Raw genomic sequence first — 56,646 nt, forward strand, 5'->3', positions numbered from 1 at the left:
TCGGTTTGGCTGGGCAGCCACAGGCAGAGGCGGGCGGGTGTTTCGATACTGCCCCAGGGAGCGACCAGTCGCCCGCTCCTCAGGTCGTCTTCTACCAATAGCGTGGGGGCAATCGCCACGCCCAACCCCGCCACGGCCGCTTCCATCAGGTAGTAAAGGTGCTCAAACCCCTGGCCTTTACTTAGTGCTCCTTCAAGTTGTGCCTGTTCAAGCCCTTGGGCGTTGGCCCAATGCGGCCATGCCTGAGGGCGCGAGGCGGTGTATAGCAGCGTGTTATCGAATAGCGTTGCCGGGTTGGCGGGGTCGCACTGCGCGGCCAGTTGTGGGCTCGCCACCGCGCATATCTGCTCCGGGATAAGCTCGACGACCTCCACCTCTGCGGGCCAGGGCGGCTCGGAAAACACCAGGGTCGCGCTGGCGTCCGTCTGTTGGCCGGGCTGCTCGGTGTCACTCACCACCACTTTCAGCTTGAGGTCAGGCAGATCACGGTGAAGGCGGTCCAGCCTGGGAATCAACCAGCGGGCCAGCAGGCTGCCGGGGCAGGCGAGGGTGAAGGGCGCTTCCTCCACATCACGTTTGAGCGCGGCGCAACTATTGCGCAGCTGGGCAAAGGCGTCACTCAGGCCGCTTTGCAGCTTCTCGCCGTGGGGCGTCAGCACAATGCCGCGGCCCGCTTTGGTAAACAGTGCCACGCCAAAATGGTCATCCAGGCTTCTTAATTGGCGGCTGACAGCGCCATGGGTAACGCTTAGCTCTTCGGCAGCGGCGGTCACGCTGCCCAGCCGGGCAGTGGCTTCAAAAGCGCGCAAGGCGCTAAGCGGTGGCAGGCTATTGTGCATTTATGTGTGACTCCAGCTCACATGTTGATGACATCTTATCGATTTTTATCTTCACGCGCTTGCCTTAACGTCATCACATACTCAACACGCATTCAGAGGTCGTGATGAATCAACCTGTAGACGTATCCCCGAGCCTGCCCGATGCCAACGGCCTGTTTGGCAACTTCGGCGGCCGCTTTGTCGCTGAAACGCTGATGCCGCTGATTCTGGAGCTGCAAGACGAATACACCACCGCCAAAAACGACCCCGAGTTTCAGCGTAATTTGGCTTACTTTCAGGGTGACTACGTGGGGCGGCCCAGCCCGCTTTACTTTGCCGAACGGCTGACCGAGCACTTTGGCGGAGCGAGCATTTATCTCAAGCGCGAAGAGCTCAACCACACCGGCGCGCACAAGATCAACAACTGCATCGGCCAGGTGCTGCTGGCCAAGCAGATGGGCAAGAAGCGCATCATCGCCGAAACCGGCGCGGGGATGCACGGCGTCGCCACCGCCACGGTCGCGGCGCGGTTCGGGCTGCCCTGTGTTATCTACATGGGCACGACGGATATCGAACGCCAGCAGACCAACGTGTTCCGCATGAAACTGCTGGGTGCGGAGATCGTCCCCGTCACCTCCGGGACCGGCACGCTAAAGGACGCCATGAACGAAGCCCTGCGCGACTGGGTCACCAACGTCGACGACACCTTCTACATCATTGGCACCGTGGCCGGGCCGCACCCGTACCCCGCCATGGTGCGCGACTTCCAGGCGGTGATTGGCCATGAAACCCGCGCCCAGATGCTGGAAAAGCATGGTCGCCTGCCGGATTCACTGGTGGCCTGCGTGGGTGGCGGCTCCAATGCCATCGGGTTGTTCTACCCGTTCCTGGATGACCCGGACGTTCACATGGTCGGTGTGGAAGCGGGCGGCAAGGGCGTCAAAAGCGGCCTGCACGCCGCCAGCCTGAACGGCGGCACCCCTGGGGTACTGCACGGCAACCGCACCTACCTGCTGCAAGACGAAGACGGCCAGATTACCGATGCCCACTCGATCTCCGCCGGGCTGGATTATCCCGGCATCGGGCCCGAGCACGCCTGGTTGCACGAGCAGAAGCGGGTCGAGTATGTCTCGGCCACCGATGATGAGGCGCTGGAGGCATTCCAGATCTGCTGCCGCAAGGAAGGCATTATTCCCGCCCTGGAAACCGCCCATGCGTTGGCAGAAGTCGCCAAACGCGCGCCCCAGCTTCCCCGCGAACACTTGATGGTGATCAACCTGAGCGGCCGTGGCGACAAGGACATGACCAGCGTTGCCCACCATCTTGGCGATAAATTTGGAGTGAAAAACGTATGAGCGCGATCCAGGACAAAGCGATGAACACTATCGCGAATCAGACCATGCACAACCCCACGCGTCTTGAGCACTGCTTTAGCACACTCAAACAGCAAGACCGCCCGGCGCTGGTCAGCTACCTGACCGCCGGCGACCCGGATGCCGACACCTCACGCCGCTTGCTACACGGGTTGCCAGCGGCTGGGGTGGATATCATCGAGCTGGGCATGCCGTTCAGCGACCCCATGGCCGATGGCCCCGCCATTCAAAAGGCGGCCCAGCGCGCCCTGAACAACGGCCAGACCCAGGCCAAAACGCTGGACATGGTGCGCACCTTCCGCGAACAGGATAGCATCACGCCGATTGTGCTTATGGGTTACTACAATCCCATTTACCGCTACGGCGTTGAGCGCTTCTTGACCGATGCCGCCCATGCCGGAGTCGACGGTCTGATCGTGGTGGATCTACCCCCCGAACACGACGAAGAACTCTGCCAGCCCGCGTTTCGGCACGGCATCGACTTTATCCGCCTCGCCACCCCGACCACCGATGCCAAACGCCTGCCGAGGGTGTTGGCGAACGCCTCCGGGTTTATCTACTACGTCTCCGTGGCGGGCGTGACCGGCGGCAACGCCCCCACGCCGGAACGGCTGGAAGCCTCAGTTTCGCGCCTGCGGAAAGATACCGAGCTGCCCATCGCCGTCGGCTTCGGCATTCGCACCGCCCAGCAGGCGTCGACCATCGGCCGCTATAGCGATGCGGTGGTGGTGGGCTCCGCACTGGTTGATTGCATCGAACACGCCACTACGCCCGACGACGCCGTGGAGCGGGTACACGGATTGGTCAGTGAACTGGCGGAAAGCGTCAGGGCGTGTCGGAGGTAGGGCACTGTCAATAATGGTGACTTTACCTAGCGAATGAATAAAAAAAGAGCTAATATCAACCCTATATTAAGTACTTTTTATAGGGTTTTTAGGAGGCCAGTATGCACCAGGTATTAGCAGATTTTTCTGTAAGTATTTCTGAGTTAAAGAAAAATCCATCTTCGCTGCTTGCCAGGGTTAGCGGCTCACCTATTGCCGTGCTGAACCATAACAAGCCAGCCGCCTATTTAATCCCCGCCGAAACCTATGAAGCCATGATGGAAATGCTGGAAGACTATGAGCTGGCCAAATTGGTGGATGAACGCCGAGCTGATAAAGATAAGGCAGTAACGGTTACGTTAGATGACCTATAAGCTTCGCTTTTTGCCAGCAGCGCTTAAAGAATGGGAAAAGCTCGGCGGGCCAGTCAAAAGCCAGTTTAAAAAGAAGCTCGCGGAAAGGCTGGAATCACCCAAAGTAGCCGCTGATAAATTAAGCGGCTTTGATGCGTGCTACAAAATCAAGCTTCGCAGCGCTGGCTATCGCCTGGTCTATGAAGTCGTTGACGACGAGCTGTTCGTTTATGTCATTGCCGTTGGCAAACGCGATAAAGGCAAGATCTACGCCTCACTTAAACGACGTGTGTAATGTAGACCAAACTCGACCTGGGTGTAAGCGTTAGCCAGCGAGCGGCACCCACACATGCTCAACACCAATCGATATCGCCACGGCGACCAGTAGCCCCGCCATCAGCCAGTTGAAGCCTTTCACGACCCGCGTGCTTTTAATGCGCTCACCCACCAGGCTGCCGATGACCACATAGCTGCCGGGGGCGCCCGCCGCCATGGCGGATAGCCCCAGCGCCCAGACCACCAGGCTGACGCCCTGAATACCCGCCGCCGGAAACTGAAGGGTGGCAATGGGCAGGGTCGCGACGATGGCCTTGGGGTTGAGCAGCTGCATCACCAGCCCATCGCGAAAGTTCAGCAGGCGCGGGGCATGGTCAGGCTCGTCCAAATCCGCGTTGGCGCGAGCAATTTTGACGGCCAGGTACACAATGTAGCTACAGCCCAGCGCACTCACCAGGATCAGGGCGTTACCGCTGATCCAGGCAGCTCCTGCCCAACCCAACACCAGCAGGTAAACAAGCATGGCCATTCCCACGCCCAGGCAAAATCCGGCCGACTGTTTGGCCTGGCCATTGATGCCGACATTCAGGCCGAGCAGATTCACAGGCCCAGGGGTGTACATGACGCCCAGGGCATAGGCGACGATTGCTAACATGGTGGAGCCTCTAAGTTGGGTAGGGCTAACGCGTGATATCGCGCTGATATTGATAGGGTGTCATGCCATAGATGCGTTTGAAGCGGCGATTGAAATGGCTAAGGTCGGCAAACCCAAACCGCAACGCCACCTCATTCAGCGGCGCCCCCTGATCCAGCGCCGCACGGGCCGCATTGATCCGGCAATTAATCACGTACTGGTGGGGCGTCATGCCGTAGTGCTGCCGAAACAGCCGCAAAAAATGGTACTTGGATAAATGCGCGGCCTGGCTGATGTCGTCCAGCGACATATCCGTTTCCAGGTGGGCGTGGATATACGCCTTGGCAAGGTCCAGGAGGGCATCCGGGCGTTGCGTGACGCGGCTGGTTTGAACACGGCCGCCTAGCTGAACGGTTCGCTCAACCACCTGATAAAGCGCATTTTCCTGGTCAATGCAGCTACCGGCGTGGGTACTCACCAAACGCGCCAGTTCCAGAATGGCGTGGCGCAGGGGCGCATCCTGAATCAGCGTTTGATCGGAACGGAAACCGGCGGCGCTTTCGCGACCAAGCACCTCGGCGAACAGCGGCGTCACCTGTTCCGGGTGGGCATACACCATCAGGTAGTCCAGCGCTTGTGCGCCGCCCGAATGCCCGTCGTGGACTTCTTCCGGATTGAACAGAATCACGTTGCCCGGTGGGCTACGGTGATATTGGCCGCCGCTGAAAAAATCCTGACGCCCGGCCAGCGTGACGCCAAAGGCATACTCTTCGTGTGCATGCGGGTCGTAGCTGAAATCCTCAATGGCCGCCTTCAGCGCCGTCAGAGTCGGCACATGATGACTCTTGAAGAACTCAAACCGGCTGGCGCTGCTCATGCCGACCTCCCCTGATGAAACCCAACACCTCGAAACACACCCCTAGCTTATGCCGACAATGTCGCCGATGCTTGTACATAATTGCTCATTGACTGTGCAATGATGGGCTATCGCTAGCGAACACCACCAAGGATTCGGCATGAGAAAACTCTTTTCACTGATGATGGTGCTGTTGTTGACCGGCTGCGCCGCCCTCGAGCCGCAAGCGGAACGTGACGCCCAGCGCCACACCGGCCTGGCCATCCAGGAAGTCTACGATCAGGTGTTGCCGACGTTGTCCGACGACAAGCAGCGCCACTTTGCCCAGCGGCTCTACCGCCTGACGGGCGAGCAGCGCTGGCGGGCCCTCAATCATGCCTACGGCGAGCGTCTACTGGCGCGTCTCGAGGTGGATATCGTCGGCCTGGCAGAGCCGGGGTACGCCGCCGCCCGCAGCCAAGAGATCGTTGCCGACTACTCGCAGCGCACGGCCAAGCAGCGCGCCCGACGCGCCATGCTGGGTGAGTGGGGGGAAATCGCCTTCGCCCGGGCGCTGCTGTTCCGGCTGGTCCAGGCCGAGTACCACGACCTGTTGCCAGCCGTTGAGGACCACCAGCGGGCGCTGGACTACCTCGCCGAGGTCGACTGGGAGCCCTTCCTGACCGACCCCGCGGTAATCGACGTCTATGCCGCTCAGGTGGCCAACTATGCCTACTTCCTGCACCAGCTTGGCGTGATGGACCTGCGCCGAGAGGTGGAGGCAGCCTTCCGGCGCCACTATCCGCCCGAGAGAGTCGCCGAGCTCGACGACGCCGAGTACCGTAACTGGCTCTATGGCCTGACCCACTTCGTCATCGCTGACAGCCGCTACTACCAGCGGAAGGTGGACCCGGCGGTGCACGCCTGGGTGCTGGAAGCGCTGGAGCGGGAGGCGGATAACATCCTGGACCGAGCCACGGCCGACATCCAAGCCGAGGTGGCGTTGGCCTTCCTGCTGACCGGCCGCGAAGACCACCCGCTGGTGGGCCGGGTGCGCGAGGGGCTGATGGCGGCACTAGACCCAGCCAGTGACATCATTCCTTCGCCCTCGGGTCGAGTGAGCCTGGCGGGAGGTGAACATCGCAACGTTCTGGCGATCATGGTGTTACGCTGGCCGGGCCGCCTGCATCCCGGCCCCGACCTCTCGGACGAGATGGGCGGGCGCTGAAAAGCCCTGACGGCCAGCGTGATGCCAACGTCATACTCTTGAGGAATTTACATGGGAAAGCTCTTTTCACTGATTATCGTGCTGGCGCTGGGTTACGCTGGCCTGTATGTCTATTACGGCGTGGCCGTACAACAGGAAGTTGAACAGCAGCTGGAAAATCGTGGGCTGTCGTCCATCAGCGTCGATGACGTGACGTACGGGCTGACGGCGCCGGTCAGCACCTCAGCCAATATCGCCATCACCGTCACCTACCGCGGCGCCCAAGCGACCGTGGATATGGCCGTGCAGGGGCACCCGGTGTTCTCTGACGAGGTCAGCGTCGAATTTGACGGTCTCCAGGCGCTGCGCCTGGGTATCAACTTTGGGCAGTAAAGGAGCCTTCATCATGTTGACCGGCCTGAGCGCATTTCCGCTAACCCCCATGAACGAACAAGGGATCCATGAGCATGAGTTTACTCGCTTGGTGACGCGCCTGGCGGAAGCCGAGGTGGACTCCATCGGCGTGCTGGGCTCGACGGGCAATTACGCCTATTTAAACAGTGACGAACGCGCCCGCGTGGTCAAACTGAGCGTGGAAAGTGCCGCCAAGGTGCCCGTTATCGCCGGTATTGGCGCGCTACGCACCCGCGATGTGCTGATCAACGCCGAACATGCCCAGCAAGCAGGCGCAAGCGGCGTGCTGCTGGCGCCGGTGTCGTATCAAAAACTTACCGATGAGGAAGTGTTCAGCCTGTACGAGACGGTCTGCCGGTCACTGAGCGTGCCGCTCTGCGTGTACGACAACCCCGGCACCACCCACTTCCAGTTCAGCGACGAACTGCATGGGCGCATCGCCCAACTGCCCCAGGTGCGCTCGATCAAGATACCGCCGGTGCAAAACGACCTAACCGCTGCCAAGGCGCGCGTTGCAGGGCTGCGAGCTTTAATCCCTTCTGATGTGACCATCGGCATCAGCGGCGACGCGGCCGCCGCCACCGGGCTGCTCGCCGGGTGCGATGCCTGGTATTCGGTGATCGGCGGGCTCTATCCAGACATCGCGCTGGCACTTACACGCGCCGCCCAAGCAGGCGATACCGAGCAAGCGATGGCCCGCTCCCAAGCGCTCGAGCCGTTATGGGTGCTCTACCGTGACTACGGCGGCAGCCTACGAGTCGCCGCCACCATCGCCGAACTCACCGGGAAGGTCAGCCAACCCTGTTTGCCCCAGCCGCTGAACACGCTGCAAGGCGAGGCCCGTGAAAGAGTTAAAGTTGTTGTTGAAACACTACTTTAACTTGTGGAGCGCCCTGCCTGGTTTGAGAGGCAATTTAACCAAGCTGAGCCTCGATCGCAGTCTTGTCGATCACCGACCAGACCTCACGAATCTTTTGGTCGTGGAAGAGGTAGAACACGTTCTCGCAAAACGTCACGTTTTGCCCATTGATAGGTAAACCCAGGAAGTTGCCTTTAGGCGCGACATCGAATCGCAGCCTGCACGCGATATGCGGCGGATCAGCGATCAACAGCTCAATGTTGAAGTGAAGATCAGGTATCTGCTCGTAGTCGACTTCTAGCATGGCGCGATAGCCGTCAAGCCCGAGAGGCTTGCCGTTGTGATGCACATCTTCATGCACGAACTGGCCAAGGTTCGTCCAGTCCTGTCTATTGAGGCAGGTGATGTAATCACGATAGGTCGCTTCAAGATCAACATTGCTCATCCTTCCTTCTCCTCTCCTAGGTCAGACTGACGGACTTGTTAGAGTATATCTGGCTAGTGCAACGACGTTGTTCATCACGCTGTATCAATAACCAATAGGCTCTCTCTTGCAAACAAGTTTTCCAGTTTACGTGCCATGGTTACCACCTCACCTCAGTGTTATTCAGATGAGCCTTACATCCCTATAGGCGACTGGCATCAGCGTAGTATCCAAAACACTATTTCCTATGGATGATTTTTAGCTAAAGTAATAACAATGCTTACCCGCCCATGAACTTGGCTTAGAACGACCTTGATACCCCTTTGCTAATACGAGGTAGTCGGTGTACTGACTCAATGCCCTGATACAACGTACTAAAGGCCTCCACATGGCAACCACACTGCCGATGACGTCTGCTCAAAACTACCGCTGGGTCATTCTGCTGATTGCCACCCTGGCTCAAGCAGCGGCGTGTTTCTTCGTTCAAGGGATCGGGGCCATCAGCGTTTATATACAGGCCGATATGGGGCTCTCTGCATTTCAGATTGGGGCGCTGGTCTCGGCTTCTCAGCTGGTGCCTTTGGTTGGGCTGTTGGTGGCCGGGGAATTGCTGGACAGGTTCAGTGAGCGTTTGGTAGTGGGGGTAGGCACCCTTGTCGTGGGCGTCGCGCTTAGCGCTGCTGTGCTGGCTGAGAGCTACTGGGCCATGCTGCTGTTTTTGGTCATCGTCGGGGCGGGCTACAGTACCGCCCAGCCCGGCGGCAGCAAATCGGTAGCGGCCTGGTTCGATAAATCCCAGCGCGGCTTTGCCATGGGCATTCGTCAGGCAGGCTTGCCGCTGGGCGGGGCGTTGGCGGCGATCCTACTGCCAACCGTCGCTATCAATTGGGGATGGCGCGCCTCTTTTCTGGTGGGCGGGCTGATTGCGATCTTCGGGGCGCTGGTCTTTATGCTCTTTTATCGTGCCCCTGGTGGTGTGGTGCCGGTCGCAAGAGCCTCTGAAGGCGGCGTGACAAAGATTGTCTTGTCGCGACTGGCGATGATTCGTGAACCGGCCATGAAGCAGATTATGGCGTCCGGTATCAGTTTGATCTCGGTTCAATACGGTATTTTGATTTTTACCGTGCTCTATCTGCATAGCCGTTTGCAGATGGACGTGCTGCAGGCCGCGACCTTGCTATTCGTGGCCCAGGGTGCCGGAGTTGCCGGACGTATTTTGCTGGCGGCCTGGAGCGATCGCTGTCGCTCGCGCTATTTCCCGGTCATGGTGTGCATGGTGGCGGTGATCGTCGGGCTGCTGGTATTGGTTTGGCTTCCGCTACACTCAACGTTCATGCTGGGTTGCTTGATGGCCTGGTTGGGCTTTTTTGGTTTCGGCTGGTACGGCCCTTGGGTGGCTTATGTGGCCGAGTCGGCACCTGCCGATAAAACCGGCTTTGTGCTGGGGCTGGCCATGGCGATTAACCAACTGGCGATTGTATCGGTGCCGCCACTCCTGGGGTGGATGCTGGATATAAGTGGCAGTTTTATGCTCGGCTGGGGGTTGCTGATCGCCATGACACTACTGGGGTTGCTAATGACCCTCCAACGGCAAGGAGACGTGAATGAAAGCCATCGTGTTTGACGTATTTGGCACTATCGTAGATTGGCGTTCCAGTTTGATTCACCAGTTCGGCGAGCTAGAGAAAGAGCTGGGGATTGAGCTACCCAGTGAAGCGCTGGCTGATCAATGGCGCCAGCTTTATGCACCTTCAATGGACAGGGTACGTCAAGGCGAAATCCCCTGGACGGTATTAGATGATCTGCATCGGGAAAGCCTGGTCAAACTACTCAATCAACACGGGATTGCGCTAGACGCGGCGACCATTGATCGCGTCACTCACTTTTGGCACAAGTTAGACCCATGGCCGGACGTTCAGCGTGGCCTTCAGCGTTTGAAAGAGCAATACATCATCGCAACGCTAACCAACGGTAATATCTCACTGATGGTGGATGTCGCCCGTTATGCTGAACTGCCTTGGGACATGGTGTTTTCCGCCGAATTATTCCAGCACTACAAGCCTGATCCGGAAGTCTATTTAGGGGCTTGCCAACTGCTGCGCCTCCCGCCTGAAGAGGTGATGCTATGCGCGGCGCATAATTCTGACCTGCGTGCTGCTCGTGCATTGGGGATGAAAACGGCTTTCATACCCCGGCGCACAGAATATGGCCCGCAGCAGAGCAATGATTTAGAAGCAGAGGAAGCATGGGATTTTGTGGCTGAAGATCTCGTCGTGTTGAGTGAGCGGCTAAGAGAACACTAGCCATTTCGTGCGCCCGCAGTGTTCTCAACAACAGATCCCTTCCCCGACGGTGAACCAAAACTTAGCCAACAAGATGGAACAGTCATGCACCTGTTAGCTGCCAAATGGGTAGTGGGACTACTGAGAGATCGACATATCCCGTTTCATCCTAACCGCCAACCAGTGAGACCTCTTTAATGCACTACCGCCCCATGATCATCGACGACTATGACGCCACCATCGCGCTATGGAGCGAAAGCGAGGGCGTGCGGCTGCGCGATGCCGACTCCCGAGAAGGCATCGAAAAGTACCTACGGCGCAACCCCGGCCTGAGCTTTGTGGCGGAAGAAGAAGGGCAACTGGTGGGGACGATCATGGCGGGCCACGACGGCAAGCGTGGCTATGTACAGCACTTATCGGTGGCGGATTTCCACCGCCGCCAAGGCATCGCGACACAGCTGGTCAGCCTTTGCCTGGACGCGCTCAAGCATGAAGGCATTCTGAAATCGCACCTGATGATTCTTCCCGAGAACGAAGCGGCCAAACAATTCTGGGCTAGCCAGGGCTGGATGTGCCGGTCCGATATTCAGCTGTATTCGTTTGTGAATGGAGATAACCCGAACGTTTAGCCGTTATTACATCCGCATGATCCGATCATCCTCGCGCCTAGAGTGTGATGGGACGAGCATGGGATTCAACGAACTTTGCTGCTAGGCTAAATTTACTAGAGATAAAAAGCCGCAGGGAACAACCTAATGCCACAGGCACCACGCATTTCGCTTCACCCCGTTAGCCAACGCGTGCAGGTGCATGTTGATGGCACATTGCTTGCCGACTCGACCAACGCCCTTGAACTACGCGAAACCGGCTACCCGGCACGGCGTTACATACCACGCGAAGACGTGCGGATGGATTTGCTTACCCCCTCAGAAACGACCACCCACTGCCCGTTTAAAGGCGACGCGGTGTATTTTTCGCTGGGCGAAAACCAAGACATTGCCTGGAGCTACGAGCAGCCGATTGAAGGGATGGAGGTGATAGCGGGTAGGGTCTCGCATTTAGTGGGGAAAGTGAATGATGTCTTTCGATGCTGAGTGGATGTGCCGGAAAAGCAGCAGGCGAGAAAATTTTGGCTATGAGACCTAATGGAAATTAATAGTCAAAAGGATCATAGGCTTGGGAGAGTCTGGCAGGCTGCATTTGCCGGAAAAAAAGTGCTAGCACGTTCATTCCATCATAAAACGCGCCGCCTATACGCTGTTATGCAATATTCAAACGGGCAATGGAGTAAGAATGTCGATCTCAACAATTTCAAGTTCTATTACAAGGTTGCAAAAAGAAATATCAGATCTCCATCACAAAATGAGTTTGGAGACAAAAAAGGAGTCTGATTGTGGAAACCGGATTGGGCAAATTGAAAGGAGCATTACCAAAAATACTAGTGTTAGCACTCTAAAAAGCAAAAGCGCTGAAGTTCAAAGAAAGCAGGCTGAGATAGCTAAGATACAAGTAAATAAAGCGGGGCTTTATAAAAAGCTATCCGACAAAGAAGGGGAGTTACTAAAGGCCAGGCAAGATCTTATTAAGGAAGAGGAAAAGGAACGCAAAAAGCAAGCCGTAGCCGACGAGAGAGAAAGAAAAAAATTAGCAGATATAGAAAAGAGGCATCAGAGAGAGCAGCTTGAATACCAGCGCCGTTTGCGAGCAGAGATCAATCAAACTGCGAATATGGCTGCTGCTGTAAAAGAGCTGGCGGTCACTCAGAATATTTCACATGAAAATATCGTGAAATATGACTTATTTATTTCTCATGCTTCAGAAGATAAAGAGGAGTTTGTTCGTCCACTCGCTGAAACGCTAGAAAACATTGGTGTTAAAGTATGGTATGACGAATTCACTTTGAAAGTCGGTGATAGCTTGAGAAAAAGCATCGATCAAGGCTTGGTGAATTCTAGATTTGGAACAGTGATTTTATCGTCTGCTTTTTGTTCGAAGAACTGGACGCAATATGAGCTTGATTCGATGGTTGCGCGAGAGATGAATGGCCATAAAATGATATTGCCGATATGGCACAAGATAACAAAGAGTGAAGTTATTAGGTTTAGTCCAGCACTTGCTGACAAAGTTGCGCTCAACACTTCTTTACAGAGCATTGAAGAAATAGCTGGAGAGCTTGCAGAGGTAATATTGGGCGCAGAGGCATAACAAGGTGCTGCTACGGAAAATTTACTCGCTGGCGCTCATAAATTTCCGCAGAGCACAGCGTTAATATGGTTACGGATCGATGAAAAACGGATTCTTTGAGCTTAGTGGCCCTTTTGACCTGTTTCGGAAATGCCAATCTGATTTTGTCGATTTTGAGAACGAACCCAGCCATTACACTCTGTTCAATTTGGTGACGTCACTGGCGCATCTCCGGGATTGGATTTGGCCATTTGGGCACAAAGGATACACGATGGCATCTGACGCAGAGCATGAGGAAGTGGAGTTGCACCAATTGCTCCACAATGATCCCAATTACAATCTGGTACGTGAGCTCTGTAACTCCGCGAAACACTATCGATCCAATATGGACACGAAGGTAGTTCGAGAGAGTAATGTGGCATTGACGAGGGTTGGTGATTCCCTGAGTCATACCTATTTTGTTGTTGGTGGGCTTGATGTACGCGACTATCTTTATCCGGTCATGCGTCAATACCACCTCTATTTTGAGCGGAAGGGGTACATCTTATAACCATTGGCTTGAAACGACTCTGGCGCAAGTGGCGGCCTGCGATCCATTGTCGGGGCGGCGCGCCTCAGCCAGTCGTTAAAGCGCTATATCAGTGGCTCCTAAAAGGCCGCTTCTGGCCGAAAATCGACACCACCATCAACGATAATTCCAATTTTGGCCGATAGAAGCGATTTAACCGATGCTAAAGTAAGCGCTTCGACAGAATATGACCCTGAGCAGACGTAACAGGAAATGCAGCAGGCGCGAGAATTTTAGCTATACAGTCTAATTAAAATTAATAATACAGGGAGTCATAAGCTAAAGAGAATCTGGCAGGCTGCATTTGCCAGAAAAGTGCCAGCGCGTTCATTCCATCATAGAACGCGTCGTCTAATACTTTGTTATGTCATAAGGAGAGCACCGTGGTTGAAGCGGCACAGCTTTTGACAATCTTTGATCACGTTCTTAGACGGATCGGTATCGCCAAGGAAGACACAAGGAAAGTTGAGGCTGCTTACGAAGAGGCACTCGAAAAGATATTCAAGGTAGTAAATAAAACTCAGGTTTACCTTGCCAATAGAAAAAATCAAGGGAAAAACAGGGAAAAATAAGAAAATGTCTCTTTATTGTGGGCTGAATCTGGGCTAGCCCTACGCAAATTAGATCCCGAATTAGCGGATCGTTGTTTAATAAAATGGCAGTACTGGACGTCACCGGGAAATTGGACGGAAGAGCAGGTCAAAAGCGCAAACATCAAACTTGAAAAATTGTTCACCGAGGCCCGTGCACTTATCTGAATGACATAACCAGGTAGTCAACTGGACGCCAAAATCGAGCTGCTTTTGGTTCCCACCGCTAGCGCTACGACGCCGGTTACCGCAGGCTTTCGGCGGTACGCAGTCACACTAATCTCCGCGCTTTGCAGATTTCTTCGAAATATTTGATTTTTTGGTGTCGGCCGACAAGAATCAGTTAAGAGTAGTTGACCACACTAGGGCACTATGTCGTACAAAGTACAGGAGAGCAATGTTGCCGACTTCTGGTACATATGCTGTACGAATGGTGACTTTCCCGATCTTGCTATTGATAGTCCGGGGATGACTATGTGGTTGGTTCGACTATTAATTTCGATTGACTTTTCTCATAGCTTGCACGATCAGCGGAATATGGCGCTTGTTACTAGCAACTGGAATTCTACGAAATTGAGTCTCTTGAAGGAGAGCCACCATGATAAGAATGATCGCGGCCGTAGTATTGACAATGTGCTCCGCTTCGTCATTTGCGGAAAATGAGTTCGCGCTCGTGGATTCAGTCGGCGTAAATTCGCAGGGTATTATCACTTCATTGAGCATCCAGTCGAGAGAGCTATCTGAAGAGCAAAATCAGTACAAATTCGACGGGACCATTTGGAGCAATGAGTTCGGTGGCCCGCGGCCGGTAGTAATAAGCGTTGATGATGGCTTGGTCCATGAGGTCAAAATAGATACCACTGCTGGTATGGCCGAAATTCCAGCTGCGGATCAGTTATTTAGTTATGGCGAGCACACCTACTCGGTTGGGGAGCAAACATTTGTTCGCAGCCAGTACTATTCTCAAGACTCTAACGCATTCATTTTCGTGAGCGATGACCCTGGGCCCTTCGCAATTGCGGCATTCTTAGCGGGCTCAGTCGTAGCCATTTGTGCCACTGACCGGATCGTAAACTACTTTCAATGCGATGGTAACAGCGGCGGCGAGATTAGTTTGAAAAGCGGATTTACCTGCACAACCGAGTGTAACTGACACTGTTTTGAAGCGCGTTGCTGCTTTAAGTAGGGAAGGCTTCACTTAGTTGTCTTGACCCATCATTTCCCTCACACAGAAGCGCTCGCGCGTGCTTCTAGGTTCCAAGCATCTCGCTCTGCCAAACAAGTGCATCAGCCGTCGCGCTTACGCGCGGCTGATGCATATCTTTAAAGCGCTATATCAATGGCTCCTAAAAGACCGCTCCTGGCAGTAAGAGGGCATGGGAACTAATTTTCGACTACAATTAGTTACATAATGCCGAGGCCGCCGGATGCGCTATGCCCAAGGACACATAGCGCATCCGCTGCCCCTCCGTCAGTGGTAATGAGCACCGTTCAAGAGTGCGCATCATCATGGGGAACACAATGACAAAACAAAAACTGATTCTGCTATTTGATGGGACCTGGAACGACCCTGAAGACCAGACGAATGTTTATCGTATTACGCGGCTTATTCATGATTACGATGGTGGAGTAAGGCAACGGTTCTATTACGACCCCGGTGTGGGTACCTCCAGGTTTCAGCGCATCAGCGGCGGTGCCTTCGGTGTCGGGCTGAGCCAACATTTACTGAAAGGCTATGACTGGCTTTGCAGGCGTTACCAAGAGGACGATGAGATCTGGATATTCGGCTTCAGCCGCGGTGCCTACACGGCCAGAAGCCTGGTGGGGCTCATACGGAAATGCGGGTTAATGCATGTGGTCACGCCAGGGTTGCTCGATAAGGCCGAAAGCATTTATCGGGACAAGACGCTGCACCCAGACGCTGACGTTTGCAAGGAGTTCAAGAAAAGCTTCAGCCGCCAGCCGAGGATTCATTTCATGGGCATCTGGGATACCGTTGGCGCCCTGGGCGTGCCCGGCACCACCCTGTTTAAAAGCAAATACGACTGGCACGATACGGAGCTTTCCAGCATTGTCGATCATGCCTACCAAGCGGTGGCGCTGGACGAGCACAGAGAGACCTATAACGTCTCGCTCTGGACCAGCAAGGATGGCAAGCAAAAAGCCGGTAACCGTGATGTAGAGCAGCGCTGGTTTATTGGCGCCCACGCCAATGTAGGCGGCGGGTACGGCCCTGACGACACACTGGCCGATATTTCGCTGAAGTGGATGCTAGGCAAGGCGGAAAAGGCCGGTCTGAAAGTGGGTCAATACGAGGTGCTTGAGGACGCCTGGAAGACAGCGCCAAGAGATTCTTTCGCCGAGTTTCTGTGGGGGATTTACGCCAAATTCAAACGCATTGGAAAGACGGAAGACGGCCGATTCTACCGACAATATTCAAAAGGCATGCAGGGAAAACCGGCGGTCAATATCTCAATCGATGACAGCGTCTGGAAGCGCTGGGCCGATACAACCTGTGATTACCGGCCACGCACCTTGACCGATGCCCACCTGTCCCCGCCGGAGCAATAGGCAGGGCGGGCAACCTTGATTGGCGTGGCTTCATTCGCCAAGGCCGCCAGGGCGCAGTATAATAGCTCGCTAATCAAACCACAGAAGCCATTACTATGTCGTGCCCGCCTTGCCCCCGTTGTCAGTCTGAATTTGTTTACCAGGACCAAAGCCTGTTCATCTGCCCCGAGTGCGCACATGAATGGAACCCCGCCGAGGCCGCCGCTGAAGATGCGGTCACCGTCAAGGATGCCAACGGCACCCTGCTGGCAGAAGGCGATAAAGTCACGCTAATAAAAGACCTCAAAGTGAAAAGCAGCTCTATTGTGCTCAAGATTGGCACCAAAGGCGTAATCAAACGGCTCAAGGAAGGCAAGGACCACCAGCTGGACTGCAAGGTCGACGGCGCTGGCGACATGATGCTCACCGCCCAGTTCGTGAAGAAGGCCTGATTCCTCCCACCAATCCACCCGCTACCGACTAAAAGCTAATCTGCGGGGGTGTGTTTAACATAAGTTAACTGCTAGGCTAATTTTACTAGAGCGAAAAAACGCCGCAGGGAACAACTTAATGTCACATGCCCCTCGCATCGAGCTCCACCCCGTTAACCAGCGCGTGCAGGTGCATGTGGATGGCACATTGCTTGCCGACTCCACCAACCCCCTCGAACTCCGCGAGCGCGGCTACCCGCCTCGCCATTACCTCCCACGCGACGACGTGCGGATGGATTTGCTGACAATCTCAGAAACGAAGACCTATTGCCCCTTTAAAGGGCATACGGTGTATTTCTCATTGGACGGCAATAAAGATATTGCCTGGAGCTATGAGCAGTCGATTGAAGGGATGGAGGCGATTAAGAATAGGGTAGTATTTAGCGGAAAAGTTGCAGGAGTGCGAGTTTTATTACTAATGTATTTAGTAACAAATTTTTTATTAAAAGAGAAAAATGTGCTTGTACGGGAATGTTGTATGCTTCTGAATGTGAGTTTTTAATAAAATGAAAAGGTAGATACTGTGTCACATCAAGAGCCAAGAGATCGCAAGCTAGTTGAAGGTTTCACCAAGGCCGGAATTATGATTGACTTCGACAACTTAAGTGCTCACTGCGACTTCCTTGTTAGGGGGCTGTTAGGAGAGCGGGAACGGTTCGAGGCATATGTTCGTGATAGGACGGAGGGGCTTAATCAGGATGAGCGGGATATCTTCTTTGACATACATTCGTATGACTATTGGAGGATCAGCGACATATTCCCTGAGCTGCAAGCCGCGTCTGCATTCCTGATGACGTATGCTGTATTCGAGAAGAATCTGAATGACATCTGTTGCTATTCTAACTGCCAAAAAGACTTAGATTTATCGTTAAAAGATTTTCGCGGACAGGGAATCGAGAGGGCAAAGCTTTACTTGTCGAAAGTCTGTGGCTTATCTTCTGTTTTTGAAGGTGTAGAGTGGCAGGAAGTTTTGGAGATTAGTAACCTAAGGAATGCTATTTCTCATGCTTCAGGTGATCTTGAATTGGATAAATCTCAACATAAGAAGGCGTTCAATTACGCAAATAATAATAATAAAATAAAAGTGGTTAGGTGCTCGCACAATGTTGGTACGGCGCACGTGGAACTCACTCTAGATTTTGTAAAAAAACTCTGCCGAAAGTCTCAGAATATTTTTGGTGAAACTATGTTCAGAAACTTGCAAAACTTCACTTAATTAGAGTAAGGTCTTCCGATATTCGATACCATCCAGGGAGAGTTAAAAAGCCACTATAGGTGATGGTTTAAATGTGGTTGAGTATTAGCATTAGACATATTAAGGTGAAAAGTATGAGTATTAGTAGCGATGAAGATAAAATAGTTAATGCAATAGAAATGTCAGATTTCAAATGGCGCACTATCGATGGAATACTGAATGATACTAAAATACCGTTAAATAGATTTCATGAAATATATGAAAAATCTAATAAGATTGTTAGAGCAAGAAATAGAAATGATAAGGGGCAGCCTTTGTATTCAACACGGAAAAAGATAGATAGTGAGTCTAGTATGATTGAAAAATTCGGCGCCAGGATTTTGAATAGAATAAGTATGGAATGATGGATATATATATGCTTTCAGAACCGTATTATAAGTCTATTCTTATTGCTGGGGTTGGAGGTTTTTTTATAAATATAATTAATTTATATCAAGACTCACAAAGGATGCCTAGCGAAAGGACCACTAAGGATTGCCTTTATTGGGTTATGTTTCTGATATGGCCTGTTGTAGGGTCAGTGCTAGGATTTCTCTATGTTGATGGAGGGAATAAAATCAATCCCTTTCTGGCTTTCCATATTGGCATAAGTAGCCCCCTTATTCTCCAAGGGCTGTATGAAAAAGTACCAACACTGAGTCCGAGCCCTACAAATGCAGAATCTAACTAAAAGAACTTTTAATGAGGCTATTTTTACGCGAGGCTAAAACATAGTATTAAATATGCCGATTCTTTTATCAAGCTGCCTCAATGATATCATCTAAAATTAAAGCATGTTACATATAAAAGGAATGATTAAGTGTCAAACCGTTCTGCCCATGCAACTATCAAAGGGTACTTCTACCAATTTGATCATACGATAGTAAGTATTCTCAACGCATCCGCGCCGCAATCAAGAGTGATTGTGGAGGGCATTGAGGATATCGATCTTGATGATGGGGATTACAGCGCGCTAGTCCAGTGTAAATATTATGAGGGCACAACATATAACCATTCTGTAATAAAGGATGCCGTGATTCAGATGTTACGGCACTATTCTACGGCAGGCTGTCCAACGGATCAGAATTTTAGATACAGAGTCTATGGGCATTACAAGGAAGGACAGGGCAAGCTTCCAGCTGATTTTGATTTGGAATTTCTCAAGAAAAATTTTCTTACATATAATCACGAGAGAGTTGTTCATGAAGAGCACACTGAGCTTGGGGTGAATGATACGCAACTAGAAAACTTCCGAAGTCAACTCGATATAGATATTCATGCTCCGTCTTATGATGATCAGCAGAGCAATGTTATTAGACTGCTTGTCTCCCAAATTCCTGGATGTAACGCTGAAGATGCGAAAGTGTTCTACTATCCGAACGCAATCAATGTTATTCAGTCCTTGGCAATCCAGTCTGACATTAATTCGCGAAAAATCACGAAATCTAGATTTGTTAAAGAGGTAAATCGCAAGGAAGTAGTATTCAGTTTGTGGTTGCAAGAGAAGTTTGGCAACGACTACTATGCCAAGCTTATTAAGAAAAAATTTTTTAAGCATACTTCAACTAAAATTCCAAAAGCTTCGAGAATTTTTATTATCGATATAAATGGTGAGTTGAGGATTTCTGATTTTACTACTCTGCTAGTGAAAATCGGAAACACTTTCTCGCATGTCGAGCATACTCGCACGCCGCAAAGTGATAGGTTTTGCCCGTATATATTGATACGCGGAAATTCAGAGGATGACTTGGTCTCGTTAAAGACTAATCTCTTCAGGCAAGGGGTTAATTTTAATGATGGGTATCCGTTCAAGGGAGCTGAGTTTTATCCTGACTACCTTGTTACAGAACCATCGAAAGAAAATAAAATTCGTCTTAAGTTTATACCTGAAGTTGATCAGCTTGCTCCTGTCATCTCAGAAATAAGAGGTTCCGTGATCGAGATTTTTGATTTCTACAAAGATCATCCAGTTGACTTGAAGTACTTGCCAACAGGTGAGTCCTATAACACTATTAAAGTAAATAGTGCATACTTTATTGACGAGGTCTTAAGATCATGACAATCGCTGACGAAATAAAAGCTGAAGTAATTGCCGTATATCCAGATAAAGTGAAAATCTCCGTTGAGGATATTGCGGCATTTTCCGATGGAAAGAGTATAAAGGTCGGATCTTACTTGCGAATAACTGATAGCGACGATTGCGCACTTATTGCAACCATTGAAAACTTCTGTATAGAAGTTACTGAAAAGGCTGAACGTCGGCATATAATTGAGGCTTTACCGCTAGGCATAATTGATGATGGCAAGTTTATCCGTGGAGGGGACACTTTAACTATTCCTCCAACCGGTGTTTCCCCTGCAACTGAAGATGATATTAAGAAAATTTTCGAGGAGTCAGTTGATCCCAAGAAAAAATTTGTCTTCAGCTCGCTGTCCACAAACGACGACGTGAAAGTTCCCGTTGACGGCAACCGGTTTTTTAACAAGCACATTGCCGTGGTTGGCTCTACTGGCGCTGGCAAGTCTCATACAATATCGAAAGTAATCCAGAACGCCGTCGCTGAAAAAAATGGAGAGTATACTCTTAACAATTCTCATATTGTTATTTTTGATATACACTCAGAATATAAAACTGCCTTCCCAGGTGCGAACTTCCTCAATGTAAATAATCTTCACCTTCCGTATTGGCTTCTTAATAGTGAAGAGCTGGAGGAGATTCTTCTAGATACTGGTGAGCGCGACAACTATAATCAGTCTTCAGTATTTCGAAACCTTGTTACAGAAAACAAAAGAAAACACAATCCTGAAAGTGAGTCTATATTTTACGATAGTCCGATAAAGTTTGATATTCATGAAGTTTTGAATGCTATTTACAATATAAAAAATGAAACTGTGAATGCGAAAAATGAATCGCGATACATGGTCGTGGATAGTTCTTATACTCTAAAGGATGGAAAGACTGATGCCACTGATGGCATACAGCTTACTTCGGACGAACGACTAAGTATGTATTTCGAAAATAGACTTGAATTTCATCAAACAAAGCCACAGAGTATATCTAAAGGAGACTATGCGGACGGAAGTTTGAATAAGTTCTTTTCACGCTTTGAATCGAAAGTGGCTCAGGAGAGATTGGGTTTTTTATTTGGAAGTGAAAGTGAAGATGCTACGTTAGAAAGCACGCTAAAAAGCCTTTTGGGTTATTGTGAAGATAGGGCAAATGTTACAGTTATTGACTTGAGTGGTGTCCCTTTTGAGGTTCTAAGCATTACAGTATCACTGATCTCTAGAATTCTCTTTGAACATGGTTACTATTATAAAGTTTTGAGGAGTAACGCAGGCGAGCCAATTAATAGTGATGCACCTATTTTGTTAGCTTACGAGGAAGCTCACAAGTATGTCCCAAATAGTGAATTGGCAAGGTTCAGAGCCTCAAAGCTTTCTATTGAACGCATTGCCAAGGAAGGTCGAAAGTATGGAGTCACGCTTTTACTATCCAGCCAAAGGCCATCCGAAATATCGGAGACAATATTTTCACAGTGCAGTAACTTCATAGCAATGCGACTAACAAACCCGAGTGATCAGAATTATGTCGCTCGTCTTCTTCCAGACACCCTTGGGAATCTGTGCGATAAGTTACCTACGCTCGGCGCAGGGGAGGCGCTTCTCATTGGCGAGGCAGTTGTTATGCCTTCTTTGGTCAAGGTTGATGAGTGTGACCCTGTGCCCTCATCTAACGACATTCCCTACTTTGAACTATGGAAAGAAGAATGGAAAGAGCTTGATTTCAGCGAGATAAAGAAAGCTTGGCTGAAAGGTTAAGGTTTCCACCCAAATAGTCTAACAATCGGCTACATGATGACCTGTATTTCGCTGCTTCGCAGCTCCAAACCGGCTCGTTAGCTGTTCCAAGTCTTTGCAAGGAGTACGTATGCCAATAGATTTATCAGAAACGTTGGTTGTTGGAATATCGGCAACTGCACTTTTTGATCTTTCAGAAGCCGACAAGGTTTTTAGGGAAAAAAAAGCAGAAGATCCCGAAACTGCGATTATAGAGTACCGTGAGTACATGCTTCAGCACGAAAATGAGCCATTAAATGACGGTACTGGTATGCCTTTGGTGAAAGCGTTGCTCGGCTTGAATAAACATCAAGCTGAAGGCGGTAAGAATCCAATCGTTGAGGTCGTCGTAATTTCTAAAAATAGCCCGGAAACTGGTTTTAGGGTTTTAAAGGAGATAAGGCGGCGAGGCCTAGCCATTACGCGATCAGCATTTACCGCTGGAGAGCCAAGCTCTGACTATTTAGAAGCATTTTATGTTGATTTATTTTTGACCACAGATGAAAAAGATGCTCAAAGTGTGGTTGATAGTAAAGTTTGTGCTGGCGCAATTGTTAAAGAGCCGCCGAGGTCCTCCTATGAATTGAGAGATGACCAAGTTAGATTTGCTTTCGATGCAGATGCAGTGCTATTTAGCGAAGATAGTGAGCTCATTAATCAGACTGAAGGCCTCGATAAATTCTGGGAAACTGAAGATTTGCAGAAAGAAGTCCCACTGCAAGAGGGGCCTCACGCTAACCTGCTGAAAAAACTTTCTAAGATCCAAGAGCGTCTACCTGGAAGAATCGAATATTCTCCTGTTCGTCTAGCTATTATGACAGCAAGAAATAGCCCTGCTGAAATGAGGGTGATAAATACTATAAGAGAATGGAACGTATACATTGATCAAGCGTTTTTCCTTGGTGGATTACAAAAGAGTAGATTCCTAAAAGCTTTTAAGCCACATATTTTCTTCGACGATCAAGATTCGCACTTGGATACAGCATCGTTAGATGTACCAAGTGCCAAAGTTTTATATCCTAGTGATTCACCGCTGAAAAAGGTGTTTGAAGAAAAAGAGGCTAACAAATTAATGCAGTCGACTGCTAATGACTCGGCTGATTGAGGCGTTAACCTCCAACACCACTCACCCTCATAACCTCCCGAGCCACAGCCTCATTCAACACCCCTCGCTTGGCTTCCACCACCGTAAGCCATTCGCGGGCGCGGGTGATCCCGGTGTAGACCAGCTCGCGGGTGAGAATGGGGTTGATGGTGGGCGGTAGCAGCAGGGCGGTGTGTTTGAACTCTGAGCCCTGGGATTTGTGTACCGTCATTGCGAACACGGTTTCTACCGCGTGCAGGCGAGAAGGTAGCACCCAGCGGATGGGTTTTTCTGCATCGCTTGTCGGAAAGGCGACTCTAAGTAGCGATTTGCCCGGTGTGCGCGGGTCGGGCACCGCTAGCGTGATGCCTATATCGCCGTTCATCAGTTTTAGGCCGTAGTCGTTTTGGGTGACGAGTACCGGGCGGCCTTCATACCAGCCTTTCTCCAGCGTGAAATCACTCCCGTACAGCAGCTTTTCGCTGCGTAACGTTTTGGCGATGCGTAGGTTCAGGCCTTCTACCCCCCAGGGGCCTTTGCGCAGCGCGCATAGCAGCTGGAAATGGCTGGAGGCGCTGAGTACCGCGCTTGCCCAGTCGTTGTAGGCGTCTGCGCTTTCCTCGAACGATTCCCCACGTGGGCGCTGGGCATTCAGTACGTTCAGGTAGTGGCGGTAGCCGGTGGGCGGGGCGATGGGGGCGCCGTGATGGTCGGTGCGGCCTTCGCCGCCGTTGATAAACTTGTCGGGGCTACCGTGAATGACCAGTTTATCCAGCGCGGCGTCGTCGGTCAGCGTCAGGTGGTGCAGGTCCGGGTAGCCGTGGCGCAGTACCTTGTTTACCGCCTGGTGTTTTTCCTGGTCGCTTTGGGCGTGGCTTGGCTGGTTGATCGCCTGGGCCAGTTGGCCGATGCCGCTGTGCTCGTTAAAGCGGTGGCTGACCCGCAGCATGGTAATGGCCTGGTCGAGGGGCTGGCCCTGGGCGTCGATGTAGTCCGGCGGCAGCGGCTGGCCGGTGGCGTGTTCCAGCCATTGGGCGGTCTCCGGCGTGTAGTGGGCAGCCTCGGCGCGGCGACACAGGTCGCCCAGTACGGCACCGGCTTCCACCGAGGCGAGCTGGTCTTTATCCCCCAGCAACACCAGCTGCGCCTGGGCGGGCAGGGCGCGCAGCACGGCGGTCATCATTTCGATATCTACCATCGAGGCTTCGTCGATCACCAGCACGTCCAACGCCAGCGGGTTGGCGGCGTTGTGGCGGAAGTGGCGGGTGTCCGGCCTGGCGCCAAGTAAGCGGTGAAGCGTGGTCACCTCAGTAGGAATAGACGCCTTTAGCTGATCGGTAACGGCTTCATCGCACAGGTCGGCCAGTGCCTCCGTCGGCAGCAGGCTTACCTGCCCGGCGATGGATTCATTCAGCCGGGCGGCGGCTTTGCCGGTGGGGGCGGCGAGGCGGATGCGTAGCGGTTGGGCATTGGGCTCTGCCAGTTGCAGGGTTTGCAGCAGGGCGAGCAGGCGCACCACGGTGGTGGTTTTGCCGGTGCCGGGGCCGCCGGTAATGATGCCGAAGCGGTTGCGGGCGGCCAGGGCGCAGGCGGTTTTTTGCCAGTCTAGGGTATTAGTGGGTTTGAAGAGGACGTTCAAGGCTTGGGGGAGTATTCCGGGGTGACTATCGTCACCCATCGCCCAATGAATTGGGCTCCTACAGGTGCCCTCTTCGCCGGTGAGGCGGTTGGCGATTTCCTGGTGCAGGGTTTGTTCGTATTGCCAGTAGCGGCGTAGGTAGAGCTTGGTGGTGTTGCCGTTGTGGCTGACGACCAGCGGTGTATTGCCGGGGCCGTTGCTGGCTATCACGGGGTGGTGCAGGGCGGCTTGCCAGTCTTCCAGCGTGAGTGTCGCTAACACATGGCTGGGTAGCGGCGGCGGGTCGGTTAGGTCGTCGCCTTCCGGCGGTAGCGAGAGCGCAAAGTCCGGTGCGTTCAGCGTGGCGTTAAGATCCAGGCACACATGGCCGCGGCCTAGCTGATGGCTGGCAAGTGCGGCGCCGAGTAGCAGTAGCGGCGGGGCGTCCGGCGCTTCCATGGCGAGGAAGCGCACCAGGGCGCGGTCCAGATCCCGCAGCCAGCCGCGGGCCACCCAGCGCTCGCATAGTGCCAGTAGTTCGGTCGTATCGCTGAGTGCAAGGTGAGCGCTTACTTGCGTGGAATCCGCCGTGGGCGTTGGCTCTCTCGTTTCGGCGTTGGTGTCGTCGAACAGGTCAAACGTTTGGGTGTCGCCTGGGTGGCCGTTGGTGCGTTTACTGCTCATAGCGTGGCCTCTTGCGACGTGGTGGAAACCGGCTCACCGGCAAACAGGGCATCCAGGGCTTCGATCAGTTCAACCGGGGCGGGCTCGGCAAAGACGCCGCGCCCCGGGCTGCGGCTGCCGCGCAGAAAGACCGTCATCGAGCCTCCCAGGTGCTGGTGCGGGTCGTAGTCGGGCAGGCGCGCTTTTAAAAGTCGGTGCATGGCCAGCAGGTAAAGCGCGGCCTGCAGATCGTAGCGTTTGGTCAGCAGCGCCTGGCGCAGGGCTTCGGGTTCGTAGGCGCTGTCATCCGGCCCCAGATAGTTGGATTTCCAGTCCAGCACGTAGAAGCGCCCCTGGTGTTCGAAGGCCAGATCAATAAAGCCTTTCAGCATGCCGTTCAGTGTGTCAGCGTCCAGCGCGGGCCGCTCAACCCCAGGAAGTAAGTGCTTGCTAACCAGGGCGTCGATGGCCTGGGTATTGACCTGTTTGGCGGCGAACCAGAACTCCAGTTCCACCTGATAGCTGCCAAGCTCGGTGAGTGGCACGCTGTCGCTGTGGTTCAGCGGCAAGGGCGTGGTCAAAAGCGCCGTGAGCCACCCGGCCAGTGGTTCCTGCCATGCCTGCCAGCCGCGCAGTTGCACCCGCCGCCAGAGCATATCGTCAAGGGCAGCGCTGTCGGTAGTGGCGGTGTCAAAGCCTTCCCTGCCTGCCCATTCCAGCAGCCCGTGCAGGAAGGTGCCGGGGCCGGGGCCACGCGGAAACTTGTGCAGGTGAAACGCGTCCGGCTCGGAGAGATCCTGCGGTTCATCCAGCACTTCGAACGCCGTGGCTTCCTGGGCGGTGGTGGGCTCCAGGGGCGTGGGCACGGGGGCGGTGAGCGTGCCGGAAAGGCGCAGCGCCGAGTAGCTGGCAATCCACCAGTGTTCCTTGGCCGGGCGTTTGGGCGTGCGGGCATGCCCCAGGGGGGTGGTTTGCTGGGGCGGTGCAAGGCGCAGCGCCGTGGGCTCGGGGGGCGCATCAACGCGAATGTCGCTGCCTGCAACCAATTCATCCAGCTTGGTGGTGAGTGCCTCCGGGTCGAGGGTCTTGCCGCCGTTGATCAGGTGGCCGATGGCGCTGTTTTCCAGCCCCTTGAGCGGCGCCAGCCCCAGCCAGGTGGCGTGGCGGGCGCGGGTGAGCGCTACGTAGAGCTTGCGCAGGTCTTCGCCCAGGCGCTCGCGGTCGGCGGTGGCCAGGGTGTCTTCGTCGGCGCTCAGGCTGAGTTGCAGGTTGCCCTGGGCGTCGTGCCAGCGCAGCGGCAGGTCCTTGTCGCTGACCGGGCGATGGTTGGCGATAAACGGCAGAAACACCAGCGGGTACTCGAGCCCCTTGGACTTGTGGATGGTGACCACCTTGACCAGGTCGGCGTCGCTTTCCAGGCGGAGCTTGTGGCTGTCGCCGTGGCTTTCCGGGTCGGCGATGGCGTCGTAAAGAAAGCGAATCAGCGCGTGTTCGCCGTCCAGTTCAGCGCTTGCCTGCTGGAGCAGTTCGCCCAGGTGCAGCAGGTCGGTTAGCAAGCGCTCACCGTCTTCGAACGCCGCCAGCAAGCGGGCGGGAATATCGAAGTCGACCATCATGCGGCGGACCAGCGGCAGCACGCCCTGGCGCTGCCAGAGGCGATGGTAGTGGCTGAACTGCTCGACCCGCGCTTCCCAGGCCAGCTCGCTTTGCTGGAGGTGGTCCAGGTCGGCCAGGGTGAGACCCAGCACTGGCGTGGCCAGGGCGGCGCGCAGGTGGGCTTCGGCCTGGCGGGAGCTTGCCAGCGGCTCGGCGCAGGCGCGCAGCCAACGCTCTACCTGCCCGGCCATGGGCGAGCTGAATACCTTGTCGTGGTCGGAGAGGTAAACGCTTTTGACCCCGCGGCTGGCCAGCGCCAGACGAATGGCGCGGGCTTCCTGCAGGCCGTTGACCAGCACCGCCATGTCGGAAGGCTTGAGCGGCGTCAGTTGGTCGTCTTTCTGGAAGCCACTTTCTGCCTGTTGCCCGGCGCGGAGCAGTTCGGTCATGTGCGAGGCGCAGCGCTCGGCCATTTCGGTCTGGTAGGCGGTTTTGGAAAGCACCTCATCGCTTGGCAGCGCCCAGAGCGTCATGGCGGGCAGCGGTTGGCCCTGGTGCACCAGCTGTTCGTCGCGGCCTTTGGCGGTCACGGGCTGGAAGGGCAGCGGGTTGTCGCCGCCTTCTTCGCGGAACAGGAACGCCCCGGCGGGTTGCCGGTCGGCGTAGGCGAAGCAGTGGTTGACGGCCTCGACCATGGCGCGGCTGGAACGGAAGTTGGTGCCCAGCGTGACGTGGCGGCCGGCGGTGTCCTGGCGGGCCTGCAGGTAGGTGAAGATATCTGCGCCGCGAAAGGCGTAGATGGCCTGCTTGGGGTCGCCGATCAGCAGGATGGCGGCATCGCGGCGGGGCTTGGCGACCTCGAATACCGCGTTGAAGATGCGGTACTGGATGGGGTCGGTGTCCTGGAACTCGTCGATCAGCGCGACGGGGAACTGGCGCAGGATCTGCGCGGCCAACGCTTCACGGTTGGGGCCTTGCAGGGCGCGGTCCAGGTGGCTGAGCAGGTCGTTGGGGCCCATTTCGGCGCGGCGTTCCTGCTCGCGTTCCAGGCGCACCTTGCACCACTGCACGGCGTGAATCAGCAGGTCGTTGCGCGGTTCCGGCAGGGCCTTGAGCGCTTCGGGCAGCTCGGCCAGCGCTTCAAAGGCTGCTGGGCAGGGCGGCGCGCCGTCTTTCCAGATCTCGGCCATGCCCTCCGGGGTGAGGCGATTCCAGGCGGCGGGCGTCAGCGAGGGGCGCTCCAGGTCGCTTTCGCTCCATTCGCGTAGCGCGCCCAGCCAGCTGGCGCGGCTTTTGGCGTTGAAGCTTTGGCCTTTGAAGGCCTTGCGCTTGGCGGCGTCTTCCAGCGCGGGCACCAGTTCGTCCAGCCAGGCGGGCCAGGGGGCTTTCAGGGTGCTGAGCGTTGCCTGGCGTTCGGCCTCGGCGGCGCTCAGGGTCTCCGCCGGGTCGGGGCGCTTGCTGCCGAGGGCCTCGCTTTCGGCGAGCAGCCGGGCGACCTGGGCGTGCAGCTCGTCGGGGGATTTCCAGTAGCGGGTTATATGGCCAAGTGCCTCGGCGTCCAGCGGGTAGTAGAAAGTGCGCCAGTAGTCGCGCACCACTTCCTGTTCCAGTTCGTGCTGGTCGTTTTCCAGGTCGAGGGAGAACAGGCTGCCGCTGTCGAAGGCGTGCTCGCGCAGCATGCGGTAGCACCAGCTGTGGATGGTGGAAACCGCAGCTTCGTCCATCCATTCCGCGGCCAGCTCCAGGCGGCGGGCGCAGGCGGGCCAGGTGGCTTCAGCGTATTGGGCGCGGAGCTGGAGGAGCAGCGAATCAGCTTCCTCGTCGGCGGTGTCAGCCCGAAACACCCCAGCGGCTTCTACCAGCCGGTTGCGGATACGTTCGCGCAGCTCCTGGGTGGCGGCGTTGGTGAAGGTGACGACCAGGATTTCCGGCGGCGTGAGCGGGCGGATAAAAGCGGTGTCGTCTTCGCTGTGCTGGCCGCCCAGCACCAGGCGCACGTATAAAAGCGCGATGGTGAAGGTCTTGCCGGTGCCCGCGCTGGCCTCGATCAGGCGGCTGCCGTGGAGGGGGAGGCTCAATGGATTGAGTGGTGCGGGCTGACTCATAAGAAAATATTGTCAAACTCAGTGGAGAAGTCTTGGCTTGCAGGACGAATCTGGAGTTGGTCAGCGCACCAGGCCACCAGGTTTCGAGACGTATGCAGGAGTATGTCGGAGAGTTCGTTCAACAGATTGAAGTGTTCTGCTATCTGAGCGTAGTGCGTTGAGTAGTCATGGGCGGCGATGTTGCGGATGGCGCGGCAGCGCTGCCAGTCACTCGTCGCATCAATCACGCCTTGTTTTTCAAACAGCGCAAGTACCTTAAGAAAGCTCTCGGTGGACTCTCCCGCAAGCAGGGCACTGTGTCGCATTGCGGATGCTAGGGAATCCTGCAGCTTGGCAAATCGTTCATTGAGTGCGGCAAGTGTTTCAAATAATTCCACATCTTTTTTGTGGTTTGCCAGCCACTCTCCGTCAATTGGCCAATTCACCTTATTGCGAGACTGTTGCAGAAACCAGGCGCAGCGCTGAATCGCTTCCAGTAATTGCGCAAGATAGCGTTGTTGGTCGCTGAGAACGTCCTGGCTCATGCTGCTTCCTCGCTATCAATTGGCGTCGACTGACCCAGGGCTATCGCCTGGAAGGGCGTTGGCTCATCCGTCGATACGTAGGTCACGATATCCACAGGGAGTTGTAGCCGCTCCTCCAGCGCCATTTTGAGCTCGGCTGAGGCAAGCAGAGGAATCGCTGTCTTGGAGATCAGTAGCAGGTCGATATCACCGCCTCGCTTTGTGTCGTCCAGACGCGAACCAAACACTTGGACGTTGACAGAAGGTCCAATGAACTCACGTACACCAGAGACGATAGTGGAGCGCTGTGATTGAGTGAGTCGCATGGAGGCCTCTCCTTTCCTTTGAGCCTGTTGATAAAGTCTAGCACTGTATCGAGTCTAACCCTTTACCGCATAAAACAGCGGGGCGTAGAGCGCCTCGGTCAGCGCGGCGAAGCTGTGCGCCTGTTCGCGGTGGTCATTGAACAGTCGCTCGAAGCGGGGCCACTGGTGGGCCAGGTACGCGCTTTGGGCGACTTCGCCGGTCTGGAAGCGGCCGCCGTCATAGGCACCTTCTGCGGCGGCGTAGGCGTCGCTTTCCCGGCCTTTTTCTTCAGCGATCTCCGGTGTGCCTAGCTTGGTCAGCCAGGCAAAGGCGGCCTGAGGGGCCAGCGGCAGCGGGGCTTCAAGGCCTGCTTGCCAGGCTGTCATCTGGGTGTCCAGGTGGGCGCGGGCGGTGTCGGCGGCGATGGGGTCCAGCGTGATGTTGCCTGCCTTGGAAAGTAGCTGGGTGGTCATCGGGCCGCTGAGGTTGCCTGCCAGGTGCGCGACCCAGGGGCGCAGCAGGTGGGTCCAGCGGTACTGGCCGCGCCCGCTGCCCTGGCTGATCAGGCTGCTGCTGAGCAGTAACAACCGGCAGCGGTCGCCGGCCTCGTTCTGGCGCAGTTCGTTCAGCCAGTCTTCCAGCACGATGCCGTTGCTACCCTCCAGGTGAATGGCTTCCGGGGCGCTTATTGCCACCGGCCACTGGTCCAGTGCTTCCTGGTAGGCACTGAACAGGTCGTCCATGGGCTCGGCCAGCGTTTCGCGCATGCGCTCGCCAAAGGCGCCCATGGCGAGCACGCCCTGGCGCTGGAAGCGTTCCAGCTGCGCGTCGAGGGCTTCCAGGCGCGGCTCGCCGTTGTCCACCGCGTGGCGCTGGGCGGCAATCAGCCGGTCTTGGAGCTGCCAGTTCTGCAGGCCGTCCAGCGCGAAGGGTTCGGCGTCCAGCTCGGCGATGGCTTCCTGCTCGAAGTAGACGCCCAGCCGGGTATTGAAGAAGCTGCGCACCGGCTCGCGGAGAAAGCTGCCCAGCTGGCCGAGGGACAGGCTGGCGGGGGCGTTTTCCGGCGGGGGGAGCTTTTCGGGCTGAGACCGTGGCGCTCTGGAGGCTTGATCGTCGCGCCATTCATGAACCCCACGCCACTCATGAATATAGGTGAATAGCCGCGCTGACTCGGTGCTGTCTTCGAAATAGCGGCGGCTGAACGGCTGCAGCGGGTGCTCGGTGGTCAGGGTGTCGAGCAGCGGGGCGTCGTGTTCAAAGTGCCAACCGGCGGCCAGGTGGTCGCGCAGCTGGCCGACCAGCACCGAGGGCGGAAGCGTCGTGTTGTCGATCTGGCTGCGGCCGACCCAACTGACGTAGAGCTGGTCGCGGGCGGAGAGCAGCGCTTCGAGAAACAGGTAGCGGTCGTCTTCCCGGCGGGAGCGGTCGCCGGGGCGGTAGTCGCTGCCCATCAGGTCGAAGTCCAGCGGCGGCTGGGAGCGGGGGTATTCGCCGTCGTTCATGCCCAGCAGGCACACCCGCTTGAAGGGGATGGCGCGCATGGGCATTAGCGTGGCGAAGTTGACCGCCCCGGCCAGAAAGCGCTGGGAAAGGCTGTGCTCATCGATCTGAGCGAGCCAGTGTTCGCGCACCATGGAAAGCGGCAGCGGGTCTTCCAGCTGGGCTTCGCGGCTGCTTTCGAGGATTTGCTGCAGGCCGTTTTCCAGCTTGGTGAGCATCACGCTTTCCTGGGCGTCGTCGGTCAGGAAGAAGGTTTCCAGCAGGGTGCGCAGTCGCTCGACCCAACTGGCGGCGTCGGTGGGCTGGCGGAAGGTCTCCCAGGTGGCTTCGAGTTTTTCCAGCAGGGTCGCCAGGGGCCCGGCAAGGCCCGCTTCCAGCCCGCCGATATCGTCGAACGGCTCGATGCCCTGCCAGGCGTCGCCGTCGCCCACCGTATAGCCGAGCAGCAGGCGACGCAGGCCAAAGGCCCAGGTGTTCTGGCTGAGCCCGCCGGGCAACTCCAGGGTCTGGCGCTGTTTGGCGTTGAGCCCCCAGCGAATGCCCGCGCCTTCCATCCAACGTTCCAGAACCGGCAGGTCGCGCTCTTCCAGCCCGAAGCGCTGGCGCAGGGCAGGGACGTCGAGTAGGTCCAGCAGGTCGCTGACGGACAGGCGCAGCTCCGGCAGGCGCAGCAGCTTTTCCAGGGCGATCATCATCGGCAGGCGGTGACGGCTGGCCTGGTCGGAAAGCGTGTAGGGAATGAAGCGCGGGTCGTCACTTTGAAGCTGGCCGAATACCGCGTCGATGTGCGGCGCGTAGCGGTCGATATCCGGCACCATGACGATGATGTCCCGCGGGCGCAGCGCGGGGTCGGCACTGAAGGCGGCCAGCAGCTGGTCGTGAAGAATCTCGACTTCCCGCTGAGGGCCGTGGGCGATATGGAACACCAGGGAGTCATCTGCCGGGTCGAGGGCGGGCCAGTGGGTTTGGGTTTCCGCTACCGGGCGCAGCTCGCGGATGTCGTCCTGCAGCTGGCTGAGCAGGCAGCCGCGTTCGCCGGAGAACGGCTCGAACATGTCGATGCGCAGCGCCTGCTGCTCGAACAGGGTCTGGTAGTGCCCCGTGTCGTCGTGCTCATCCAGCAGACGCAGGTAGTCGCGGCCCTGTTTGCCCCAGGCAGCGAGCAGCGGCTGGGCGTGAAGGTGCAGGGCATCGTCAGCGTCGCCGGTGCCCAGCACGTCCAGCGCTTCCGGCATGCCGGTCTTGCGCCGCTGGCGGTAGTGGCTGGCGCGCAGCAGGTCCTTGTGCTCGATGATATCCGCCCAGTAGTACTGGCAGGGGTTGTGCACGCAGAGCACCACCTGGCAGCAGCGTGAGAGCGCTGCCAGGGCTTCCAGCGTCTGCTGGGGCAGCGATGAAATGCCGAAAATGATCAGCCGCCGGGGCAGGCCCGACGGGCAGGTCTGGCCGTCCAATTGCTCGGTGGCCTTCAAAAAGCGCCGATGCACCTGGGCGCGGCTGCTGTCGAGGCCCGCATCGCCCTGGGTAGCGGCCACGTCTTCGCGCAGAATGCGCCACAGCGCGGGCTGCCAGCGCTGGTGGTCTTCCAGCGGGCGGGCCTCGCCGCGGGCGGTGATCAGTACGTCCTCGCCGTTGGCCCAGGCGTCCAGCCAGTCGGCGCGGTAGACCTGATACTGGTCGAACAGGTCCGCCAGCCGTTCGGCCAGCTGGTAGTGCTTGCGCTGGTCGCGGTCGACTTCCAGGAACTGTGCCAGCGGGGCGAAGACCTCCTGCCCGGCAAGGGTCGGCAGCAGGCGTAACAGCCGCCAGACCAGGCGGGATTTGTCGAATGGCGAGGTTTCCGGCACGGCGTCTTCGTTGTTCGATAAGTGAGTCAGCACCGTGCGGTAGGCCTGCCACAGGAACCGCGCGGGCAGCATCACGTCCAGCGCCGCCGCAATCCCCGCGCCGCCGTTGTCCGGGTCTTCCGCCAGCGCCAATTTCAGCCACTGCCCGATGCCGTTGCTCTGCACCAGGATGGTTTCATTCTCCAGCGGCGAGAGCGGGTGCAGGCGCATCCATTCCACCGCCAGCCCGCGCAAATCTTCCAGGCGGTTGCCATGCACCACCATGAACCCTGGCGTTAGCGGTGTTGGCGAAAGCAGCGAATTGGCGGGCATGCGCGAGGTTCCTTCACGGCAGTGGTGGTGGCTAAGGGTATGGTGCCATAAGTAGTTGGCCAACGCTCAGTGCGTTAGCAACTTGGTTTTTAAGTGCTATGATGAATATATGTTGTTTTTTGGCTGCATAAACGCAGCGGGAGGCTTGTCATGGCGACGGCAATAGAAGAATCACATAGCGAACCGATGGGCTATCAAGCGCCAGACTCCTTTGCGCGCTTTCTTGCTGACTTGAAAGGCGTCGCTCGTGAAGAAGGCCAACCGCTCATCAATCCTAAGCTGTTTGCCAGCGCACTGAGCATGGATATTCAAACGTTGGCCAGTCACGCGCACGTGCATCGCACAACCATCTCTAGAGCGCAGGGCGCAGAGAAGCTTCAACGCTTCCTTCGTGATGCACTCAGGGTATTGGGTGCGGCGGCTGATATTAATGGTGATTTCCACGATGCGTTGTTTTGGTTCCGAAATGAGCCTATCGGTGCCTTTGATTATAAAACGCCTGAGCAATTAGTGAGCGAAGGCCGCGCCGATGACCTTCTTCGGTATGTTAAAGCGTTACAAGCTGGCGTGGTGGGATGATTGTACTGCCTGCGATAAAGACTCAGGCCTATCGTGTGCATGTGCCAAAGTGGGCATTTTCGCCCACTAGCGGTGCTGGAGCGAAAGAGCATGGTGGTCGATTAAACCGTCCGGGCGTGGCTGCATTATATTTGTCGCTTGATGATCAAACTGCGCTGGCCGAGTACAAGCAGCTGTCTGCCTTGATGCCGCCAGGCCTAATCGTCAGCTATACAATAAGCGTTACTCAGCTTGTCGATTTTCGTAACGGTTATAGCATGCAATGGGATTCACTCTGGCAGGAACTTTATTGCGACTGGCGCAAGCTTTGGTTCGATGAACGTATTGAGCCACCTTGCTGGCTATTAGGCGATATGGCGTTAGCACAAGGGGCGAAAGGCGTTCTGTTTCCTTCTTTAGCAAACCCGTCAGGTATGAACCTTGTGCTCTATACCGATAATCTGGCAGAAAGTGATGTGTTAGAAGCCTACGATCCGCGCGGTGATCTGCCTCATGATGCTCGTTCCTGGCAATAATGGGCATAGGATAATGAACTTATGTCCTTTTTAGCCTTGCGCGAAAGTGATGGCATCGCCAAGCTATGCCGATACCGTGAACAATGCTGAGAGATATTTCCCCATGACTGAGTCTTCTAACAATTCCCGCCGTCATTCTTCTGCCGTGGTCGATGGTCCAGGCAAAGCCGCCAGCCGCGCCATGCTGCGCGCCGTGGGTTTTAACGACGACGATTTCAAAAAGCCCCAAGTCGGCGTTGCCTCGACCTGGAGCATGGTGACGCCCTGCAACAGCCACATTGGCGAGCTGGCTGAGCATGCCCGCGACGGCGCCGACGCGGCGGGTGGCAAGGGTGTGATCTTTAACACCATCACCATTTCCGATGGCATCGCCAACGGTACCGAGGGCATGAAGTACTCGCTGGTGTCCCGCGAGGTGATCGCCGATTCCATCGAGACCGTGGCGGGCTGCGAAGGCTTTGACGGCCTGGTGGCCATCGGCGGCTGCGACAAGAACATGCCCGGCTGTGTGATGGGCCTGGCGCGGCTCAATCGCCCCAGCGTGTTTGTCTATGGCGGCACCATCATGCCCGGCGAGGGGCATACCGATATCGTGTCGGTCTTCGAGGCCATGGGCGCGCATTCCCGCGGCGATATCGACCTGATCGAGCTTAAGAACATCGAGGAAACGGCGATTCCCGGCCCTGGTTCCTGCGGCGGCATGTACACCGCCAACACCATGGCCTCGGCGATTGAAGCCCTGGGCATGAGCCTGCCAGGCAGCTCGGCCCAGAACGCCATTTCCCGCGACAAGCGCGAGGACTGTGAGGCGGCGGGCGAAGCCGTGCTGGCGCTGCTGGCCAACGATATCAAGCCTTCCGACATCATGACCCGCGAGGCGTTTGAAAACGCCGTGACCGTGGTCATTGCGCTGGGGGGATCGACCAACGCGGTACTGCACTTGATTGCCATGGCCCGCACGATCGGCGTCGAGTTGTCACTCAAGGACTTCACCGAGATCGGCAAGCGCGTGCCGGTCGTCGCCGACCTGCGCCCCAGCGGCCATTACATGATGAGCGAGCTGGTGGCGATTGGCGGTATTCAGCCGCTGATGAAGATCCTGCTCGACGCAGGCCTGCTGCACGGTGACTGTCTGACGGTCACCGGCAAGACGTTGGCGGAAAACCTCGCCGACGTTGAGCCCTACCCGCTGGACCAGAAAATCATCGCGCCGCTGGGTAACCCCATCAAGGCCGAAAGCCATTTGCGTATTCTCCATGGCAACCTGGCGCCGGAAGGTGCGGTGGCCAAGATTACCGGCAAGGAAGGCACGCTGTTCAGCGGTTCGGCACGGGTGTTTGGCTCTGAGGAAGAAGCCCAGGCGCGCATCAATGACGGCACCGTCGTGGCCGGGGACGTGATAGTGATTCGCTACGAAGGCCCCAAGGGCGGCCCCGGCATGCGCGAAATGCTCACGCCTACGTCGGCCATCATGGGCCGTGGGCTGGGCAGCGACGTGGCACTGATTACCGACGGGCGTTTCTCCGGCGGCAGCCACGGCTTCGTCGTGGGCCACGTGTCCCCCGAGGCGTTCGAGGGCGGTCCCCTGGCGCTGGTGGAAGATGGCGACACCATCACCATCGACGCGGTGGCCGATACTATCGAGGTGGCTATCTCCGATGATGAGATGATCCGCCGTCGGGCGGCCTGGCGGCAGCCGGCACCGCGTTACCGCCGGGGCGTGCTGGCCAAGTATGCACGGTTGGTCAGCTCCGCGAGCACCGGGGCGGTCACCGACAACGACGACTAGTACTGTCATGAGCATGTCAAACGCCAGGGTTAACCTGGCGTTTTTATTGGCGTAAAGGAAACCGTTTGATGTCGACGCAACCGAACTCCAAAACGTCGCGGGCAAGCGAGGTCTTCAAGGCATTCTTGTTGCTGGGCCTGACGTCCTTCGGCGGGCCGGTGGCACATCTGGGCTACTTCCGTACCGAATTTGTCGCCCGCCGGAAGTGGCTGACTGAAAGCGCCTACGCCGACCTCGTCGCGCTATGCCAGTTTCTGCCCGGCCCGGCAAGCAGCCAGGTGGGGTTTGCGCTTGGCTTGATGCGCGCCGGACCCTGGGGGGCGGCCATGGCCTGGCTGGCGTTCACCCTGCCGTCGGCCATTGTGCTGGTGCTGTTTGCGTTTGGTGCCGCGGTGCTGGAGGGCCCCATCGCCAGCGGCATCATCCACGGCTTGAAGGTCGTGGCGGTGGCGATTGTCGCCCACGCGGTGTGGGGCATGGCGCGCAATCTCTGCCCGGATCCTACCCGTGCAGGTATTGCGCTGGCCGCCGTCTTTGCCGTTGTGGCCATCAGCGGGCCGCTGGGTCAGGTGGGCGCCATTGTGTTGGGTGGCATCGCCGGGCTGTTGCTGTGCCGCGGTGTGGCCGCGACCGCTGAGAGCGAGCCGCTGCATTTTCCGGTGTCGCGTCAGGTCGGCATCATCGCACTCGTACTGTTTGGCGGGCTGCTGATTCTATTGCCGCTGCTGGCGGGCATGGCGGCCTGGCTGGATATCGCCGATGCCTTTTACCGCTCAGGCGCGCTGGTGTTCGGCGGTGGTCACGTTGTGTTGCCGCTGCTTGAAGCCGAGGTGGTGCAGTCGGGCTGGGTTTCCGCCGACGAATTTTTGACCGGCTACGGGGCGGCTCAGGCGATCCCGGGGCCGCTGTTTACCTTTTCGGCCTATCTGGGCGCACTGATACCGTCAGGCGGTAGCTTGCTGACCGCGACGCTTGCGCTGCTGGCGATTTTTCTACCGGGGTTCTTGCTGTTGGTGGGCGTACTGCCGTTCTGGAACCATTTTCGTCAGTGGCAGTGGGCGCAGGCGCTGATGCGTGGTGCCAATGCGGCCGTGGTCGGGATATTGGGCGCGGCGCTTTACGATCCGGTATGGACGAGTGCGATTGTTGGCGCTCCCGAGTTTGCGCTGGCGCTTACCGGCTTTCTGCTGTTAACCGTCTGGAAGCTTCCTGCCTGGGCGGTGGTGATCGTGGTGGCAATGGGGGGCGTGCTGATTGCGCCCTGATACTGTTGCATGAAGCGGATACAAAAACGGCCGCTGCAAGGGCGGCCGGTGATAGCGATAAAAAATAATCCGATAGGAGAGATAAAGGATCTATTCGCTATGGCACCTCCACTTCCAGGGTGCGACGCAAAACGTGAAGCTCATCCACGTTAAGGTGCTCAAGCTTTCCAGCGAGCAGGTCGCTGACCTTCTGAACGGGTAACCCCGCTCGGCGGGCGATTTCACGGCTTCCCATGTCTGATACCGCAATCAGGCGCGTGATAATACGCATCAAGCGCGTACGTCTTTCGAGTTCCCTGACATCGAGGTCAGGGCTGCTTCGCGGAGGGTCGTGCAAATCCGCGTGGGCAGTTGAGCGTGCCGTACTCATGAGGCTCCATCAGTCTGAAATGACAAAGACACAATGCCGCCAACCGAGGGGCATTTCAATACCTTTTTTGAGGAAAATTTCATGGTACGCAAGGCCCCCCGCAAAGGGCCTGGCTCTGGTAGACTAACCCCTTAATTTTTCGCCTGTCCTCTTGCATGAGGCAGGGTATATTGAGCGTATTGATAAGGCCACGGGCCGGGGAGTGATGGCATGTCATCGAACAGCGCACCCAAAGTGGGTGTGATTATGGGGTCCAAATCGGATTGGCCGGTCATGGAACACGCTGTCTCCATGCTGGAGCGTTTGGGCGTGGCCTATGAAACCCGCGTCGTGTCGGCGCACCGTACACCTGATCTGCTGTTCGACTATGCCAAGGGCGCTGCCGAGCGCGGCCTGCAGGTGATTGTGGCGGGCGCGGGCGGCGCGGCTCACCTGCCGGGCATGGTGGCCTCACAAACGCCGCTGCCGGTGCTGGGTGTGCCGGTGGAATCCAAGTCGCTGAAAGGTCTGGATTCGCTGCTCTCGATTGCGCAGATGCCGGGCGGCATTGCGGTCGGTACCCTGGCGATTGGGAAGGCGGGCGCGACCAATGCAGGGTTGCTCGCGGCACAGATCGTCGGCTTGCAGGACACCGAGGTGCGCAATGCGGTGGAAGCGTTCCGCGCCGAACAGACCCAGAAAGTGCTCGATAACCCGGACCCACGCCCCGACCCGGAAGCCGAATAAGGAAGCCTGTAATGACGTCTACCATTCCAAGTAATATCGGTGTACTGGGCGCAGGCCAACTAGGCCGCATGCTGGCGCTGGCGGGCTACCCGCTGGGCAATCGCTTCACCTTCCTGGATACCACGGGTAACCCCAGCGCGGGTATCGGCGAGGTGATCGTCGACCCTGACAATCAGCACCTGGCGGCATTTCTTGAAAAGGTCGACGTGGTGACCTACGAATTCGAGCACCTGCCGGTTCAACTGGTGCGCGACATTGAACAGCACAAGCCGGTGTACCCCAGCAGCCGCGCCATTGAAGTATGCCAGAACCGGGTGGAAGAGAAGGCCCTGTTTGACCACTTGGGGATTCCCACGCCCGCTTACCGCATCGTCGAGAGTGCCGAGCAGCTCGAAGCCGCCGCCCACGAGCTGGGCTGCCCGGTGGTGGCGAAGTCCGTCACTGAAGGCTACGACGGTAAAGGCCAGGCGGTGCTCAAACAGCCCGAACAGGCAGGTGACGCCTGGCGCGATATCGGCCACCGCCAGCTGATTGTCGAAGCCTTTGTCGACTTCGTCCGTGAAGTGTCGATCATTGCCGTGCGCGGCCGGGATGGCGAGGTGGTGTTCTACCCCATGGCGGAAAACCAGCACGTGGATGGCATCTTGCGCTACTCGGTCGCGCCGCTGCCGGATATCGACGCAAGCGTTCAGCAAACCGCTGACCGCTACATTCGTTCGTTGCTGGATGAGCTGGACTACGTGGGCGTGCTGGCGCTGGAACTCTTCCAGGCTCGCGATGGCAGCCTGCTGGCCAATGAAATGGCGCCACGGGTGCATAACTCGGGCCACTGGACCATGAACGGTGCAGTGACCAGCCAGTTTGAAAACCACCTGCGCGCGGTGCAGGGCCTGCCCTTGGGCAGCCCTGAGGCGATTGCGCCTACCTGCATGATCAACGTCATCGGACAGGAGGGGGATAGCTCGGCTTTGCTGGCGTTGTCTAACACCCACCTGCACCGCTATGACAAGACCGAGCGGGCCGGGCGTAAGCTGGCGCATCTCAATATAGTGGCGGATACCCACGCCGAGCTGCTTGAAAAAGTGCGTGCCTGCCAGGCCTTGTTGCCGGGGGCGCCGCCTGTCTCGTGGAGTTTTGAATCAACTAGCCAGTGAGCGTCTAGACGAGCCCGGCGTCGTTATCGCGGACGAAAGCGGAGTCTGCCTCGCTCATGTAGCGGGTCGTTGACCCGGAGATTGTTGTTCAAAAGGCTGCTTTCATTCTATGAATCTTGGGCTGACAGGCTGAACTTTTCTTCGGTAACGATAGGGCAGACTGGGAAGGTAACCCCATTAACGCGAGTTAGATACAAACTCGCAGTAAAAAACGGGAGCGCTTCCTGAAAGCGCTCCCATTGCAATAAACCAGAGAGTGTTACTTAAAACTCGACGGTCGCCGAAAGCTTGAAGGTGCGCGGTTCGCCTTGAATCAAATAATTCGCAAAGGACGTCGAGGCGCCTGACCAGTAATCTTCGTCGGTCACGTTGTCGATGCCTGCGCGCCAGACCCAATCAGCGCCACCGACCGGTGTGGTGTAGCGCAGGCCAAGATCGAGGCGTGTCCAGGAATCCAGCTTCAAGTCGTTAGCCACATCGGCGTACTGCGAGCCCGTGTGCAGGATGCGCCCAGTGGCAGTGAGGCGCTCCATGAAGGGCGTATCCCATTCGCCACCGAGCACAAAACGATACTCAGGAACGCCCGTGGCGTCATTTCCTTCGTTGCCATCCTGTGTTTTGGTGAGTTCGGCATCTATCCAGGTCGCGCTGCTGAACAGGCGCACTCCTGTCGTCGGCTCACCGTAAAGGCTTAGCTCCAGACCACGATTACGCTGCTCGTTATCCAGGTTGCCGACGCCATCGACGACCGCTGCAGAGGGCAGCTCGATCTGGAACAGGCTAATTCCACCGCCGAGGTTGCCGTAGTCGAACTTGGCACCCACCTCGTGCTGCTCGGCATGGGCAATGCCCAAGTACTGACCATAGTTCAGCGCGTTGTTATCGCTGACCGTGCCGCCATCCTGCAACGCTTCGACGTAGTTGGCGTAAAGCGAGATATTATCCGTGGTCTTGAACACCGCGCCAACGGCGGGGGTTACCCGACGGTCGGCATAGCGATTGCTGCTACCGTTATTAGGACGTTCGTCGATCTCGAATTCCTGATAGCGGGCGCCCAGGGTGAGCAGCAGTCGGTCATCGATGAATCCAAGCGTATCGCTCAGCGTGACCCCTTGGGAGCGTTGGCGCCTCACGTTCCCTCCCACGTCAGGCGTGCCCTCCGGGCGAGATAAATCGACGGGATCGTAGATGTTGGTCGTGCCTGCCGCGAGGAAATTAAAGTCCGTGTCGAACTTGCGATAGGCGCTAGAGTAGCCAACGGTAATGTCATGGCTAACCGGGCCGGTCAGCACGTAGCCCCGAAGCCCCGCCTGGCTTGCGACGTTGTCGATATGGTTGTCGGTCTCGAAGTCGGTGACACTGGCATTACCCGCGTCATCGCTAAGGCGCGGCGTCGCCGACACGATGCCTTCGAGCGTGCGGTTACCCCCCAAGGCCGCGAAAGCGGTCCAGGTGTTGGTGAGGTCATATTCGCCTCTGACCATGCCGAAATTGGTTTCTAGCTCGGTTCCACCGAAAGAGGGGGTGTAGTTCAACGAGGAGTCCGGCGCAGTGGGCACCTGAGTGGCCGCGCCGGTGTTGACGCTTGAACGGCCAGCATCAAGGGTGAGCTTTTGATGACCGATATCGAACAATAACCGGCCTCGATCCCCACGGTAGTCGAGCCCAACGACGACGGAGGTATCGCGCTGGTTTTCGTCATCAATGGCGGTATCACCACGGCCGCGCGTGGCACTTACCCGTGCTCCCCATTGCTTCTGATCACCATAACGCTGGCTGGCATCGACGCCCACTTCGCCGTAGCCATCGGAGCGATAGCCACTGGATAGCTTGAGCATGGGGTCATCCCCCGCACGCTTGGGCTCGATGTTGATGGTGCCACCAATGCCGCCGCTCCCGCCGATGGGAATGCCCGATGTAAAGGCGCTGGCGCCTTTGAAGACTTCGACGCGCTCGGCAAGGTCGCTGTTGATGATCTGGCGTGGCAGTACGCCGTAGAGGCCGCCATAAGCCACGTCGTCACCGGTCAGGTTAAAGCCGCGCACCTTGTACGCTTCGCCATAGATGCCAAAGCCCAGCCCTACCGATACCGAGGCATCGTTCTGCAGGGTATCGCCCAGTGTCTGAGATTGCTGATCCTCCACCAGCTCACTGGTATAACTGACGACGTTGAAAGGCACGTCCATCGCGTCCTTTTCACCGAGCAGGCCCACTCGGCCGCCCGCCGCGATCTGGCCACCGGCGAAGGGCGGAGGTGGCGTATCTCCATAGGTCGGTACGGAACCCGTGACGGTGACGGTATCCAGGGGCTGATTGTCAGCACTCGTCTGCGCCCAGGTGGTCGCGGGTGTGATACCCATCGCGATCAGCGTCAGCGCGCGCAGGAGCCGTGCTTTGCGCGAGGTGTTCCCAAGAGGCATAGTGTCGATCCTATCGTTTTTACAGAAGCCCCCAGCCGCCGTGTTTTATGAATCCGATGTAAGAAAGCGGAGGGCTTGGCGGTCGTTTCATGATCATCTTTCCAGCATGGATACATATGATAAACAAAATGAGATGTATTAACACCTGCGGATAGCATTTTTTCCGTACTGCCTTGCAAAAAATGCGCATTGACGTCTAAATGTGGTCTCTTTTTTCTGATGCTCTTGCTGCTATGTGCCACCTCTCGATGCGCTCTTTTTTGGTCCGCTGCTGTTTAACGGCCGCTTGCTTTCTGCCCTTGCCGAATGCCCATGCGCAGTGGGCCACCATCAACTGGACCATTGCCGAAACGCTACTGGCCATTGACGCGCCCCTGACGGGTAGCGCTCAACAAAAGGGTTACCATGAGTGGGTAAGGGAGCCAAAGATCCCCGACGGTGTTGTAGATATTGGCCTGCGTTCACAGCCCAACCTCGAGCTCATGGCGCAATCGCCACCGACACAAACGTTCATTTCGCCGATGTTCGCCAGTTTGACAGAGCGTCTGGAGAGAATTGCCCCCGTCACGCCGTTCTCCCCCTATTCACCCGGCACCCATACCTGGCAGGAGATACAAACACTCACCCGGCAGCTAGGTGAGTTGACCGGCCACCAACTGCAAGCGGCGCAGCTAATCAACGAAACGCATACGTTGATGGACATGCTTCGCCAACAGCGCTCCGATGTACCGCCGTTACTGATGGTGCAATTCATGGATGCCCGTCATGTGAGGGTTTTTGGCGACAACAGTCTCTATAACGCCGTGCTTGAGCGAATCAATTTGACCAATGCCTGGGATCGGCCCACCAACGCCTGGGGATTTTCACTCACGGGCATCGAAGCGCTCTACGACTATCCTGAGGCCACGCTGGTCGTTGTCGAGCCGTTGCCCGCTGGGGTTGAAGACGCGCTGGCGAAAAGTGGTTTATGGCAACATTTACCCAGCGTTAAAAACGCCACTCTATTGCGTTTACCGCCGGTATGGAGTTTTGGCGCGCTGCCTTCCGCTCAGCGTTTTGCTCGTGAGTTGGTTGCTGCGCTTGCGTCGCGCAACATGTCACTAGCGAGCGATTGAGAGCCTAGCCCCCGCTTTCATTACGGTTTTCAATATTAGGACCATCACCACGCCAGGTTTGGCCGGGGAGCCCGCGCTTGAAGCTACCGCGAATCCCCTCTGTCACTCATTGCTCCTACTCGGAAGGAAAAGGGCTACGGTTATTCTATGAATCCAGGGTGTTAGTTTGAGTCTGCACAAATGAATGCTTCACTGCCCGCTATCTTTCTAGAAACGATGCGGTACCATGCTGCGCCTGGTTCGCTTTCTCTATAGGGCATTATTGGCATGAACACCTCCCCTTTTCAGGCGCTGGCCTGTCCGTTAGACGGTAAGCCACTGACACCGTCAGATAGCGCATGGTGCTGCCCGGCGGGTCATAGCTTCGACATTGCCAAACAAGGCTATGTGAACCTGCTGCTGGTTCAGCAAAAACGCTCCAGCGATCCTGGCGATAGCAAGGCGATGGTGGCCGCGCGGCGTCGGTTTCTGGAGGCGGGGCACTATCAGCCGATTGCCGAGGTGGTGAGCCGGGCGGTGTTTGACCACGCAGAACAAGCATTACCCCGCGATACCTTGTTCAGCTGCCTCGATGCTGGCTGTGGTGATGGCTACTACCTTCGGGAGTTAGCCGACGCGGCGGCGAGCCAGACGTCGCTTGCATTAATGGGGCTGGATATTTCCAAATGGGCCGTGCAGGCGGCGGCCAAGCAGGATAATAAACAGCACCCGCACAGCCGCTGGGTGGTGGGCAGCAATGCCAACCTGCCGGTTCAGAGCGGGGCGCTCGATTGTGTGCTTTGCATGTTTGGTTTTCCGGTCGTTGACGAGTTCGCGCGGGTACTCAAACCAGGCGGCCTGCTGCTACAGCTGGAGGCGGGGTCGGATCACCTGCGTGAATTGCGCGATATTATCTACCCGACGTTAAAACCGGAGCGGGCAAGTGATGTTGAACCGCCAGCGGGGTTCGCATCGCTGGGTTCAGAGGTGCTGCGCTACACGCTTACGCTCAACGATGCAGAGACGATTGCTGATTTGCTGGTGATGACGCCGCATTTTTATCGTGCTACCACTGAAGGCCGCGAGAAGGCCGCTGCACTTGGGGAGATAACCTTGACGGTGGACGTGCGAGTCGTGCGGTGGGAGCGTATTTAAAGGCAGTTTTCATAGATGCCAAACGCAACAAGGCCCGCCTAAGCGGGCCTTGCAGTCCGAACCCCGGAAGGTTCGGGCAAACTGCTAACGGATGTTAGGAAGTTTGCTTGATGTTTGAAGCTTGTAGGCCTTTCTTGCCTTGGGTAACGTCAAAAGAGACGCTAGCGCCTTCTTGGAGAGATTTGAAGCCGTCGGCTTGAATCTCGGAGAAGTGGGCAAAGAGGTCGTCGCCGCCGTCAGAAGGAGCGATGAAACCGAAGCCTTTAGTGTCGTTAAACCATTTAACTGTGCCAGTTGCCATGATGTAGATCCTTTCGCGCAAAAGCGCCTTAATTAAGTTCCTGGTATTACCCAGATTTAAGTAGCGGGTGAAACAAGGAATACAATGTCAGGCTGCCGAAATAGATCGTACACTTCTGAAACCATGCTGCTTGCTAACCACTGACGACACAGTGCCATGGATCGTTTTGGGTGTCAAAACCTTTCAGGTTTTATTTTTCTAAACCTCATGGCACCCATTGGTTATTGCCAGCCCATTTTCCACACGCTGTCATCTTTCAAGTGCTGCCACGGCATGAGCGTTTCCCGGTGGGAATAGATAGCCTCGACGACAACGTCCACCACGTTCTCATCCTCATCCCGGATCAGCTGGGTAACCATGAAGTGCTTTTCTTTGTTGCGCGGGTGAACCGCCGTCCATTTGCTATGGTGCAGCTTGCTCGGATTGATCGTGTTCATTGGTGCTCCTTGTTACCGACGTATTCAGGGCAAATATCACTATGCCACACTGATATAATAATGAGCGTGCTTATAATGTTAACATTGCGAGCATATTCAATCCTGTAAAGGACACCCAATGAAACGCATATGGAAAGCCTATTTTCAGGCGTCGTTGATTTTACGCGTCACCATCGCGCTGGTGCTGGGCGTTGTAGTCGGGCTTGTGGGTGGAGAAACAGTGGCTGCCTGGCTGGCGCCACTGGGCGATCTGCTGCTGCGGCTGCTGACGTTCCTGATTGTGCCCATTGTGCTGTTTACCCTGATGGTGGGCGTGAACCAGTCCCGGGAGGGCAGCGCGGGCCGCATCGGCGGCAAGGTGCTCGGCTATTACCTGGCGTCGTCGGCGCTGGCGATTATGGTGGGGTTAACCGTCGCGACGCTGTTCAGTCCAGGCAGCGGCATGACGCTGGATGAGGATGCCAGCTTCTCGGTGCCGGATAATCCGGGCGTTGTCGACACGCTGCTCAATATCGTGCCGAACAATATTATTGGCGCCTTTTCCGAGCTCAATATGCTGGGGATCATCTTTACGGCGCTGGTATTCGGCATCGCGCTGCTGAAAATGCGCCAGTCAGCGCGCCAGCATGCCATGGGCGAGCGGCTGTATGAGGTGATCGAGTCGCTGAACGAGGTCACCTTGAAAGTCATGTCGGGGGTCTTGCATTACGTCCCCATCGGCGTCTTTGCGATTGTCGCTGAAACGGTGAGCCGCCAGGGCCTGGAAACGCTGCTGTCATTGGGCGATATGGTCGTTGTTCTCTACATTGCGCTGGCGGCGCATCTGTTGATCTACTGCGGCATCATGAGCCTGTTCGGGGTAAAACTGCGCACTTTCTTCCGCGAAGCGCGCACACCGATGCTCACGGCGTTTGCCACCCAGAGTAGTTCCGGCACCTTACCCATTACGGTCAATGCCGCCCGTCGCTTGGGGATTTCCAAAAGTATTTATGGTTTCAGCCTGCCGTTAGGGGCTACCTTGAACATGGATGGCGCGGCGATTCGTATCGCCATCTCGGCGGTCTTTGCCGCCAATGTGATCGGCGCGCCGCTGGACTTTATCAGCATGGTGCAGATTGTGCTGATCGGTACCCTGGTGTCGATCGGCACGGCCGGGGTGCCGGGTGCAGGCATCATCATGATTGCCACCGTATTTGCCCAGGTGGGTCTGCCGATTGAAACCGTTGCGCTTTTGACCGCTATCGATGCCCTGGTCGGCATGGGGTGTACGGCGCTCAACGTCACGGGCGACCTGGTCGGCACCTCCGTTATTGCGCGTAGCGAAGGCGAGTCGTTAAGTGAAGAACCGGCTGACGAAGCGACAGTAGCGGCGGCAAAGGGGTAGCTTGGAAAACCACGCAAGGTGAGGAGAGCCCATGTTGGATGAGCGAGAGCAGCGCTACCTGGCACGCGCCGTGGCGCTTGCCGAAGAAGCCCTGAAGGCTGGCGATGAGCCCTTTGGCAGTGTGCTTGTCAGTGGCGATGGTGAGGTGCTGGCTGAAGATCGCAACCGCATCGCTGGCGGCGACGCTACCCAGCATCCCGAATTCGCCCTGGCACGATGGGCGGCCCAGCATATGACGCCAGAGGCGCGAGCACAGGCCACGGTGTTTACCTCTGGCGAGCATTGCCCGATGTGCGCAGCGGCGCATGGCTGGGTGGGGCTGGGGCGTATCGTCTACGCCAGTTCCTCGGCGCAGTTGGGTACTTGGTTGGCCGAACTGGGCGTGGCACCGCCCCTGGTGGCAACCTTGCCGATTCAGCAAGTGGTGCCGGGCCTCCCGGTAGAAGGGCCGGTTGCTGGCTGGGACGAAAAAGTGCATGCCCTGCATCAGCGACGTCATGAGGCTATTCGCTAGGTATAAGAAATAGTAAGACAGAGCATGTATACACACTCTTTTGATGCCCTGGGAGGGACCCCTGTGAAAAGACTCACCACCACCTCGGTTTGCCTGGCGAGCTGCTTGCTAACCCCTTCAGTCTGGGCACAGCCGAATGACACAGAACTGGCAACCGTTGAGGTCACCGCTCCCCGTTTGGCCCGCGAGCTTTACGCAACCCCTGCGGCCGTTTCAACGCTTGAATCGGATGCCATTGCCCAGGGGCAGCAGCGCGTTCGGCTTGATGAATCGCTGGTGCGGGTGCCCGGCGTGTTCTTGCAAAACCGCGATAATTTCGCCCAGGGCCAGCGCATCTCGATTCGTGGCTTTGGCGCCCGCGCGCCCTTTGGCGTGCGTGGCATCACGGTCATGGTGGATGGTATCCCTTATACCCTGCCGGACGGCCAGGCCCAGCTCGATGCGATTGACCTGGACAGCGCTGAGCGTATCGAAGTGATCCGCGGGCCGTCGTCAGTACTCTACGGCAATGCAGCAGGCGGTGTGATCGATGTGACCACCGCCGATGGCCGCGATAACCCCGGCACGAGCCTGCGCGCCGAGGCAGGCAGCGATGGCTACCGTAAGACATCCCTGCAAACCGGGGGGAGCCAAGGCGACTGGTCGCACCACGTTAGTCTCTCGGCGCTCAATGTCGATGGCTATCGCGAGCAAAGCTCGACGGAAAAGTACCTGTTGAATGCCAAGCTTCGTCGGGAACTGGGCAGCGAGCGGGCGTTGACCGCCATCATCAACCTGTTGGACAACCCGCGCTCGGAGGATCCTGGTGCCTTGAACGCGGATGAAGTCGCAGAAGGCCGTGATCAGGCCGCGCCGAATTCGCTGGCGCTGGATGCAGGACAAAGCGTGGACCAGCAACTGCTGGGGTTACAGTACGAAGACCTGGCCGCCGGCCCCGGTGAGTTATACCTCAAGGGGTTTATCTCCCAGCGGGATTTTGAGCAGCAGTTGCCTTACGTCGGTGACAGCCGCATCGGCTATCAGCGGGATTACCTGGGGGCGAGCGCCGAGTACCACCATGAGGTGACCTTGGGTGATCTGCCGCTGAGCTATATCGCAGGCGTCGAGGTGGCCCGGCAGGATGACGAGCGCTTCCGCAAGGACGTGAACCCCCAGGGCGTCGTCGGTGAGCAGTTGGCTGAAGAAACCCAGACGGCCACCTCGACCGGCGCCTTCGTCCAGGGCGACCTGGCCATGACCGAGAAGTTGACCCTTTCCCTGGGCGCGCGCTTTGATCAGGTGGAATTAGAGGTGGATGACCGTTATCAGGATGACGGCGACCAGAGCGGCGACCGCCGCTTTAATGAGTGGAGCGGCTCGGCGGGGCTGAGTTATCGCTACCGCCCCCAGCATCAGGTCTACGTGAATACCGGCACCGCCTTTGAAACACCGACGTTTTCGGAGTTTGCTAACCCCGAGGGCGGCGGTTTCAATGCGGCGATTGAACCCCAAAAAGCCTGGAACCGTGAAGTGGGGGCGCGAGGCTATCTGGCGCCGCTGGCGTTGGATTACGACCTGACGCTGTTTTCGGTGCGCGTGCGCGATGAGTTGGTGCCGTACGACGAGGGGGATCGCACTTTCTACCAAAACGCCGGTGATACCGACCGCGATGGTATCGAACTGGCGCTGGGCTGGCAGTTTGCCGACCAATGGCGGCTGGATAGCGCCTTGACGCTGGCGCGCTACGAGTTTGATCGCTTCGCTACACCCACAGAGCGCTTTGGGGACAATCGTATCCCCGGTTTGCCGGAGCAGACCTGGGTCAACCAGTTGACCTGGGAAGGAAGCGACGATCGCTTTGCCACGCTGGAAACCCAGTATACAGGCGACATGGTGGCCGATAACGCCAACGAGACAGAGGTTGATGACTACTGGCTGTTGAACCTGCGCGCGGGCAATGGCTGGCGCCTGGGAAAAGATACCCGACTCAACGCCTATGTCGGCGTACGCAACCTGCTTGACGAAGAGCACTACGCCAACGTGCGTTTAAATGCAGGTTTCGGCCGCTATTACGAGCCCGCACCGGGGCGCAGTGTTTATGGTGGGGTAGAAGTCAGCTTTTAAAGCTTTAGCCATTAAGACAAAAAACGGGCGGTCCTCGGTAATCGAGGCCGCCCGTGCTTGCTATGGATACCCGAACTTACTCCGGTAGCGCGTAGCCAATCACGTAGTCACCCATTTGGGTACCAAAGGTGCCGTGGCCACCGGCCGTTACCACCACGTACTGGCGGCCGTCTTCCCCGGTGTAGGTCATGGGTGTCGCCTGGCCACCTGCGGGCAGGCGAGCCTTGAACAGCTCTTCACCCGTGGTGATATCGTAACCGCGCAGGTACTGATCCAGCGTACCGCTCAAAAACGACACCCCGCCGCCGGTGGTCAGCGGGCCGCCAAGGGCTGGCACGCCTACTTCAAAGCCAATCGGCAGGTCGAAGGGCATGCTATCCCGGGTGGTGCCATTACGATGCTTCCAAACAACCTCGGCTTCCTGCAGGTCGATACCCGCCACATCACCCCAGGAGGGCGCTTGGCAGGGCAGGCCGAGCACTGACAGTAGCGGCCCCAGCTTGACGGCGTAGGGCGCACCGGCATTGACCTGCAGACCCTGTTCGCTGGCCGAGCCCTGGCCCTCTTCGACCTCTTCACGGGGAACCAGCGTCGAGACAAAGGCCAGGTACTTGGCGCCGGTGAACAGCGCCTGGCGTTCGGGGTCAACCGCGACACCGCCCCAGTTCATCACACCGACGTTGCCCGGGTAGACAATGCTGCCCTCAAGCGAGGGCGGTGTGTACTGGCCCTTGTAGCGCAGTGAATTGAACTGAATGCGACACATCATCTGGTCAAACGGTGTGGCGCCCCACATGTCGCTTTCGGTGAGCGGCTCCGGCAGCAGGTTAAGTTCGGAACGCGGCTGCGTCTCGGCGGTCCAGTCGCCTTCAACGGCGCCCAGTGGGGCCGGGACTTCCTCGATGGGCACGATCGGCTCGCCGGTTTCGCGGTTCAACACGTAAAGGCTGCCCTGCTTGGTCGGCTGAACGACCGCTGGCTGGGTGCCGTTCTCGGTAGCGAGGTCAATCAGTACCGGCTGGGCGGGTGTGTCCATATCCCAGAGGTCGTGGTGGACAAACTGGTAGACCCACTCGACCTGCCCCAACTTAAGGTCGAGGGCTACCAGCCCGGCGCTGTAAGTCTCGTCGTTGGCGCTGCGGTTGGCGCCGTACTGGTCGGGCGTGGCATTGCCCATGGGCAGATAGACCATGCCCAGGTCTTCATCGACGCTGATCGGCGCCCATACATTGGGCGAGTTGCGGGTGTAGGTTTCACCGGCGTCCAGCGGCTCGGTGTGGTGGGGATTGCCGCTGTCCCAGTTCCAGACCAGCTCACCGGTGTGCACGTCAAAGGCGCGGATCACGCCGGAGGGTTCATCGGTGGAGCTGTTATCGGTGACGTGGCCACCGAGGATAATCAGGTTCTCGGTTACCGTGGGGGGCGAAGTGGAATAGTAGCCGCCGGGGTCAAAGTCGCCGATATTGCGCGTCAGGTCGACTTCACCGTCATCGCCAAACGCTTCGCAGCGCTCGCCGGTATCCGCATTTAGTGCAATCAGGCGCGCATCGGCGGTAGGCAGGTAGAGCCTGCGCGGGCACATCACGTCGGCGGCGCTGGGCATGCGGGGCGCGATGTTGTTGGCAGTGGCGCGGCCAGCCGTCCAGGTCAGCAGAAATGCCGGGTCGATAGCGAAGTCATCGCGGTTGTTGAATAGCTCGAGCACACGGCCGTTGCCAGCTGTGTTGGCGTTGTCGCTTTCTGCATAGCTACCGGCATCGTAATAGGCGAGGCCGCGGCAGGTCATGTGCGCCCAGCCGGAGAAGTCCTCTGCGCCCATGGTGCTGATCTCCGGGTCGAAGGACCAGTTGGTCTCGCCGGTTTCCGGGTCCAAGGACATCGCCCGACTGTGCGAGGTGCAGATGTAAAGGCTATCGTTCACCTTGAGCGGCGTGTTCTGGTTGGTGATTTCCGGCGGCGCGTTAGGGCCTGCCTCGTCGCCGGTCTGAATGCGCCAGACTTCTTCCAGTTCGCCGATGTTGTCCGGCGTGATCTGATCGAGACTCGAATAGTGCGTGCCCGCGTTGGTACCGCCATAGGCAGGCCAGTCGTCACCGGCCACCTGAGCCGGGTTGACGGCTTCCTGATGGTCGCTGCGCTGGGTATCGAGGGTGCCTTCAACGGTGGCCGGGTCGTCAAGCTGACTGGCCAGGGCGACGCCAATCGAGGCGATAACGGCCAGGCCAAGCGCCATGCTGCCGCCGCGGGAATCAAGGGGTTTGCGCCACCACGGCAGGAGCAGCACAATGCCGATCAAACAGGGAATGGCCACCCGGGGGACAAGTTGCCACCAGTCCAGGCCGACTTCCCACAGCGCCCATCCCAGGGTGGCGAATAAAACCAGCGCGTAGAGCCACAAAGCGGCTCCCTTACGCAGGGCGAGCAAGACGCCGCTTGTGACAATGGCAATACCCGCTATCAGGTAATACGCACTGCCCCCCAGGCTAAGCAGCTTGCCGCCGCCAATCGCCAGGGCGAGGCCCGCGATGATGAGCATTAGGCCAAGTAAGATAGCGGGCCATTTTGCCCGCTTGCGGTCTTCCATGAAATTCCCCTTTTCGTGAATCCTGGATCGCCTTCGATCCCCTCGAACAATCATCAGGCGCCATCTGCTTAACGCGCTAACTATTTTAAGAGTCAATACATCAATGGTCTAACGGTTTTGTGTATTTCTCAATGATGTGAGCGGTTAGGGTAATGAGAAAGCCGCGCTGGAAGGCCAGGCGCGGCTTAAAAATACAAGAGGGAGTGACGTTCACTGCCGCATCAATTCAACTTGACCAGCATTTTGCCGGTATTGTCGCCATCGAACAGTGCCAGAAACGCATCGGGGGTGTTTTCCAGTCCTTCTTTGACGGTTTCTTTATAGTCGAGCTTGCCGTCGACGACCTGGGGGGCGACTTCCTTGAGGAAGTCCGGGTAATGTTGCCAATGATCCGCCACGATGAAGCCCTGCATTCTCGCCTTGCGCACCACAAGCTGGGCCAGGTTGCTGGGGCCGGGGACCGGTGTTTTGGCGTTGTAGCTGTCAATCATGCCGCAGACCGCAATCCGTGCGCCCTCGTTCAACTGGCTTAGCGCTGCTTCCAGGCAGGTGCCACCGACGTTTTCAAACACCACGTCAATGCCTTTGGGGCTGGCCAACTGGATGGCATCGCCAAGCTCTTCGGCGCTCCGGTCACGGTAGCTCACGGGTTCGATATGCAGCGATTCCAGCCAGGCGAGTTTGTTGGCCGCGCCCGCAATGCCTACCACATGGCAGCCTTTTGCTTTCGCCAACTGCACCGCCAGTGAGCCGACGGCACCGCTGGCGGCACTGACCAGAACGTTATCGCCAGGCTGACAGTTGGCTATCCGGTTAAGCCCTGTCCAGGCGGTCATGCCCGGCATTCCCAGCACGCCGAGGTAGGCCTGTTCGGCCACGCCAAAGTCCGGCAGCACTTGAACACTCGCGGAGGAAATCTGTGCAATATCGCGCCAGCCGCCCATATGGCCGACCAGATCGCCTTCTTTCAGGCGCTCGTCGCGGGAGGCAATGACTTCGCCAACGGCACCGCCTTCCATGGGCTTGCCCAGCTCAAATGGCGGCACGTAAGTGTGCAGGCCGGTCATTCGGCCACGCATGTAAGGATCTACCGAAAGCCAATGGTTGCGGATGCGGACTTCGCCGGGAGCGAGATCCGGGAGCGTTTGGGTTTCCAGTTGAAAGAGTTCGCGTTCGGGGCGACCTTCCGGATAACGGCTTAGCGTAAAAAAGCGTGACTGCATGGTGCCTCCAGCGACGATGTTCTTCAAAGCGGCGTTCTTCAAAGCGGTGCTCTTGAAACGGTGTTTTGAATAACGTTCCGTGTTACTTAGAGACCGTTAGCGTGCTTGATAGTTTCGTCGCGAATCCTGGCAAAGGACGCACAAAAAAACAACGGGCGCTTGAGCGCCCGTTGATGTGAATGCAGTAGGTCGTGGTAGGGCATCGCTAGTTCAGCAGCGTCACCATGACCGGTGCGACGCCGCGCTTCAGCATGCCCAACTCACGCGCTGCGCTTTTGGACAGATCAATGATACGCCCTTGCACGTAAGGGCCGCGGTCATTGATCAGGACCTCGACTTCTTGTCCGGTATCAGGGCGCTTTACCAGCACCTTGCTTCCAAAGGGAAGGCTCGGGTGCGCGGCGGTCAGCGCCTGTTGATCAAAGGCGTCACCACTGGCGGTGGTTGCGCCTTGAAAGCGGTCGCTGTAGAAGGACGCAACGCCGCGCTGTGTATCGGCTGGTGTCCCGTGTGCCAGAGCGCTATTCACTGCCATGGTGAATACGGCTATGGCAAAGCAAAAACTCAATAACGTGTGTTTGATAGCTCCCATAGGAGTACCTCAGTGTGTCGTGTCGCGGGTTTCGCATCCATCGATGAGGTGCCAACTTGGCGACCTGATAGTAACGCTGGACCTTATTCTGAGCAAGCTTTTAGACGATCGGCGCTATTGGCCTCATATTGGCTTCTCTTGTGTACGATATTTGGCGCCTTTTAATTCAGCGGCTTATCCAGGGTTGTGGATGGCATCATGCCTACAAAAAAAGCGAAACCAGATGAGGCTGCCAACCCAATGGCGGCGATTATGCGCTTATAATGCCGGTTTGAACCCGACCATATCCATCTGCCACAAGATCAAGGAGTGCTCATGGCTAAATCTTCTCCGCTTGGTTATCTGCTTGTCGCCGTTGGCGGCGGTGTTATCGGCTTTTTGGCGGCACAGGCCATTACGCTCAATATACCGTCCGAGCTAGCACCTGATTCCCAAGCCGACCGGGACATTGCTGAGTCGAGTCGTTTGGCAGGTCTTGAGCGCGTCACCCTGGGGGAGCGCTTGAGAGGCGAGGTGACCTCTGTAAGTGCGCTCAACGGCAATGATGGCAGCCGTTTCGAGCGCTATGTCATCGCCCTGGATGAAGACGATCTGGTAGAGGTATCGCTGGCGGGAGCACTCCAGGGCGTGGTGGCGCTCTATGATGACCAGCTTCAACTGCTGGGTAGCGCCGGGGTATTGCGCCAGCGCATCGAGCAAAGCGGCGACTATATGCTGGTGGTCAGTGGTGCAGACGCCCAAAGCTACGGCCCTTTCACCCTTGAAAGCCGTCGCCTTGAGCTCAGCGATACGGACACCCTGGCGTTGGATACGCCGCTGGATAGCTGGCTGCAGAGCGATGAGCGTGACTATACGTTCACGATTGAAGAGGCGGGCATGTACGACATTGACATGCGTTCCGATGAATTCGACGCCTACCTGGTGCTGGAAGGGCCCAATGGCTACTACCGCGAGGACGACGACAGCGCGGGTAACCTGAATGCGCGTATCGCCGATTTTCTGGCGCCCGGCGACTATCAAGTGACAGCACGTTCGGCCTACGGCGACGGCGAAGGTGTCTTTACCCTGGCGCTGACGCCCCGTGAGTTGCCCAGCGATATCCAACTGCGTAATGCGGGTGAGTTGACCCCGGGCGAGTCGCTCAATGGCTGGTACAGCGGTGAGTCGTTGACCTATGAACTCACCCTCGACGAAACATCCAGCGTCACGCTCGACATGCGTTCCAGCGATTTCGATACGTATCTTGAGCTTGAAGGCAACGGCGTTGCGTTAAGCGATGATGACGGGGCAGGTGGCACGGACTCGCGCATAACCGAACAGCTGCTACCCGGTACCTACACGGTCACCGCCCGGGGCTACAGTCATACCGCCAGCGGTTTATTTGAGCTTAGTACTCGCGCCGAGCCAAGCGAGGGAGAGCCTCAGCTGTAAGCGGGATGTGCCTGGCATCAACGACCCGCTTTCAGGCAGCCCACGACCACCAGGGCGCCAGCCACCGGCAGGCGCCAGTCCAGCGTGCTCATGCCGGCCAATACCAACAGCAGCGCTGCCAGAATAGGGACACCATAAGCAAGACTGCCCACCAGGCTGGTATGCCCCCAGCGCAGCGCTTTATCCCAGGCCACCATGGCGATGCCGTAAGGGCCAAGACCCAGTGCCATGCCGGTCAGCACCGCTTCACTGCTGGGTAATGCCATCTGCCCTTCGAGTAACGCACTCGCGGCCGCGGCCATCGCACAGGCAATCAGCAGTAAACGCGGCAGCAACGGCGTTAGCGGTACCGGCGCTACTTGGCTAAGCCAGGAATAAAGTGCCCAGCAGCAGGCGGCTAAAAGCGCCAGCGCATAACCGGTTAGCGCAGTGTCGCCCCCACCCCCAGACGCCTGGGGAATCAGCAGCAGGGCCGCACCGGAAAAGGCAATCAGCGCACCGACCAATCCACCCATCCGCAAACGACCCAACCGGCTCCACTGGCTGAGCAGCACGAACAGCACCGGCCAGGTATAGGTGATCAATGCCGCTTCAGCCGCGGGGGCCAGCCGCATGCCGATAAAATACGTGCTGACGGCACCAATGATCAGCAGCGGAATACCCAGCCAAATGCTTAGCTGCCAGGTGTGGCCACAGCTGGCAACGTTAACCCGTCGACTCAGCGGAAGTGTTGCCAATGCGCCCGCCAGCAGCGTCAAGGCCGTGAGCTGAAGCGGCGGCGTGGCGCGGGCATAATCGGCCAGAAGGGGGGCGGCACTCCAGAGCATCACGGCCACCAGCGCCGCGCCAACACTATAGCTACGTGGAAACGCAACGAGTGGATTGACGGGATGCATGAGCGGTCTCCTGACTTGCCTTGAAATGACCTGCACAGCATACTCATTGCCAACACATCACAATATCGATCTTTTTTGATCCTTTTTATCAAGGAATATGATGTATGAGGGCGCCGACGCTGGATCTGACGTTACTCCGCACGCTAGTGGCAATCGCCGACACCGGCAGCGTGACGGCGGCTGCAAAACGCCTGGCCTATACCCAGTCGACCGTCAGCATGCAGCTTCAGCGTCTGGAAACCCAGCTGGCGCTGACCCTTCACGAGCGTGAAGGGCGCAAACTCCGCTTTACCCCGGATGGAGAACGGTTGCTTAACCATGCCCGCCGCTTGTTGATCCTCAATGACGAAGCCTGGAGCGACATGCAGGCGCGCCAGGTAGGCGGTGAGCTGACCCTGGGCATCCCGGAAGACTACGCCTCATTATTGCCTTCCGTGTTTGCCTACTTTCACCAGCTATACCCGGGCGTGGGGCTTCAGGTCAGGTGCGGTACCAGTGGCGACCTGGTGGAACGCGTAAAACGTGCCGAGCTGGATCTGGCGCTGGTGACCCGACAGCGTAATTCCCCAGGCGGCGAGATCATTCGTCGCGAGCCTTTGATATGGGCGGTAGGCGTTAACCAGCAGCCATCGCTAACCGACCCGCTGCCACTGGCACTGTATTCACCCGGTGCGGATGTGTTTCGTGAGATCGCCGAACAGGCGCTGAAAAACGCCGGACGCGACTGGCGCGTCGCCTATACCAGTCAATCCATGGCAGGGCTGGCGCCTATCGTGACGGCCGGGTTGGCGGTAGTGGTGGTGACGCGGAGCATGCTGACGCCG

52 protein-coding genes (2 of these 52 running past the window's edge) are annotated in these 56,646 nt (G+C 57.0%); 35 read left to right on the forward strand and 17 right to left on the reverse strand.

Translation table 11 applies throughout. The annotated features are described in order from the left end of the window. Positions 1 to 839, reverse strand: the 5' portion of a protein-coding gene (locus BMX75_RS07510) for a LysR family transcriptional regulator (protein WP_092826727.1). The gene continues 67 nt to the left of window position 1, outside the view; 839 of the gene's 906 nt are visible here — the first part of the coding sequence; its start codon is at positions 837 to 839; its stop codon lies off the left edge, out of view. 104 nt (positions 840 to 943) lie between these two features. Here BMX75_RS07510 and trpB point away from each other — a divergent pair, with 104 nt between their 5' ends. From trpB to BMX75_RS07530, 4 genes are all read left to right on the forward strand, one after another. Then, on the forward strand, positions 944 to 2,173 hold the full coding sequence (gene trpB / locus BMX75_RS07515) for a tryptophan synthase subunit beta (RefSeq protein ID WP_092826729.1): 1,230 nt from the start codon (positions 944 to 946) through the stop codon (positions 2,171 to 2,173). Positions 2,174 to 2,217: 44 nt separating this feature from the next. Continuing rightward, entirely contained in the window at positions 2,218 to 3,036 is an 819-nt protein-coding gene (gene trpA / locus BMX75_RS07520; RefSeq protein WP_092827038.1) for a tryptophan synthase subunit alpha, read from the forward strand. Positions 3,037 to 3,137: 101 nt separating this feature from the next. Continuing rightward, positions 3,138 to 3,389 (forward strand): type II toxin-antitoxin system Phd/YefM family antitoxin, encoded by a 252-nt coding sequence (locus BMX75_RS07525; protein ID WP_092826731.1) that lies wholly within the window; start codon positions 3,138 to 3,140, stop codon positions 3,387 to 3,389. After that, entirely contained in the window at positions 3,379 to 3,663 is a 285-nt protein-coding gene (locus BMX75_RS07530) for a type II toxin-antitoxin system RelE family toxin (protein ID WP_092826733.1), read from the forward strand. Before BMX75_RS07525 ends, BMX75_RS07530 begins: the two co-directional genes overlap by 11 nt. 30 nt (positions 3,664 to 3,693) lie before the next feature. On the opposite strand, the gene BMX75_RS07535 is transcribed toward BMX75_RS07530, so the two are convergent. Together BMX75_RS07535 and BMX75_RS07540 are read right to left on the reverse strand one after the other, a co-directional pair. Further along, positions 3,694 to 4,299, reverse strand: coding sequence for a LysE family translocator (locus tag BMX75_RS07535; RefSeq protein WP_092826735.1), 606 nt, complete (start codon positions 4,297 to 4,299; stop codon positions 3,694 to 3,696). Between the two features lie 25 nt (positions 4,300 to 4,324). Further along, positions 4,325 to 5,155, reverse strand: coding sequence for an AraC family transcriptional regulator (locus tag BMX75_RS07540; protein WP_092826737.1), 831 nt, complete (start codon positions 5,153 to 5,155; stop codon positions 4,325 to 4,327). A 139-nt stretch (positions 5,156 to 5,294) separates the two neighbouring features. On the opposite strand from BMX75_RS07540, the gene BMX75_RS07545 reads away from it, so the two are divergent. From BMX75_RS07545 to BMX75_RS07555, 3 genes are read left to right on the forward strand one after another with little or no spacing between them, the layout of a single operon-like run. Further along, positions 5,295 to 6,341 carry a DUF3541 domain-containing protein gene (locus BMX75_RS07545; RefSeq protein ID WP_092826739.1) on the forward strand — a complete coding sequence of 349 codons (1,047 nt, stop codon included), beginning with the start codon at positions 5,295 to 5,297 and terminating at the stop codon, positions 6,339 to 6,341. A 51-nt stretch (positions 6,342 to 6,392) separates the two neighbouring features. After that, positions 6,393 to 6,713 (forward strand): hypothetical protein, encoded by a 321-nt coding sequence (locus tag BMX75_RS07550; RefSeq protein WP_092826741.1) that lies wholly within the window; start codon positions 6,393 to 6,395, stop codon positions 6,711 to 6,713. Between the two features lie 13 nt (positions 6,714 to 6,726). Then, positions 6,727 to 7,614, forward strand: a complete 888-nt coding sequence (locus BMX75_RS07555) for a dihydrodipicolinate synthase family protein (RefSeq protein WP_092826743.1) — start codon at positions 6,727 to 6,729, stop codon at positions 7,612 to 7,614. A 34-nt stretch (positions 7,615 to 7,648) separates the two neighbouring features. Here the strand turns inward: BMX75_RS07555 and BMX75_RS07560 are convergent, their stop codons facing one another. Continuing rightward, positions 7,649 to 8,038 carry an ester cyclase gene (locus BMX75_RS07560; protein ID WP_092826745.1) on the reverse strand — a complete coding sequence of 130 codons (390 nt, stop codon included), beginning with the start codon at positions 8,036 to 8,038 and terminating at the stop codon, positions 7,649 to 7,651. Positions 8,039 to 8,405: 367 nt separating this feature from the next. Between BMX75_RS07560 and BMX75_RS07565 the strand changes: the two genes are divergently transcribed. The 15 genes from BMX75_RS07565 to BMX75_RS07640 all read left to right on the forward strand — a co-directional run bounded on the left by BMX75_RS07565 (position 8,406) and on the right by BMX75_RS07640 (position 22,861). Next, positions 8,406 to 9,641 (forward strand): MFS transporter, encoded by a 1,236-nt coding sequence (locus BMX75_RS07565; RefSeq protein ID WP_092826747.1) that lies wholly within the window; start codon positions 8,406 to 8,408, stop codon positions 9,639 to 9,641. Beyond that, positions 9,622 to 10,320 (forward strand): haloacid dehalogenase type II, encoded by a 699-nt coding sequence (locus BMX75_RS07570; RefSeq protein ID WP_092826749.1) that lies wholly within the window; start codon positions 9,622 to 9,624, stop codon positions 10,318 to 10,320. The genes BMX75_RS07565 and BMX75_RS07570 overlap by 20 nt, the downstream gene beginning before the upstream one ends. A 176-nt stretch (positions 10,321 to 10,496) precedes the next feature. Further along, a complete protein-coding gene (locus BMX75_RS07575; RefSeq protein WP_092826751.1) occupies positions 10,497 to 10,928 on the forward strand; it encodes a GNAT family N-acetyltransferase in 432 nt (143 codons plus the stop codon). Positions 10,929 to 11,054: 126 nt separating this feature from the next. Beyond that, complete coding sequence (locus tag BMX75_RS07580; protein WP_092826753.1) at positions 11,055 to 11,393, forward strand: DUF427 domain-containing protein; 339 nt, start codon at positions 11,055 to 11,057, stop codon at positions 11,391 to 11,393. 199 nt (positions 11,394 to 11,592) lie between these two features. Further along, positions 11,593 to 12,504: a toll/interleukin-1 receptor domain-containing protein gene (locus tag BMX75_RS07585; protein ID WP_092826755.1), complete on the forward strand. Its 912-nt coding sequence runs from the start codon at positions 11,593 to 11,595 to the stop codon at positions 12,502 to 12,504. 930 nt (positions 12,505 to 13,434) lie between these two features. Next, positions 13,435 to 13,623: a hypothetical protein gene (locus BMX75_RS07595; RefSeq protein WP_092826759.1), complete on the forward strand. Its 189-nt coding sequence runs from the start codon at positions 13,435 to 13,437 to the stop codon at positions 13,621 to 13,623. Positions 13,624 to 14,239: 616 nt separating this feature from the next. After that, a complete protein-coding gene (locus BMX75_RS07600; RefSeq protein WP_092826761.1) occupies positions 14,240 to 14,794 on the forward strand; it encodes a hypothetical protein in 555 nt (184 codons plus the stop codon). 368 nt (positions 14,795 to 15,162) lie between these two features. Further along, on the forward strand, positions 15,163 to 16,212 hold the full coding sequence (locus BMX75_RS07605) for a DUF2235 domain-containing protein (RefSeq protein ID WP_092826763.1): 1,050 nt from the start codon (positions 15,163 to 15,165) through the stop codon (positions 16,210 to 16,212). A 95-nt stretch (positions 16,213 to 16,307) separates the two neighbouring features. Next, positions 16,308 to 16,643 (forward strand): zinc ribbon domain-containing protein YjdM, encoded by a 336-nt coding sequence (locus tag BMX75_RS07610; RefSeq protein WP_092826765.1) that lies wholly within the window; start codon positions 16,308 to 16,310, stop codon positions 16,641 to 16,643. A gap of 118 nt (positions 16,644 to 16,761) precedes the next feature. Then, positions 16,762 to 17,184 carry a DUF427 domain-containing protein gene (locus BMX75_RS07615; protein ID WP_092826767.1) on the forward strand — a complete coding sequence of 141 codons (423 nt, stop codon included), beginning with the start codon at positions 16,762 to 16,764 and terminating at the stop codon, positions 17,182 to 17,184. 21 nt (positions 17,185 to 17,205) lie between these two features. Next, positions 17,206 to 17,898 carry a hypothetical protein gene (locus BMX75_RS07620; protein ID WP_092826769.1) on the forward strand — a complete coding sequence of 231 codons (693 nt, stop codon included), beginning with the start codon at positions 17,206 to 17,208 and terminating at the stop codon, positions 17,896 to 17,898. A 113-nt stretch (positions 17,899 to 18,011) separates the two neighbouring features. After that, positions 18,012 to 18,281 (forward strand): hypothetical protein, encoded by a 270-nt coding sequence (locus BMX75_RS07625; protein WP_092826771.1) that lies wholly within the window; start codon positions 18,012 to 18,014, stop codon positions 18,279 to 18,281. Between the two features lie 455 nt (positions 18,282 to 18,736). Continuing rightward, positions 18,737 to 19,975: a DUF4297 family anti-phage-associated protein gene (locus tag BMX75_RS07630; RefSeq protein ID WP_092826773.1), complete on the forward strand. Its 1,239-nt coding sequence runs from the start codon at positions 18,737 to 18,739 to the stop codon at positions 19,973 to 19,975. After that, positions 19,972 to 21,738: an anti-phage-associated helicase HerA gene (gene herA / locus BMX75_RS07635; protein ID WP_092826775.1), complete on the forward strand. Its 1,767-nt coding sequence runs from the start codon at positions 19,972 to 19,974 to the stop codon at positions 21,736 to 21,738. The genes BMX75_RS07630 and herA overlap by 4 nt, the downstream gene beginning before the upstream one ends. Before the next feature lie 109 nt (positions 21,739 to 21,847). Continuing rightward, the gene (locus BMX75_RS07640) at positions 21,848 to 22,861 is read left to right on the forward strand and encodes a 5'-nucleotidase (RefSeq protein ID WP_092826777.1); all 1,014 of its coding nucleotides are present in this window, start codon (positions 21,848 to 21,850) and stop codon (positions 22,859 to 22,861) included. Between the two features lie 4 nt (positions 22,862 to 22,865). On the opposite strand, the gene recD is transcribed toward BMX75_RS07640, so the two are convergent. Genes recD through recC form a run of 5 tightly spaced genes read right to left on the reverse strand, consistent with a single transcriptional unit; the run spans position 22,866 to position 33,290 of the window. Beyond that, the gene (gene recD / locus BMX75_RS07645) at positions 22,866 to 25,142 is read right to left on the reverse strand and encodes an exodeoxyribonuclease V subunit alpha (protein ID WP_092826779.1); all 2,277 of its coding nucleotides are present in this window, start codon (positions 25,140 to 25,142) and stop codon (positions 22,866 to 22,868) included. Next, the gene (gene recB, locus BMX75_RS07650) at positions 25,139 to 28,822 is read right to left on the reverse strand and encodes an exodeoxyribonuclease V subunit beta (protein ID WP_092826781.1); all 3,684 of its coding nucleotides are present in this window, start codon (positions 28,820 to 28,822) and stop codon (positions 25,139 to 25,141) included. The genes recD and recB overlap by 4 nt, the downstream gene beginning before the upstream one ends. After that, positions 28,819 to 29,346, reverse strand: coding sequence for a hypothetical protein (locus tag BMX75_RS07655; RefSeq protein WP_092826783.1), 528 nt, complete (start codon positions 29,344 to 29,346; stop codon positions 28,819 to 28,821). Before BMX75_RS07655 ends, recB begins: the two co-directional genes overlap by 4 nt. Then, on the reverse strand, positions 29,343 to 29,651 hold the full coding sequence (locus BMX75_RS07660) for a nucleotidyltransferase domain-containing protein (protein ID WP_092826785.1): 309 nt from the start codon (positions 29,649 to 29,651) through the stop codon (positions 29,343 to 29,345). The genes BMX75_RS07655 and BMX75_RS07660 overlap by 4 nt, the downstream gene beginning before the upstream one ends. A gap of 54 nt (positions 29,652 to 29,705) precedes the next feature. Further along, positions 29,706 to 33,290, reverse strand: coding sequence for an exodeoxyribonuclease V subunit gamma (gene recC / locus BMX75_RS07665; RefSeq protein WP_092826787.1), 3,585 nt, complete (start codon positions 33,288 to 33,290; stop codon positions 29,706 to 29,708). A gap of 150 nt (positions 33,291 to 33,440) precedes the next feature. On the opposite strand from recC, the gene BMX75_RS07670 reads away from it, so the two are divergent. From BMX75_RS07670 to chrA, 4 genes are all read left to right on the forward strand, one after another. Continuing rightward, the gene (locus tag BMX75_RS07670) at positions 33,441 to 33,869 is read left to right on the forward strand and encodes a DUF2384 domain-containing protein (RefSeq protein WP_092826789.1); all 429 of its coding nucleotides are present in this window, start codon (positions 33,441 to 33,443) and stop codon (positions 33,867 to 33,869) included. Beyond that, on the forward strand, positions 33,866 to 34,384 hold the full coding sequence (locus BMX75_RS07675; protein ID WP_092826791.1) for an RES family NAD+ phosphorylase: 519 nt from the start codon (positions 33,866 to 33,868) through the stop codon (positions 34,382 to 34,384). Before BMX75_RS07670 ends, BMX75_RS07675 begins: the two co-directional genes overlap by 4 nt. A gap of 103 nt (positions 34,385 to 34,487) precedes the next feature. Then, positions 34,488 to 36,173, forward strand: coding sequence for a dihydroxy-acid dehydratase (ilvD, locus tag BMX75_RS07680; protein WP_092827040.1), 1,686 nt, complete (start codon positions 34,488 to 34,490; stop codon positions 36,171 to 36,173). A gap of 68 nt (positions 36,174 to 36,241) precedes the next feature. Next, a complete protein-coding gene (gene chrA / locus BMX75_RS07685) occupies positions 36,242 to 37,438 on the forward strand; it encodes a chromate efflux transporter (protein WP_092826793.1) in 1,197 nt (398 codons plus the stop codon). Positions 37,439 to 37,535: 97 nt separating this feature from the next. On the opposite strand, the gene BMX75_RS07690 is transcribed toward chrA, so the two are convergent. After that, entirely contained in the window at positions 37,536 to 37,808 is a 273-nt protein-coding gene (locus tag BMX75_RS07690; RefSeq protein ID WP_066321667.1) for an XRE family transcriptional regulator, read from the reverse strand. 210 nt (positions 37,809 to 38,018) lie between these two features. Here BMX75_RS07690 and purE point away from each other — a divergent pair, with 210 nt between their 5' ends. Both purE and BMX75_RS07700 read left to right on the forward strand, forming a co-directional pair. Further along, positions 38,019 to 38,534: a 5-(carboxyamino)imidazole ribonucleotide mutase gene (gene purE / locus BMX75_RS07695; protein ID WP_066321668.1), complete on the forward strand. Its 516-nt coding sequence runs from the start codon at positions 38,019 to 38,021 to the stop codon at positions 38,532 to 38,534. A gap of 11 nt (positions 38,535 to 38,545) precedes the next feature. Beyond that, positions 38,546 to 39,688 carry a 5-(carboxyamino)imidazole ribonucleotide synthase gene (locus BMX75_RS07700; protein WP_092826795.1) on the forward strand — a complete coding sequence of 381 codons (1,143 nt, stop codon included), beginning with the start codon at positions 38,546 to 38,548 and terminating at the stop codon, positions 39,686 to 39,688. Between the two features lie 263 nt (positions 39,689 to 39,951). Here BMX75_RS07700 and BMX75_RS07705 read toward each other — a convergent pair whose 3' ends face one another. Further along, positions 39,952 to 42,108 (reverse strand): TonB-dependent receptor, encoded by a 2,157-nt coding sequence (locus BMX75_RS07705; protein ID WP_092826797.1) that lies wholly within the window; start codon positions 42,106 to 42,108, stop codon positions 39,952 to 39,954. Between the two features lie 248 nt (positions 42,109 to 42,356). On the opposite strand from BMX75_RS07705, the gene BMX75_RS07710 reads away from it, so the two are divergent. Both BMX75_RS07710 and BMX75_RS07715 read left to right on the forward strand, forming a co-directional pair. Beyond that, the gene (locus tag BMX75_RS07710; RefSeq protein ID WP_092826799.1) at positions 42,357 to 43,223 is read left to right on the forward strand and encodes an ABC transporter substrate-binding protein; all 867 of its coding nucleotides are present in this window, start codon (positions 42,357 to 42,359) and stop codon (positions 43,221 to 43,223) included. A gap of 267 nt (positions 43,224 to 43,490) precedes the next feature. Beyond that, on the forward strand, positions 43,491 to 44,357 hold the full coding sequence (locus BMX75_RS07715) for a putative RNA methyltransferase (RefSeq protein ID WP_092826801.1): 867 nt from the start codon (positions 43,491 to 43,493) through the stop codon (positions 44,355 to 44,357). A gap of 94 nt (positions 44,358 to 44,451) precedes the next feature. On the opposite strand, the gene BMX75_RS07720 is transcribed toward BMX75_RS07715, so the two are convergent. After that, a complete protein-coding gene (locus BMX75_RS07720) occupies positions 44,452 to 44,658 on the reverse strand; it encodes a cold-shock protein (protein ID WP_027336479.1) in 207 nt (68 codons plus the stop codon). Positions 44,659 to 44,879: 221 nt separating this feature from the next. After that, on the reverse strand, positions 44,880 to 45,095 hold the full coding sequence (locus tag BMX75_RS07725; protein WP_092826803.1) for a TIGR02450 family Trp-rich protein: 216 nt from the start codon (positions 45,093 to 45,095) through the stop codon (positions 44,880 to 44,882). A 118-nt stretch (positions 45,096 to 45,213) separates the two neighbouring features. On the opposite strand from BMX75_RS07725, the gene BMX75_RS07730 reads away from it, so the two are divergent. From BMX75_RS07730 to BMX75_RS07740, 3 genes are read left to right on the forward strand one after another with little or no spacing between them, the layout of a single operon-like run. Then, entirely contained in the window at positions 45,214 to 46,479 is a 1,266-nt protein-coding gene (locus BMX75_RS07730; RefSeq protein ID WP_092826805.1) for a dicarboxylate/amino acid:cation symporter, read from the forward strand. Positions 46,480 to 46,510: 31 nt separating this feature from the next. After that, a complete protein-coding gene (locus BMX75_RS07735) occupies positions 46,511 to 46,993 on the forward strand; it encodes a nucleoside deaminase (RefSeq protein ID WP_092826807.1) in 483 nt (160 codons plus the stop codon). Positions 46,994 to 47,017: 24 nt separating this feature from the next. After that, complete coding sequence (locus BMX75_RS07740; protein WP_092826809.1) at positions 47,018 to 49,096, forward strand: TonB-dependent receptor family protein; 2,079 nt, start codon at positions 47,018 to 47,020, stop codon at positions 49,094 to 49,096. A gap of 76 nt (positions 49,097 to 49,172) precedes the next feature. Here the strand turns inward: BMX75_RS07740 and BMX75_RS07745 are convergent, their stop codons facing one another. From BMX75_RS07745 to BMX75_RS07755, 3 genes are all read right to left on the reverse strand, one after another. Next, positions 49,173 to 51,680 carry a glucose/quinate/shikimate family membrane-bound PQQ-dependent dehydrogenase gene (locus BMX75_RS07745; RefSeq protein ID WP_092826810.1) on the reverse strand — a complete coding sequence of 836 codons (2,508 nt, stop codon included), beginning with the start codon at positions 51,678 to 51,680 and terminating at the stop codon, positions 49,173 to 49,175. Between the two features lie 221 nt (positions 51,681 to 51,901). Then, positions 51,902 to 52,903, reverse strand: a complete 1,002-nt coding sequence (locus BMX75_RS07750) for an NADP-dependent oxidoreductase (protein WP_092826812.1) — start codon at positions 52,901 to 52,903, stop codon at positions 51,902 to 51,904. A 205-nt stretch (positions 52,904 to 53,108) separates the two neighbouring features. Beyond that, entirely contained in the window at positions 53,109 to 53,438 is a 330-nt protein-coding gene (locus BMX75_RS07755; protein ID WP_245748445.1) for a septal ring lytic transglycosylase RlpA family protein, read from the reverse strand. Between the two features lie 372 nt (positions 53,439 to 53,810). Here BMX75_RS07755 and BMX75_RS07760 point away from each other — a divergent pair, with 372 nt between their 5' ends. Beyond that, on the forward strand, positions 53,811 to 54,926 hold the full coding sequence (locus tag BMX75_RS07760; RefSeq protein WP_092826816.1) for a hypothetical protein: 1,116 nt from the start codon (positions 53,811 to 53,813) through the stop codon (positions 54,924 to 54,926). Between the two features lie 17 nt (positions 54,927 to 54,943). Here BMX75_RS07760 and BMX75_RS07765 read toward each other — a convergent pair whose 3' ends face one another. Next, complete coding sequence (locus BMX75_RS07765) at positions 54,944 to 55,822, reverse strand: DMT family transporter (protein WP_092826818.1); 879 nt, start codon at positions 55,820 to 55,822, stop codon at positions 54,944 to 54,946. Positions 55,823 to 55,926: 104 nt separating this feature from the next. On the opposite strand from BMX75_RS07765, the gene BMX75_RS07770 reads away from it, so the two are divergent. Then, a protein-coding gene (locus BMX75_RS07770; RefSeq protein WP_092826820.1) for a LysR substrate-binding domain-containing protein crosses the window boundary here: on the forward strand, positions 55,927 to 56,646 show its 5' portion. Its footprint extends 159 nt past the window's final position; only the first 720 of its 879 coding nucleotides appear in the window; the start codon lies at positions 55,927 to 55,929; the stop codon falls past the right edge of the window.

Origin of the sequence: Vreelandella subterranea (assembly GCF_900111305.1) — a bacterium.
GTDB lineage: Bacteria > Pseudomonadota > Gammaproteobacteria > Pseudomonadales > Halomonadaceae > Vreelandella > Vreelandella subterranea.

What these genes read in the sequence shown, in the direction of transcription:
- BMX75_RS07660 (WP_092826785.1), bottom strand. Translation starts at nt 29,651, where the DNA reads ATGCGACTCACTCAATCACAGCGCTCCACTATCGTCTCTGGTGTACGT.
- BMX75_RS07530 (WP_092826733.1), top strand. Translation starts at nt 3,379, where the DNA reads ATGACCTATAAGCTTCGCTTTTTGCCAGCAGCGCTTAAAGAATGGGAA.
- BMX75_RS07570 (WP_092826749.1), top strand. Translation starts at nt 9,622, where the DNA reads ATGAAAGCCATCGTGTTTGACGTATTTGGCACTATCGTAGATTGGCGT.
- BMX75_RS07755 (WP_245748445.1), bottom strand. Translation starts at nt 53,438, where the DNA reads ATGGCAGTGAATAGCGCTCTGGCACACGGGACACCAGCCGATACACAG.
- herA (WP_092826775.1), top strand. Translation starts at nt 19,972, where the DNA reads ATGACAATCGCTGACGAAATAAAAGCTGAAGTAATTGCCGTATATCCA.
- BMX75_RS07555 (WP_092826743.1), top strand. Translation starts at nt 6,727, where the DNA reads ATGTTGACCGGCCTGAGCGCATTTCCGCTAACCCCCATGAACGAACAA.
- BMX75_RS07710 (WP_092826799.1), top strand. Translation starts at nt 42,357, where the DNA reads ATGCGCTCTTTTTTGGTCCGCTGCTGTTTAACGGCCGCTTGCTTTCTG.
- BMX75_RS07545 (WP_092826739.1), top strand. Translation starts at nt 5,295, where the DNA reads ATGAGAAAACTCTTTTCACTGATGATGGTGCTGTTGTTGACCGGCTGC.
- trpB (WP_092826729.1), top strand. Translation starts at nt 944, where the DNA reads ATGAATCAACCTGTAGACGTATCCCCGAGCCTGCCCGATGCCAACGGC.
- BMX75_RS07605 (WP_092826763.1), top strand. Translation starts at nt 15,163, where the DNA reads ATGACAAAACAAAAACTGATTCTGCTATTTGATGGGACCTGGAACGAC.
- BMX75_RS07700 (WP_092826795.1), top strand. Translation starts at nt 38,546, where the DNA reads ATGACGTCTACCATTCCAAGTAATATCGGTGTACTGGGCGCAGGCCAA.
- BMX75_RS07565 (WP_092826747.1), top strand. Translation starts at nt 8,406, where the DNA reads ATGGCAACCACACTGCCGATGACGTCTGCTCAAAACTACCGCTGGGTC.
- BMX75_RS07735 (WP_092826807.1), top strand. Translation starts at nt 46,511, where the DNA reads ATGTTGGATGAGCGAGAGCAGCGCTACCTGGCACGCGCCGTGGCGCTT.
- ilvD (WP_092827040.1), top strand. Translation starts at nt 34,488, where the DNA reads ATGACTGAGTCTTCTAACAATTCCCGCCGTCATTCTTCTGCCGTGGTC.
- BMX75_RS07765 (WP_092826818.1), bottom strand. Translation starts at nt 55,822, where the DNA reads ATGCATCCCGTCAATCCACTCGTTGCGTTTCCACGTAGCTATAGTGTT.
- BMX75_RS07670 (WP_092826789.1), top strand. Translation starts at nt 33,441, where the DNA reads ATGGCGACGGCAATAGAAGAATCACATAGCGAACCGATGGGCTATCAA.
- BMX75_RS07750 (WP_092826812.1), bottom strand. Translation starts at nt 52,903, where the DNA reads ATGCAGTCACGCTTTTTTACGCTAAGCCGTTATCCGGAAGGTCGCCCC.
- BMX75_RS07745 (WP_092826810.1), bottom strand. Translation starts at nt 51,680, where the DNA reads ATGGAAGACCGCAAGCGGGCAAAATGGCCCGCTATCTTACTTGGCCTA.
- BMX75_RS07625 (WP_092826771.1), top strand. Translation starts at nt 18,012, where the DNA reads ATGAGTATTAGTAGCGATGAAGATAAAATAGTTAATGCAATAGAAATG.
- recB (WP_092826781.1), bottom strand. Translation starts at nt 28,822, where the DNA reads ATGAGTCAGCCCGCACCACTCAATCCATTGAGCCTCCCCCTCCACGGC.
- trpA (WP_092827038.1), top strand. Translation starts at nt 2,218, where the DNA reads ATGCACAACCCCACGCGTCTTGAGCACTGCTTTAGCACACTCAAACAG.
- BMX75_RS07705 (WP_092826797.1), bottom strand. Translation starts at nt 42,108, where the DNA reads ATGCCTCTTGGGAACACCTCGCGCAAAGCACGGCTCCTGCGCGCGCTG.
- BMX75_RS07725 (WP_092826803.1), bottom strand. Translation starts at nt 45,095, where the DNA reads ATGAACACGATCAATCCGAGCAAGCTGCACCATAGCAAATGGACGGCG.
- BMX75_RS07560 (WP_092826745.1), bottom strand. Translation starts at nt 8,038, where the DNA reads ATGAGCAATGTTGATCTTGAAGCGACCTATCGTGATTACATCACCTGC.
- BMX75_RS07540 (WP_092826737.1), bottom strand. Translation starts at nt 5,155, where the DNA reads ATGAGCAGCGCCAGCCGGTTTGAGTTCTTCAAGAGTCATCATGTGCCG.
- BMX75_RS07550 (WP_092826741.1), top strand. Translation starts at nt 6,393, where the DNA reads ATGGGAAAGCTCTTTTCACTGATTATCGTGCTGGCGCTGGGTTACGCT.
- BMX75_RS07720 (WP_027336479.1), bottom strand. Translation starts at nt 44,658, where the DNA reads ATGGCAACTGGCACAGTTAAATGGTTTAACGACACTAAAGGCTTCGGT.
- recD (WP_092826779.1), bottom strand. Translation starts at nt 25,142, where the DNA reads ATGAGCAGTAAACGCACCAACGGCCACCCAGGCGACACCCAAACGTTT.
- BMX75_RS07760 (WP_092826816.1), top strand. Translation starts at nt 53,811, where the DNA reads ATGGCTAAATCTTCTCCGCTTGGTTATCTGCTTGTCGCCGTTGGCGGC.
- BMX75_RS07580 (WP_092826753.1), top strand. Translation starts at nt 11,055, where the DNA reads ATGCCACAGGCACCACGCATTTCGCTTCACCCCGTTAGCCAACGCGTG.
- BMX75_RS07640 (WP_092826777.1), top strand. Translation starts at nt 21,848, where the DNA reads ATGCCAATAGATTTATCAGAAACGTTGGTTGTTGGAATATCGGCAACT.
- chrA (WP_092826793.1), top strand. Translation starts at nt 36,242, where the DNA reads ATGTCGACGCAACCGAACTCCAAAACGTCGCGGGCAAGCGAGGTCTTC.
- BMX75_RS07525 (WP_092826731.1), top strand. Translation starts at nt 3,138, where the DNA reads ATGCACCAGGTATTAGCAGATTTTTCTGTAAGTATTTCTGAGTTAAAG.
- BMX75_RS07730 (WP_092826805.1), top strand. Translation starts at nt 45,214, where the DNA reads ATGAAACGCATATGGAAAGCCTATTTTCAGGCGTCGTTGATTTTACGC.
- BMX75_RS07600 (WP_092826761.1), top strand. Translation starts at nt 14,240, where the DNA reads ATGATAAGAATGATCGCGGCCGTAGTATTGACAATGTGCTCCGCTTCG.
- BMX75_RS07575 (WP_092826751.1), top strand. Translation starts at nt 10,497, where the DNA reads ATGCACTACCGCCCCATGATCATCGACGACTATGACGCCACCATCGCG.
- BMX75_RS07610 (WP_092826765.1), top strand. Translation starts at nt 16,308, where the DNA reads ATGTCGTGCCCGCCTTGCCCCCGTTGTCAGTCTGAATTTGTTTACCAG.
- BMX75_RS07655 (WP_092826783.1), bottom strand. Translation starts at nt 29,346, where the DNA reads ATGAGCCAGGACGTTCTCAGCGACCAACAACGCTATCTTGCGCAATTA.
- recC (WP_092826787.1), bottom strand. Translation starts at nt 33,290, where the DNA reads ATGCCCGCCAATTCGCTGCTTTCGCCAACACCGCTAACGCCAGGGTTC.
- BMX75_RS07690 (WP_066321667.1), bottom strand. Translation starts at nt 37,808, where the DNA reads ATGAGTACGGCACGCTCAACTGCCCACGCGGATTTGCACGACCCTCCG.
- BMX75_RS07585 (WP_092826755.1), top strand. Translation starts at nt 11,593, where the DNA reads ATGTCGATCTCAACAATTTCAAGTTCTATTACAAGGTTGCAAAAAGAA.
- BMX75_RS07675 (WP_092826791.1), top strand. Translation starts at nt 33,866, where the DNA reads ATGATTGTACTGCCTGCGATAAAGACTCAGGCCTATCGTGTGCATGTG.
- BMX75_RS07740 (WP_092826809.1), top strand. Translation starts at nt 47,018, where the DNA reads ATGTATACACACTCTTTTGATGCCCTGGGAGGGACCCCTGTGAAAAGA.
- BMX75_RS07535 (WP_092826735.1), bottom strand. Translation starts at nt 4,299, where the DNA reads ATGTTAGCAATCGTCGCCTATGCCCTGGGCGTCATGTACACCCCTGGG.
- BMX75_RS07615 (WP_092826767.1), top strand. Translation starts at nt 16,762, where the DNA reads ATGTCACATGCCCCTCGCATCGAGCTCCACCCCGTTAACCAGCGCGTG.
- BMX75_RS07715 (WP_092826801.1), top strand. Translation starts at nt 43,491, where the DNA reads ATGAACACCTCCCCTTTTCAGGCGCTGGCCTGTCCGTTAGACGGTAAG.
- purE (WP_066321668.1), top strand. Translation starts at nt 38,019, where the DNA reads ATGTCATCGAACAGCGCACCCAAAGTGGGTGTGATTATGGGGTCCAAA.